The organism is uncultured Leifsonia sp. (assembly GCF_945957465.1).
Classification (GTDB): domain Bacteria; phylum Actinomycetota; class Actinomycetes; order Actinomycetales; family Microbacteriaceae; genus Leifsonia.
Window position 1 is genome coordinate 55,788 of the sequence record NZ_CAMFLC010000008.1, and the last position, 56,013, is coordinate 111,800.

General features: G+C 70.2%; 55 protein-coding genes, 2 tRNA genes and 1 riboswitch (1 of these 58 cut by a window edge). Of the genes, 21 read left to right on the forward strand and 36 right to left on the reverse strand.

Going from position 1 to position 56,013, the window contains the following annotated elements:
- Positions 1-258, reverse strand: partial view of a sigma-70 family RNA polymerase sigma factor gene (locus Q0Q23_RS06120; RefSeq protein ID WP_295120950.1) — the 5' portion only. Its footprint begins 255 nt before the window's first position; only the first 258 of its 513 coding nucleotides appear in the window; its start codon is at positions 256-258; the stop codon falls past the left edge of the window.
- A 125-nt stretch (positions 259-383) separates the two neighbouring features.
- Between Q0Q23_RS06120 and Q0Q23_RS06125 the strand changes: the two genes are divergently transcribed.
- Entirely contained in the window at positions 384-812 is a 429-nt protein-coding gene (locus Q0Q23_RS06125; protein ID WP_295120953.1) for a ubiquinol-cytochrome c reductase iron-sulfur subunit, read from the forward strand.
- Between the two features lie 37 nt (positions 813-849).
- Here Q0Q23_RS06125 and Q0Q23_RS06130 read toward each other — a convergent pair whose 3' ends face one another.
- From Q0Q23_RS06130 to msrA, 5 genes are all read right to left on the reverse strand, one after another.
- Positions 850-1,335 (reverse strand): thioesterase family protein, encoded by a 486-nt coding sequence (locus Q0Q23_RS06130; RefSeq protein WP_295120955.1) that lies wholly within the window; start codon positions 1,333-1,335, stop codon positions 850-852.
- Between the two features lie 7 nt (positions 1,336-1,342).
- Positions 1,343-3,025 (reverse strand): energy-dependent translational throttle protein EttA, encoded by a 1,683-nt coding sequence (gene ettA / locus Q0Q23_RS06135; protein WP_295120958.1) that lies wholly within the window; start codon positions 3,023-3,025, stop codon positions 1,343-1,345.
- A gap of 121 nt (positions 3,026-3,146) precedes the next feature.
- Positions 3,147-3,689 (reverse strand): DUF6993 domain-containing protein, encoded by a 543-nt coding sequence (locus tag Q0Q23_RS06140; protein ID WP_295120961.1) that lies wholly within the window; start codon positions 3,687-3,689, stop codon positions 3,147-3,149.
- 10 nt (positions 3,690-3,699) lie between these two features.
- Positions 3,700-4,098 carry a single-stranded DNA-binding protein gene (locus Q0Q23_RS06145; RefSeq protein WP_295120964.1) on the reverse strand — a complete coding sequence of 133 codons (399 nt, stop codon included), beginning with the start codon at positions 4,096-4,098 and terminating at the stop codon, positions 3,700-3,702.
- Positions 4,099-4,229: 131 nt separating this feature from the next.
- Positions 4,230-4,757: a peptide-methionine (S)-S-oxide reductase MsrA gene (gene msrA, locus Q0Q23_RS06150; RefSeq protein WP_295120965.1), complete on the reverse strand. Its 528-nt coding sequence runs from the start codon at positions 4,755-4,757 to the stop codon at positions 4,230-4,232.
- Positions 4,758-4,862: 105 nt separating this feature from the next.
- On the opposite strand from msrA, the gene Q0Q23_RS06155 reads away from it, so the two are divergent.
- On the forward strand, positions 4,863-5,612 hold the full coding sequence (locus Q0Q23_RS06155) for a hypothetical protein (protein ID WP_295120966.1): 750 nt from the start codon (positions 4,863-4,865) through the stop codon (positions 5,610-5,612).
- Between the two features lie 118 nt (positions 5,613-5,730).
- Here the strand turns inward: Q0Q23_RS06155 and nadE are convergent, their stop codons facing one another.
- A complete protein-coding gene (nadE, locus tag Q0Q23_RS06160; RefSeq protein ID WP_295120967.1) occupies positions 5,731-6,573 on the reverse strand; it encodes an ammonia-dependent NAD(+) synthetase in 843 nt (280 codons plus the stop codon).
- Between the two features lie 75 nt (positions 6,574-6,648).
- Between nadE and Q0Q23_RS06165 the strand changes: the two genes are divergently transcribed.
- Positions 6,649-7,866, forward strand: coding sequence for a cation:proton antiporter (locus tag Q0Q23_RS06165; protein ID WP_295120968.1), 1,218 nt, complete (start codon positions 6,649-6,651; stop codon positions 7,864-7,866).
- 31 nt (positions 7,867-7,897) lie between these two features.
- Here the strand turns inward: Q0Q23_RS06165 and Q0Q23_RS06170 are convergent, their stop codons facing one another.
- Positions 7,898-8,752: a LysR substrate-binding domain-containing protein gene (locus Q0Q23_RS06170; protein ID WP_295120969.1), complete on the reverse strand. Its 855-nt coding sequence runs from the start codon at positions 8,750-8,752 to the stop codon at positions 7,898-7,900.
- Positions 8,753-8,956: 204 nt separating this feature from the next.
- Between Q0Q23_RS06170 and Q0Q23_RS06175 the strand changes: the two genes are divergently transcribed.
- From Q0Q23_RS06175 to Q0Q23_RS06190, 4 genes are all read left to right on the forward strand, one after another.
- Positions 8,957-10,261, forward strand: a complete 1,305-nt coding sequence (locus tag Q0Q23_RS06175) for an MFS transporter (RefSeq protein WP_363316241.1) — start codon at positions 8,957-8,959, stop codon at positions 10,259-10,261.
- Positions 10,262-10,367: 106 nt separating this feature from the next.
- Complete coding sequence (locus Q0Q23_RS06180; RefSeq protein ID WP_295120971.1) at positions 10,368-11,408, forward strand: Ig-like domain-containing protein; 1,041 nt, start codon at positions 10,368-10,370, stop codon at positions 11,406-11,408.
- Positions 11,405-11,542 (forward strand): hypothetical protein, encoded by a 138-nt coding sequence (locus tag Q0Q23_RS06185; protein ID WP_295120973.1) that lies wholly within the window; start codon positions 11,405-11,407, stop codon positions 11,540-11,542. Before Q0Q23_RS06180 ends, Q0Q23_RS06185 begins: the two co-directional genes overlap by 4 nt.
- A 39-nt stretch (positions 11,543-11,581) precedes the next feature.
- Positions 11,582-11,657, forward strand: a tRNA-Arg gene (locus Q0Q23_RS06190).
- Between the two features lie 38 nt (positions 11,658-11,695).
- Here the strand turns inward: Q0Q23_RS06190 and Q0Q23_RS06195 are convergent.
- The gene (locus tag Q0Q23_RS06195; RefSeq protein WP_363316240.1) at positions 11,696-11,956 is read right to left on the reverse strand and encodes a thioredoxin; all 261 of its coding nucleotides are present in this window, start codon (positions 11,954-11,956) and stop codon (positions 11,696-11,698) included.
- Positions 11,957-12,094: 138 nt separating this feature from the next.
- On the opposite strand from Q0Q23_RS06195, the gene Q0Q23_RS06200 reads away from it, so the two are divergent.
- The 3 genes from Q0Q23_RS06200 to Q0Q23_RS06210 all read left to right on the forward strand — a co-directional run bounded on the left by Q0Q23_RS06200 (position 12,095) and on the right by Q0Q23_RS06210 (position 13,736).
- Positions 12,095-12,964 carry an SGNH/GDSL hydrolase family protein gene (locus Q0Q23_RS06200; protein WP_295120977.1) on the forward strand — a complete coding sequence of 290 codons (870 nt, stop codon included), beginning with the start codon at positions 12,095-12,097 and terminating at the stop codon, positions 12,962-12,964.
- 10 nt (positions 12,965-12,974) lie between these two features.
- Positions 12,975-13,598, forward strand: a complete 624-nt coding sequence (gene orn, locus Q0Q23_RS06205; RefSeq protein ID WP_295120979.1) for an oligoribonuclease — start codon at positions 12,975-12,977, stop codon at positions 13,596-13,598.
- A gap of 62 nt (positions 13,599-13,660) precedes the next feature.
- A tRNA-His gene (locus tag Q0Q23_RS06210) sits at positions 13,661-13,736 on the forward strand.
- Between the two features lie 84 nt (positions 13,737-13,820).
- On the opposite strand, the gene Q0Q23_RS06215 is transcribed toward Q0Q23_RS06210, so the two are convergent.
- Positions 13,821-14,348 (reverse strand): transcriptional regulator, encoded by a 528-nt coding sequence (locus Q0Q23_RS06215; protein ID WP_295120981.1) that lies wholly within the window; start codon positions 14,346-14,348, stop codon positions 13,821-13,823.
- Between the two features lie 74 nt (positions 14,349-14,422).
- Between Q0Q23_RS06215 and Q0Q23_RS06220 the strand changes: the two genes are divergently transcribed.
- From Q0Q23_RS06220 to Q0Q23_RS06235, 4 genes are all read left to right on the forward strand, one after another.
- Positions 14,423-15,709 (forward strand): MFS transporter, encoded by a 1,287-nt coding sequence (locus Q0Q23_RS06220; RefSeq protein ID WP_295120983.1) that lies wholly within the window; start codon positions 14,423-14,425, stop codon positions 15,707-15,709.
- Positions 15,710-16,032: 323 nt separating this feature from the next.
- Positions 16,033-16,824: a hypothetical protein gene (locus Q0Q23_RS06225; protein WP_295120985.1), complete on the forward strand. Its 792-nt coding sequence runs from the start codon at positions 16,033-16,035 to the stop codon at positions 16,822-16,824.
- 65 nt (positions 16,825-16,889) lie between these two features.
- Complete coding sequence (locus tag Q0Q23_RS06230) at positions 16,890-17,969, forward strand: hypothetical protein (RefSeq protein WP_295120987.1); 1,080 nt, start codon at positions 16,890-16,892, stop codon at positions 17,967-17,969.
- An 8-nt stretch (positions 17,970-17,977) separates the two neighbouring features.
- A complete protein-coding gene (locus tag Q0Q23_RS06235; protein WP_295121123.1) occupies positions 17,978-18,325 on the forward strand; it encodes a metallopeptidase family protein in 348 nt (115 codons plus the stop codon).
- Between the two features lie 30 nt (positions 18,326-18,355).
- Here the strand turns inward: Q0Q23_RS06235 and Q0Q23_RS06240 are convergent, their stop codons facing one another.
- From Q0Q23_RS06240 to Q0Q23_RS06265, 6 genes are all read right to left on the reverse strand, one after another.
- Positions 18,356-18,622, reverse strand: a complete 267-nt coding sequence (locus Q0Q23_RS06240; protein ID WP_295120989.1) for a hypothetical protein — start codon at positions 18,620-18,622, stop codon at positions 18,356-18,358.
- Positions 18,619-19,248: an ATP-binding protein gene (locus tag Q0Q23_RS06245; protein WP_295120991.1), complete on the reverse strand. Its 630-nt coding sequence runs from the start codon at positions 19,246-19,248 to the stop codon at positions 18,619-18,621. The genes Q0Q23_RS06240 and Q0Q23_RS06245 overlap by 4 nt, the downstream gene beginning before the upstream one ends.
- Positions 19,232-20,011, reverse strand: coding sequence for an energy-coupling factor transporter transmembrane protein EcfT (locus Q0Q23_RS06250; protein WP_295120993.1), 780 nt, complete (start codon positions 20,009-20,011; stop codon positions 19,232-19,234). Before Q0Q23_RS06250 ends, Q0Q23_RS06245 begins: the two co-directional genes overlap by 17 nt.
- Positions 20,008-21,549 (reverse strand): ABC transporter ATP-binding protein, encoded by a 1,542-nt coding sequence (locus Q0Q23_RS06255; RefSeq protein ID WP_295120996.1) that lies wholly within the window; start codon positions 21,547-21,549, stop codon positions 20,008-20,010. The genes Q0Q23_RS06250 and Q0Q23_RS06255 overlap by 4 nt, the downstream gene beginning before the upstream one ends.
- Positions 21,550-21,571: 22 nt before the next feature.
- A complete protein-coding gene (locus Q0Q23_RS06260; protein WP_295120999.1) occupies positions 21,572-22,192 on the reverse strand; it encodes an ECF transporter S component in 621 nt (206 codons plus the stop codon).
- A gap of 32 nt (positions 22,193-22,224) precedes the next feature.
- A riboswitch (TPP riboswitch) is annotated at positions 22,225-22,335 on the reverse strand.
- Positions 22,336-22,371: 36 nt separating this feature from the next.
- A complete protein-coding gene (locus tag Q0Q23_RS06265) occupies positions 22,372-22,707 on the reverse strand; it encodes a spore germination protein GerW family protein (RefSeq protein WP_295121001.1) in 336 nt (111 codons plus the stop codon).
- Between the two features lie 104 nt (positions 22,708-22,811).
- On the opposite strand from Q0Q23_RS06265, the gene Q0Q23_RS06270 reads away from it, so the two are divergent.
- Positions 22,812-23,726, forward strand: coding sequence for an endonuclease/exonuclease/phosphatase family protein (locus Q0Q23_RS06270; RefSeq protein ID WP_295121004.1), 915 nt, complete (start codon positions 22,812-22,814; stop codon positions 23,724-23,726).
- Between the two features lie 21 nt (positions 23,727-23,747).
- Here the strand turns inward: Q0Q23_RS06270 and Q0Q23_RS06275 are convergent, their stop codons facing one another.
- The 6 genes from Q0Q23_RS06275 to Q0Q23_RS06300 all read right to left on the reverse strand — a co-directional run bounded on the left by Q0Q23_RS06275 (position 23,748) and on the right by Q0Q23_RS06300 (position 27,901).
- Positions 23,748-25,022 (reverse strand): DNA polymerase IV, encoded by a 1,275-nt coding sequence (locus tag Q0Q23_RS06275; protein WP_295121007.1) that lies wholly within the window; start codon positions 25,020-25,022, stop codon positions 23,748-23,750.
- Between the two features lie 162 nt (positions 25,023-25,184).
- Positions 25,185-25,811: a hypothetical protein gene (locus Q0Q23_RS06280; protein WP_295121010.1), complete on the reverse strand. Its 627-nt coding sequence runs from the start codon at positions 25,809-25,811 to the stop codon at positions 25,185-25,187.
- Between the two features lie 52 nt (positions 25,812-25,863).
- Positions 25,864-26,400, reverse strand: a complete 537-nt coding sequence (locus Q0Q23_RS06285; protein ID WP_295121013.1) for a DUF1697 domain-containing protein — start codon at positions 26,398-26,400, stop codon at positions 25,864-25,866.
- A gap of 4 nt (positions 26,401-26,404) precedes the next feature.
- Positions 26,405-26,719 carry a hypothetical protein gene (locus tag Q0Q23_RS06290; RefSeq protein ID WP_295121016.1) on the reverse strand — a complete coding sequence of 105 codons (315 nt, stop codon included), beginning with the start codon at positions 26,717-26,719 and terminating at the stop codon, positions 26,405-26,407.
- Between the two features lie 46 nt (positions 26,720-26,765).
- A complete protein-coding gene (locus Q0Q23_RS06295; RefSeq protein ID WP_295121019.1) occupies positions 26,766-27,527 on the reverse strand; it encodes a YidC/Oxa1 family membrane protein insertase in 762 nt (253 codons plus the stop codon).
- An 86-nt stretch (positions 27,528-27,613) separates the two neighbouring features.
- Positions 27,614-27,901, reverse strand: coding sequence for a DUF6412 domain-containing protein (locus Q0Q23_RS06300; protein ID WP_295121021.1), 288 nt, complete (start codon positions 27,899-27,901; stop codon positions 27,614-27,616).
- A gap of 86 nt (positions 27,902-27,987) precedes the next feature.
- On the opposite strand from Q0Q23_RS06300, the gene Q0Q23_RS06305 reads away from it, so the two are divergent.
- The gene (locus tag Q0Q23_RS06305; RefSeq protein WP_295121024.1) at positions 27,988-28,653 is read left to right on the forward strand and encodes an SDR family oxidoreductase; all 666 of its coding nucleotides are present in this window, start codon (positions 27,988-27,990) and stop codon (positions 28,651-28,653) included.
- Between the two features lie 28 nt (positions 28,654-28,681).
- Positions 28,682-30,379, forward strand: a complete 1,698-nt coding sequence (locus Q0Q23_RS06310) for a long-chain-fatty-acid--CoA ligase (protein ID WP_295121026.1) — start codon at positions 28,682-28,684, stop codon at positions 30,377-30,379.
- A 22-nt stretch (positions 30,380-30,401) separates the two neighbouring features.
- Here Q0Q23_RS06310 and Q0Q23_RS06315 read toward each other — a convergent pair whose 3' ends face one another.
- From Q0Q23_RS06315 to Q0Q23_RS06375, 13 genes are all read right to left on the reverse strand, one after another.
- Positions 30,402-30,836, reverse strand: a complete 435-nt coding sequence (locus Q0Q23_RS06315) for a PaaI family thioesterase (RefSeq protein ID WP_295121126.1) — start codon at positions 30,834-30,836, stop codon at positions 30,402-30,404.
- Between the two features lie 53 nt (positions 30,837-30,889).
- Positions 30,890-32,647 (reverse strand): APC family permease, encoded by a 1,758-nt coding sequence (locus Q0Q23_RS06320; protein WP_295121030.1) that lies wholly within the window; start codon positions 32,645-32,647, stop codon positions 30,890-30,892.
- 105 nt (positions 32,648-32,752) lie between these two features.
- Positions 32,753-33,667, reverse strand: coding sequence for an oxygenase MpaB family protein (locus tag Q0Q23_RS06325; protein ID WP_295121033.1), 915 nt, complete (start codon positions 33,665-33,667; stop codon positions 32,753-32,755).
- Entirely contained in the window at positions 33,664-34,224 is a 561-nt protein-coding gene (locus Q0Q23_RS06330) for a YbaK/EbsC family protein (protein WP_295121036.1), read from the reverse strand. Before Q0Q23_RS06330 ends, Q0Q23_RS06325 begins: the two co-directional genes overlap by 4 nt.
- Before the next feature lie 4 nt (positions 34,225-34,228).
- Positions 34,229-34,777: a GNAT family N-acetyltransferase gene (locus Q0Q23_RS06335; RefSeq protein WP_295121039.1), complete on the reverse strand. Its 549-nt coding sequence runs from the start codon at positions 34,775-34,777 to the stop codon at positions 34,229-34,231.
- Between the two features lie 38 nt (positions 34,778-34,815).
- Positions 34,816-36,315, reverse strand: coding sequence for an Asp-tRNA(Asn)/Glu-tRNA(Gln) amidotransferase subunit GatB (gene gatB / locus Q0Q23_RS06340; RefSeq protein WP_295121042.1), 1,500 nt, complete (start codon positions 36,313-36,315; stop codon positions 34,816-34,818).
- Positions 36,315-37,862 carry an Asp-tRNA(Asn)/Glu-tRNA(Gln) amidotransferase subunit GatA gene (gene gatA, locus Q0Q23_RS06345; RefSeq protein ID WP_295121044.1) on the reverse strand — a complete coding sequence of 516 codons (1,548 nt, stop codon included), beginning with the start codon at positions 37,860-37,862 and terminating at the stop codon, positions 36,315-36,317. Before gatA ends, gatB begins: the two co-directional genes overlap by 1 nt.
- A 17-nt stretch (positions 37,863-37,879) precedes the next feature.
- Positions 37,880-38,176, reverse strand: a complete 297-nt coding sequence (gatC, locus tag Q0Q23_RS06350; RefSeq protein WP_241701486.1) for an Asp-tRNA(Asn)/Glu-tRNA(Gln) amidotransferase subunit GatC — start codon at positions 38,174-38,176, stop codon at positions 37,880-37,882.
- A 44-nt stretch (positions 38,177-38,220) separates the two neighbouring features.
- The gene (locus Q0Q23_RS06355; protein ID WP_295121050.1) at positions 38,221-40,002 is read right to left on the reverse strand and encodes an alkaline phosphatase family protein; all 1,782 of its coding nucleotides are present in this window, start codon (positions 40,000-40,002) and stop codon (positions 38,221-38,223) included.
- A gap of 34 nt (positions 40,003-40,036) precedes the next feature.
- Complete coding sequence (locus tag Q0Q23_RS06360) at positions 40,037-41,410, reverse strand: alpha/beta hydrolase (RefSeq protein ID WP_295121054.1); 1,374 nt, start codon at positions 41,408-41,410, stop codon at positions 40,037-40,039.
- A 156-nt stretch (positions 41,411-41,566) separates the two neighbouring features.
- Positions 41,567-43,840: an NAD-dependent DNA ligase LigA gene (gene ligA / locus Q0Q23_RS06365; RefSeq protein ID WP_295121057.1), complete on the reverse strand. Its 2,274-nt coding sequence runs from the start codon at positions 43,838-43,840 to the stop codon at positions 41,567-41,569.
- A 148-nt stretch (positions 43,841-43,988) separates the two neighbouring features.
- Positions 43,989-45,092, reverse strand: coding sequence for a tRNA 2-thiouridine(34) synthase MnmA (gene mnmA / locus Q0Q23_RS06370; protein WP_295121060.1), 1,104 nt, complete (start codon positions 45,090-45,092; stop codon positions 43,989-43,991).
- A gap of 9 nt (positions 45,093-45,101) precedes the next feature.
- Positions 45,102-46,307 carry a cysteine desulfurase family protein gene (locus Q0Q23_RS06375; RefSeq protein WP_295121063.1) on the reverse strand — a complete coding sequence of 402 codons (1,206 nt, stop codon included), beginning with the start codon at positions 46,305-46,307 and terminating at the stop codon, positions 45,102-45,104.
- Between the two features lie 47 nt (positions 46,308-46,354).
- Here Q0Q23_RS06375 and glgX point away from each other — a divergent pair, with 47 nt between their 5' ends.
- Positions 46,355-48,487: a glycogen debranching protein GlgX gene (gene glgX, locus Q0Q23_RS06380; RefSeq protein WP_295121066.1), complete on the forward strand. Its 2,133-nt coding sequence runs from the start codon at positions 46,355-46,357 to the stop codon at positions 48,485-48,487.
- Entirely contained in the window at positions 48,487-48,975 is a 489-nt protein-coding gene (ybaK, locus tag Q0Q23_RS06385) for a Cys-tRNA(Pro) deacylase (protein ID WP_295121070.1), read from the forward strand. The genes glgX and ybaK overlap by 1 nt, the downstream gene beginning before the upstream one ends.
- A gap of 60 nt (positions 48,976-49,035) precedes the next feature.
- Here the strand turns inward: ybaK and glgP are convergent, their stop codons facing one another.
- Positions 49,036-51,603, reverse strand: a complete 2,568-nt coding sequence (gene glgP, locus Q0Q23_RS06390) for an alpha-glucan family phosphorylase (protein ID WP_295121073.1) — start codon at positions 51,601-51,603, stop codon at positions 49,036-49,038.
- 82 nt (positions 51,604-51,685) lie between these two features.
- Between glgP and Q0Q23_RS06395 the strand changes: the two genes are divergently transcribed.
- Together Q0Q23_RS06395 and glgB are read left to right on the forward strand one after the other, a co-directional pair.
- Complete coding sequence (locus Q0Q23_RS06395) at positions 51,686-53,785, forward strand: alpha-1,4-glucan--maltose-1-phosphate maltosyltransferase (protein WP_295121076.1); 2,100 nt, start codon at positions 51,686-51,688, stop codon at positions 53,783-53,785.
- Entirely contained in the window at positions 53,782-55,992 is a 2,211-nt protein-coding gene (gene glgB, locus Q0Q23_RS06400; RefSeq protein WP_295121079.1) for a 1,4-alpha-glucan branching protein GlgB, read from the forward strand. The genes Q0Q23_RS06395 and glgB overlap by 4 nt, the downstream gene beginning before the upstream one ends.
- Positions 55,993-56,013 lie beyond the last annotated feature (21 nt).

Here is a 56,013-nt window from a genome sequence, read left to right on the forward strand (position 1 = left end):
GGTGCCGAACTCGTGCTGGCTGTGCGCGCTGCGCTTGTCGTCGATCACGATGTTGCGCGCCACGGTGAACAGCCAGGCGCGCGCGGACTGCTGGGTCTGGTCCAGGACCGCGGGTCTGCGCCACGCCCGCAGCAGCGTCTCCTGCACGACATCGTCGGCCATCGCCCGGTCGCCGGTGAGGTGGACGACATATCGCCACACGGCTTGCGCGTGCTGGTCGTGCAGCTCCCGCAGCAGACGTGCGTCCTCATCCGGCATGGTCACCTCCTGACGTTAAGCACGGAACCGGTGGTGGAAAAGTTCAGAAGTCGATGAGTGAACCGTCGTGTCCACCGTCTCGTGCCTACGCTAGGAGAAAGCACAGCCGATCAGGAGGATCCCCGATGACCGATTCCACACCGCTCACCCGACGGACCCTCGTCCAGATCGGCGGCGCGTCCGCTGCAGGGGCGGGGGTGCTCCTGCTTGCGGCGTGCACTCCGGGCGGGTCCGGCGCCGCGGACGGGTCGGGCGGCAACGGTACGGCCACCGTCGAGCTGTCGTCGATCCCGGTCGGCGGTGCGGTCTCCGCGTCGCTCGGCTCCACTCCTGTCGTCGTCTCGCAGCCGAAAGCCGGCGAAGTGGTCGCGTTCAGCGCCGTGTGCACACACCAGGGCTGCACGGTGGCGCCGCAGGGCCTGGAGTTCGACTGCCCCTGCCACGGATCGCGCTTCGACGGCACGACCGGCGATGTACTCCAGGGCCCGGCGAGCACGCCGCTCACGAAGCTCAACGCGTCTATCTCGGGAGGCACCGTCACCATCACGTCGTAGCTCCGCGGCCGAGGGGCACGGTCAGCCCTGAAGGTCGTCAGCGCTTGCTGAAGGCGACCGGGTCGTCGAGATACGGGGTCCAGGCGGCGCGCTCGTGGTCGTTGATCCGGCGTGGACGCTGACTCGTGGAGTCGACGAGGACGATCGTGGTCGCGGCGCGCGAGAACAGCGTCCGCGGTTCGGTGCCCTCCGGTGACCACACCTCGTAGTTGACTTCGAGGCTCGCGCCGCCGAGACGTCCGAGCCACAACTGCACGTCGAGCGGTTGCCGCAGATACGGGATCGGTGCGAGGTACTCGATCTCCTGCCGGGCGATCAGCGTGAGGGTGTCGGCGCCGGGCCGGCCGTCGAGGACGGCGGTCGATCCGCCGACCGCCTCGCCGCTGCCCTGACCGGAGTCGTCCGGTGCCCAGAACGCCTCGATGCGCGCCTCCTCGAGGAGGCGCAGCATCTCGGCGTTGTTGACATGACCGTACGCGTCGAGATCGCTCCAGCGCAGCTTGATCGGAACGTGCAGTCGCATCTCGGCCTCAGTCGCGCGTGAGCTTGCGATAGGCCGACCGGTGCGGCTTGGCCGCGTCGGGCCCGAGTCGCTGCACCTTGTTCTCTTCGTACGCCTCGAAGTTGCCCTCGAACCAGTACCAGTCGGACGGATTCTCCTCGGTGCCCTCGTAGGCGAGGATGTGCGTCGCGATGCGGTCGAGGAACCACCGGTCGTGGGTGATCACCACAGCGCATCCCGGGAACTCCAGCAGCGCGTTCTCGAGACTGGACAGGGTCTCGACATCGAGGTCGTTGGTCGGCTCGTCGAGCAGCAGGAGGTTGCCGCCCTGCTTGAGCGTGAGCGCGAGGTTCAGCCGGTTGCGCTCACCGCCCGACAGCACGCCGGACTTCTTCTGCTGGTCCGGCCCCTTGAAGCCGAAGGTGGAGACGTAGGCGCGCGACGGCACCTCGGTCTTGCCCACCTGGATGTAGTCGAGCCCGTCGGAGACGACCTCCCACACGTTCTTGTTGGGATCGATCCCCCCACGGGTCTGGTCGACATAGGAGATCTTGACGGTCTCGCCGACCTTCAGGTCACCGCCGTCGAGCGGCTCCATGCCCACGATCGTCTTGAACAGCGTCGTCTTCCCGACGCCGTTCGGGCCGATCACGCCGACGATGCCGTTGCGCGGCAGGGTGAAGCTGAGACCGTCGATCAGGACGCGGTCGCCGAAGCCCTTGTGCAGGTTCTTCGCGTCGATCACGATCTGGCCGAGGCGGGGCCCCGGCGGGATCTGGATCTCCTCGAAGTCGAGCTTCCTGGTGCGCTCGGCCTCTGCCGCCATCTCTTCGTATCGCGCGAGACGCGCCTTGGATTTCGCTTGCCGGCCCTTGGCGTTGCTGCGCACCCAGTCGAGCTCATCCGACAGGCGCTTGGCCAGCTTGGCGTCCTTCTTGCCCTGCACCTCGAGGCGCTCGCGCTTCTTCTCGAGGTAGGTCGAGTAGTTGCCCTCGTAGGGGTAGAGGTGACCGCGGTCGACCTCGGCGATCCACTCGGCGACGTGGTCGAGGAAGTACCGGTCGTGGGTGACGGCGAGAACCGCGCCGTGGTACTTGGCGAGGTGCTGCTCCAGCCACAGCACGCTCTCGGCGTCGAGGTGGTTGGTCGGCTCGTCGAGCAGCAGCAGGTCCGGCTTCTGCAGCAGCAGCTTGCAGAGCGCGACACGGCGCTTCTCACCGCCCGAGAGGGTGTTGACCGGCCAGTCCCCCGGCGGGCAGCGCAGGGCGTCCATCGCCTGCTCGAGCTGCGAGTCGAGGTCCCAGGCGTCGGCGGCGTCGATCTGCTCCTGCAGCGTGCCCATCTCGGCGAGCAGGGTGTCGAAGTCGGCGTCGGGGTCGGCCAGGAGCCCGGAGATCTCGTTGAAGCGATCGACCTTGCCCTTGATCTCGCCGACGCCCTCCTGCACGTTCTCGAGGACGGTCTTGTTCTCGTCGAGCTCCGGCTCCTGCATCAGGATGCCCACCGTGTAGCCGGGCGTGAGCTTGGCCTCGCCGTTGGACGGGGTGTCGAGACCGGCCATGATCTTCAGGATGGTCGACTTTCCCGCACCGTTCGGGCCGACGACACCGATCTTGGCGCCCGGGAGGAACGCCATCGTGACGTCGTCCAGGATCACCTTGTCGCCGACCGCCTTGCGCGCCCTGACCATCGAGTAAATGTATTCGGCCACTCTTCTTCTAATCTCCCTGTCCTGGACTCGCGCGGACTCGCTCGACCACGGCCTCATCGGCAGCCCGCCTGAACCGGAGGTTCGGGCGACCGCTCGCGGCCCTGTACGAGGATACCGGCAACTACCAGTCGATCGGTCGGGTCTGGCCGATCAGGCACCCGCCGGTGGCGAGCGCGGCGGAGGTCGTGCTCTGATAGCCGCCGGCGTCGGCGCCGTACTGTCCGATGAGGCAGGTCTGTCCGAGCTGCACCGAGAACTGGATCGAATTGGCCTTCAGCCCGATGGTGGTGGTGTCGGCCGTGACCTGCATGTCGGCCTTCGGGAAGCCGGCGGCCACGAGCCCGTCGATGAACGCCCGGCCTTGCGCCCCGGGGTTCGCCGCGATGGTGGCCTGGTTGACGCGGTCGAAGAACGGGAGGTTCTGGGCGGCCGTGCCGCCCTGCACCAGGGACGGGGCTGCAACGGAGGAGGGTGTCGGCGTGGGCGTGGGCGTCGCGCTGTCGTCCGCGCTCGACGTCGCGGGCGACGTGGCGGCCGGACCGGCCTCGCCGCACGCGCTGAGCGACACCGCGAGGACGAGGGCGAGTGCCGCCGCGGGGAAGACCGACGACGCCTCCACCCTCCGCGGGCGACGTGTGGCGGTCGGACGGGCCAGCGCTCTCATGCTCACCACCCTAGGGCCCCGCCGCTGCGTGCTCTCCACGGGACGGGCCGTGGCGCGTCAGCGCAGCCTCCTCGACGAAACGGGTGAACACGCTGTTCCCCCAGGCGAGGTCGTGGCCGATCGCCTGCGCCTCGATCTCGGCGGTCACCCCGACGGGTTCACCCTCCCAATCGCGCACCCGCAGCCGGCCGGCGACCACGACCGGATCGCCCCGCGCCACGCAGGCCGCGGCGCTGAGCGCCAGCCGGTGCGTCGCCGTCACCGTGTACCAGTTGTGCCGGCCGTCCGTGCCCTCGACGCCGTCGGGCCTGGTGACCAGGCGAAACGTCGTGACCGGTGCGCCGACCTCCGGGACCACGTGCCGTGGTCTGGTCGCCACGACCCCGCGCACCGCCACCGCATCCGCCATCGTCTCCCCCGTCTCCGACCTCCCGGTGAGGTCGACACCAGTCTCGACTTCGGCGGCCTCCCGCCGCCCCCGCAGCGACAGATCCGGGGACGAACCCGCACACGCGCGAACTGTGGAGGATTACGAATCCGTCAGGCCGCGATCACGTACGGCGCGTACGAAGCACGGATCTTGTTCACCTTCGGGAGAGCCACGGCGAGGCAGTAACCCTGCCCCGGGTTCTTCGCGAAGAAGTCCTGGTGGTACTCCTCGGCGCGATAGAACGGCCCGAGGGGCTCGATCGTCGTCACGATGCCGCCCTCCCAGTACTCGGACGCCCGGTCGCGGGCGGCCTCGAAGAGCTCCCGCTGCGCGTCGCCGTCGAAGAACATCGCGGACCGGTACTGCGTGCCGACATCGGCTCCTTGGCGGTTCAGCTGGCGCGGGTCGTGCAGGGTGAAGAACACGTCGAGGATCACGTCCGCCGGGATGACCTCGGGGTCGAACGTCACGGCGACCGCCTCGGCGTGGCCAGTGGTTCCCGTGCACACGTCCTCATAGGTCGGGTCGACGGTGGTCCCGCCCGTGTACCCCGAGACCACGTCCTGCACTCCGCGCAGCACGCGGTACACCGCGTCCAGACACCAGAAACAGCCTCCGGCGAGCACGAACGTCTGCATCGCTCCATCCCTTCGATCGTCGTCACCCCCATTCTGCTACGCGGGATGCGCGACACAGCGGCGGCGCTGCCGGGCCGGACCGTCCCGCGCCGTTACCATCGCCGCATGCAGTGGTGGAATGACTTCGTCGACTGGCTCAACTCGTCGGCCGCCCAGCCCGCGGTCTTCAATGCGGCGGTCCTCGCGATCGCCGTCATCGTCTCCGGCCTGCTCGCTGCGTGGATCGCGCGCGGCGCCCTCCGTGGACTCCTCAAGCGAACCGACCGTCAGCAGAGGGCCAGCGCGATCGCCGCGCTCGTCGACGCTGCGACGGAGGCCTCGGTCTGGAACTCGCTCACGCCCGCGGAGCAGGTGCTCTCGGACCGCGCCGTGGGCCAGGCCGACATCCTGGTGAGGCTGCTGCCGATCAAGGGCGCCGGCATCGCGGCCAACTGGGCGGGGCACCAGCTCGCCGAGATGAAGCGCGCATCGGCGACGTTCGGCTACCAGCTCGACCCGGCCGTCGCCGAGTTCCGCGACCGCCTGATCGAGTGGCAGAACAACCCGCGCCGCGCGCGCCGCATCTTCCAGGGCGACCTGGAGCGCTGGCGGTTCGAGTCGACCGACACCGATCGCACCGTGATGGCCCAGCAGGACGCCTGGGTGGCGCAACAGCACCACGAGCAGCACGCGCAGCCGGCGCCTGCTGCGACGCCCAGCGCACAGGAGGCGCCCGTCGCCCCGGCGACGACCCGGTTCGCCACGAATCCGACCGCGACGACCGGTCAGACCCCGCTCCCGGTATCGGCCTTCGCGGCGTCGGGCGAAGACGGCGACACCTCGCCGAGCCCTCGTTTCGGCCAGCCTGTCGGCTGAGATCCGCTCAGCCGTGCGATAACAGGCGACAGTCACCACCGAGCCAGCGAAGGGGCGCCGACCACCCGGTCGGCGCCCCTTCGCCGTCCCAGCGCGTCGATCGCGCTCGGACGCCGGCTCAGCGCGTGTAGTCGCCGCGCTCCGTCCACCAGCCGTCGAACAGGCTCGCAGGCACCCTGCGCTTGTGCTCCGTCGCGAGATACCGGGCCTCGATCGCGTCCGCGACCTCCGCCGACACATCCGTGCCTTCGAGGAAATCGTCGATGTCGTCGTACTGGATGCCCAGATTGGCTTCGTCCGTCTGGCCCGGATCGAGATCGAGGAGGTCCGCCGTCGGCGCCTTCTCGTAGAGCCGCGCCGGCGCATCCAGGTGCTGCAGCAGCGCACGGCCCTGGCGCTTGGTCAGACCCGTCAGCGGGAGGATGTCGGCGCCGCCGTCGCCGTACTTGGTGAAGAAGCCGGTGACGGCTTCGGCCGCGTGGTCGGTCCCGACGACGAGCAGCCGACGCTGCCCGGCGATCGCATACTGCGCGACCATCCGCAGCCGTGCCTTGACGTTGCCCTTGTTGAAGTCGGTCAACGACTCGCCCAGCGCGTCGGCGAACTCGGCCTGCACGCCGTCGACTCCGCGCTGGATGTTGAAGGTCACCGCCTTCTGCGGCCGGATGAACGACAGCGCCAGCTGCGCGTCGTCTTCGTCGTGCTGCACGCCGTAGGGCAACCGCACCGCGATGAACTCCGCCTCGACACCCTCGCGCGCGAGACGCTCGACGGCGAGCTGGCACAGCCGGCCCGCCAGGGAGGAGTCCTGGCCGCCGCTGATTCCGAGCACGAAGCCCGACGCTCCGGTCGCCTCGAGATAGCGCACGAGGAAGTCGACCCTCCGCTCGACTTCGCCTGCAGGGTCGATGGTCGCGGAGACGTTCAGCTCCTCGATGATTCTGGCTTGGAGATCACGCATGACGACACCCTAGCCCGAGTGGATTTCGTGCAGATGAACTGCCCGTGCGCCCGGCTGCCCCTTAGCATCGGCAGCATGGATCCGAAGGTCGCAACCATCGTCCTCGTCCCCCTGCTCGCGGTCGTCGCGGCCCTCCTGGCCTCCCTGGTCGGCCGGGTCGCGAAGATCCCGCTCGTCGTCTTCGAGATCGTCCTCGGCATCGTCGTCGGACCGAGCGTGCTCGGCTGGGTGCCCGCATCGGACGCCCTCCGCGCCGTCGGGCAGTTCGGTCTGGCGTTCCTGTTCTTCATGGCCGGCAACGAGATCGACTTCAAGGCCATACGCGGCCGCCCGCTTCGACGCGCGTCGCTCGGGTGGCTGGTGTCGCTCGTCGCGGGCGTGCTGATCGGAGTGCTGCTGGCGCCCGACCCGATCGCGGGTGTCTACGTCGGAATCGCCCTGTGCTCGACAGCACTCGGAACGCTCATGCCGATGCTGCGCGACGCCGGAGAGCTGCGCACTCCGTTCGGTCTCGCCGTCACCGCCGTCGGAGCCGTCGGGGAGTTCGGCCCGCTGCTCGCGATCTCGCTCTTCCTGAGTGGGCGCAGACCGCTCTCGGCGGCGCTCGTGCTGATCGCTTTCGCGGTGATCGCCGCAGCCGCCGTCTGGTTCGCGGCGCGCGGCGGCCATGAGCGCTTCCATTCCCTCGTGCGCGCGACCCTGCACACCAGCGGCCAGTTCGCGATCCGCTTCGTCGTCCTGGTGGTGGCCGCGCTCGTGGGGTTGAGCCTCGCGCTCGGGCTCGACATGCTCCTCGGCGCCTTCGCCGCCGGCGTGATCTGCCGCGTGCTGCTGAGCGGCGCCGACGAGCGCGACGCCCAGCTCATCGAGACCAAGCTGGAGGCGGTGGCGTTCGGAGTCCTGGTCCCGGTGTTCTTCATCGAGACGGGGATCACCTTCGACCTGCACGCGCTCCTGACCGACCCGCACGCGCTCCTGCTGCTGCCCATCCTCCTGGTGCTGCTGCTCGTCGTGCGCGGCCTGCCCGGGTCGTTCGCGGCGCCGCCGGGCTCGACCATGGCCGACCGCGCCTCCCTCACCCTGTTCAGTGCCACGGGACTCCCGATCATCGTCGCCGTCACCGGCATCGGCGTCGCAGCGCACGACCTGACCGCAGGCACCGCGACGGCGCTCGTCGGTGCCGGGATGCTGTCCGTGCTGATCTTCCCCGTCGTCGGCCTGACCCTGCGGCGCCGATCCCCCGATGGAGGCGTGCGGCCTCCCGATGCGGACCGGGTGCCGCTGGAAGGCTGACCGAGACCATCGACGAGCGCGGCCGCCGCGCTCAGGGCACCCGGGTGACCGCCCGCGCCAGGATCGCCGTCGTGAGCGCCTCGACCGGCTCGCGCGCCGCAGCCGGATTCGACAGGAGCGTGAAGTCGACATGGCCGAGCTCCGGCAGCCCGAACCGGTTGGTGACCTTGATCAGGTCGGTGGGGATGAGCGACCGCGGGAAGACGGCGACGCCCAGCCCGGCACGCACTGCAGCGAGCACCCCGTTGACCTCCCGGGTGTTGCAGGTGATCCGCCAGGTGCGCCCGACCTGCTCCAAGGCCTCGATCGTGATCTGACGGCTCAGGCTCGGACCCTGGTAGGCGATCAGCGGCACGGGCGCGTCCGGATCGAGCGCGGTCTTCTCCTGACCGATCCAGACCAGCTCGTCGGTGGCGACCACGGTGCCCTCCGTCGTGCCCGGATTCTGCTTGATGAAGATCAGATCGAGGTGTCCGGCCTGCAGCCGGCGATAGAGCGGACCCGACTGGTCGACGGTGAGCTCGAGGTTCACCTGGGGGTTCTGCTGGCGGAAATGCCGCAGGATGCGCGGGAGGGTCGTGATCGCCAGGTCGTCGGCCGCCCCGAAGCGCAGCCGGCCACGCATCGCCGATCCGCTGAAATAGCTGTCGGCTTCAGCGTGGGCGGCGAGGATCGTGCGCGCGAAACCCGCCATGGCGTCGCCGTTGTCGGTGAGCCGGACCTCCCGGGTGTCGCGGGCCACCAGCTGACGCTTCGCGGCCTGTTCCAGCCTCCGCACGTGCTGGCTGACCGTCGGCTGACTGATGCCCAGCCGTTGCGCCGCGCGGGTGAACGAGCGCGTGTCGGCGATCGCGAGGAACGTCCGCAGCAGAACGGGATCGAACATGCGCCCTCCGTGGTCGGCATCCCGGCGATACCGGGTCATTCGGAAACCCAATGGGAGTTATAGGGTCGATTCGCTCAAAGAATACCGCGGGACTCCGTAGCGTTGAAGCACGCAGATCGAGCATACGAAACCAGGAACGCAGGAAACCCCGTGGCGAACCCCGCAGCAGCCGTCCCCGCACCGACCGCCCCGCCCACCGGCCCGATGCCGGCGCTCTCGGCCCGGCCGCCGTGGCGCGAGACCTTCATCTCACTCAAAGTGACCAACTACCGGCGCTTCGCCGCCAGCAACCTCGTCGCCAACACCGCGGTCTGGATGCAGCGCATCGCGATGGACTGGCTGGTGCTGCAGCTCTCGGGAAGCGTCGCCGCCGTCGGCGTGACCGTCTTCATGCAATTCACGCCGATGCTGATCTTCGGACTCTGGGGCGGGGTCATCGCCGACCGCTACTCCAAGCAGCGACTGCTGGTCTGCACGCAGTCCGCCGCGGCGGGCCTCGCCGCGCTGCTCGCCGTGCTGACGCTCACCGGCGCGGTACAGGTCTGGCACGTCTACGCGATCTCCTTCGCACTCGGCCTGGTCACCGTGGTCGACAATCCCGCACGCCAGGTCTTCGTCAACGAACTCGTCGGCCCGACACTCCTGCGCAACGCCATCAGCCTCAATTCCTCGATCTTCCAGCTCGGCGGCCTCATCGGTCCAGCGCTGGGCGGCATCCTCATCACAGCCGTCGGAGGCGGGTGGTCGTTCGCCATCAACGCGGTCGCCTGCCTGGCGGTCGTCGGCTCGCTGCTCAGCCTCCGCCGCGGCGAGCTGCACCACTCCCCCGCCGCCCCGCGCGGCAAAGGCCAGCTCACCGAGGGGATGCGTTACGTGCGCCGCAAGCCGGTCATCTTCTGGACAGTCGTGATGGTCGCGGTGCTCGCCGTCTTCGCCTTCAACATGCCTGTGCTCCTGGCGGCCTACGCCAACGACGTCTACGACGTGGGCGCTCAGGGCTACGGGATGTTCAACGCTCTCGTGGCCGCCGGGGCGCTCGCTGGAGCGCTGGCCTCCACCCGGCGCACCTCGGTGCGGCTCTCGATGGTGGTGGGGACCGCCGCCGCGCTCGGCACCGTGCAGGCTCTGGCCGGATTCGCGCCGGGCGAGATCGCTTTCAGCGTGCTGCTGGTCGGCATCGGCGTCGGCAACCTGCTGTTCATCACGGCGGCGAACTCGCTGGTGCAGATGTCGTCGAACGTGCAGATCCGCGGCCGGGTGATCTCGCTCTACATCCTCGTCCTCCTCGGCGGGCAGGCGCTGGGCGGACCACTCATGGGCTGGCTCGTGGAAACGCTCGGCCCGCACATCGCGATGGCGATCTCGGGCCTCGTGCCCGCCGTCGCAGCCGTGATCGTGGCCCTGATGATCGCGCGGCATGCCAGCCTGCGCCTCCGTTTCGGCCTGCGCGGTCGCCGCCCGGTGATCGCGATCGTCAACCGGGCGGGAAAAGCGAACGCGTCGCTTTAGCGGGATTTCACCCGCTTGTGATATTGACATTGATATTCTGCAACTCGGATAATCGGACTCACTCCGGCCGCTCCGACGGCGGCCTCCCGATCCGAGGGGCGAGATCATGGCCGAACCGAGCGAGGACCCCACCACTCCCGGCGTCATCAGCCGACGAACCGTCGTCGGGGCCGCGGCCTGGGCAACGCCCGCCATAGCGCTCAGCGTCGCGTCACCGGCCACGGCCACGTCGCTCGGCACGATCACGGCGGTGCCCTACGCGATCACGGCCGGTTCTCCGAAGAGCAGCGTCATCCAGCTCAACCCGCCCGCCGACAACGTGACCATCACGATCAGCGCCGAACCCGCGGGCGCAGTCACGTTCCCCGACACGGTCACCACCCTCCCCGGTCTCGGCGGTCAGACGCCTGTCGAGTTCGCCACCGCGCTGACCGACGCCCAGGTTGTCATGATCACCGCCATCGCACCCGGCTATGCACCCGTCACTTTCGCGCTTCCCATCGAAGCCTCCCCTGTCACGCCCGTCGAGCCCGGCCTGAACCACACCGTCGCCCTCGCCGGTCCCGAAGTCCTCGAGGCGCCTTCCGCTTACACCGTCACCGTGAAGACCGAGGACGGCCGACCCGCCTCCGACCGCCCGGTGACCCTGACCGCCCCCGCCGACACCACCTTCGGTGGTGCATCCACCATCTCCGGGCGCACGGACAGTGCGGGAGACTTCACCGCCACGCTCTCGGTCATCACGGGAAGCAACGCCGGAGAGCGCGAGCTCATCGCCGAGAGCGAAGCGGTCACCGCGACGCTGATCGTCTACATCCCCTCGGCGCCCGTCCTGTACGACGGCACGATCGGCTGGACGTTCACCAACCCGCTCGCGATCCTCCTGCAGGGGCTCATCCTTCCGGATCGCACGAACGCCGGACTGTTCCAGTACCGGGTGCTCGAGAACCTCGTCACGTCGTCGACCAACAAGTGGATCCGGACGGACACCGCGTTCTCGCTGCAGTCCTCGCCATGGACCGACGTCACTCTCGGAACGTGGTACACCGGCGGCCTGGGGCGCACCAAGGGTCCCGGGCGATGCTGGGGTGGGCCAGGCGAGTCTCGCAGACTCCCGACTCGTCGACTGCACTCAGCCCGCGTGTGACCAGCAGCGCCCGGCTCGTCCTGGAATTCCGCCGGCTGGAATCGACTCCCGCCGGCGACAAGCTCGACGTCAGCGCCGGGTTCTACGAGGTCAACACTCTCAAGACCTCCCGGAACCTCGCCACGGACGTATAGCGAATCCAGCGTCTAGCGCTACGGTATCGTGGAGCCCGCGCCCCCGTAGCTCAGCGGATAGAGCAGGAGCCTTCTAATCTCTTGGTCGCAGGTTCGATTCCTGCCGGGGGCACCACGCGCGCACCGCGCACCTCCAGACGCCTCGCCGCCGCCTCAGAGCGCCCGCGCCGCCGCAACCAGTACCTGGTTCAGGGTGGGGACGCCCTCCGCGCGAAAGACCTCGGAGCCGTCCTCGCCCAGGACGATCACCGTCGGAGTCGACCGGATCCCGTCGCGCTCCGCGCGTTCGGGCTCGCGCGCGACATCCCGCTCGGTCACCGAGAGGGCGGGGACCAGCCGCTTCGCCTCCGCGAGCACCGCCCTGGTCTGCATGCACGGCTCGCAGAAGGCCGAGGAGTACAAAGTCAATGCCACGTCCCGAGTGACGGGACGGTCAACGGCGGGTGTCGCTTCCACGACCACCAGTGTACGTCCGGCGAATTCCGGGCGACCATCGGGCGACCTCGCCCGCCACGACACCTCCGCGCAACCACTCCGTCCGACAATCACCACGTGAGCGGAACCACTTTTACGCGGTACGTGGCCCTCGGGGACTCGATCACCGAAGGGCTCTGCGATCCTGCGCCGGCACGCCCGGGGACATGGTTGGGCTGGGCCGACCGGCTCGCGGGCATCCTCGACGGGGATGCCCGGCTCTCCGGCCGATCGGTGGAGTTCGCCAACCTCGCGGTTCGCGGCCGGCGCATCGCCGACGTGGTCGGAGAGCAGGTCCCCGGGGCGCTCGCCCTGAAGCCCGACCTGGTGTCGGTCCTCGTCGGCGCCAACGACCTGATGAGCCCGGCCGCAGACCCGGACGCACTCGCCGAGCGGCTCGCCGACGGCGTCCGGATGCTGCGCGCGCACGGCACGACCGTGCTCCTGGCCAACCTCTTCGACCCGCAGTTCGCGTTCTTCCTCAAGCCCTTCCGCGGTCGCGCCGCGGTCTTCAACGCGAACATCTGGAGCATCGCGCGCGACCACCACGCTGTCGTGCTCGACGTCTGGGGCGTGCGGGAGTTCCGCGACCCGGCGATGTGGGGAGCCGACCGCGTGCACCTCAGCTCACGCGGGCACCGGCTCCTCGCCGCGCAGGCGGCGCACGCGCTCGGAGTGCCGTACACCGAGACCACGGTCGCCGACGCATCGGACGGCCACGACGCACCCGTCGCCTGGTCAGCACCGGACGAACTGCCGTTCCGCACCTGGCTGCGCATCCATGCCATCCCCTGGGCGGCGCGGCGGCTGCGCGGCATCTCCTCCGGCGACGGTCTCAGCCCCAAGCTGCCGGAGGTCCAACCGGTGCGCCCGCAACCCCTGCGTTCGCAGCCCCTGCGTTCGCAGCCTCTGGCCGCCCAGCCGCGGATGGTCGGAGGGCCGCACTAGACTGGCGGGCATGGCTGCCTCTACGGATCGACTGGTCTGGATCGACTGTGAAATGACCGGACTCGACCTCGAGGTCGACGAGCTCGTCGAGATCGCCGTGGTGATCACCGACTTCGAGCTCAACGTGCTCGACCCCGGCCTCAGCATCGTCATCAAACCCGATGCGTCGGCCCTGGCGAACATGAGCGACTTCGTGCGAGACATGCACACGACCTCCGGCCTCATCGAAGAGATCCCGCACGGCAAGAGCCTCGCCGAAGCGGAGTACGAAGTGCTGGAGTACGTGCTCAAGTTCGCGCCCACCGCACGCACCGCCCCTCTCGCCGGAAACACCATCGGCACCGACCGGATGTTCCTGGCGAAGTACATGCCGCGCCTCGACAACCACCTCCACTACCGCAACGTCGACGTCTCCTCGATCAAGGAGCTCGCCCGCCGCTGGTATCCGCGCATCTACTTCAATGCGCCGGAGAAGAACGGCGGCCACCGCGCACTGGCCGACATCCTGGAGTCCATCCGCGAGCTCGACTACTACCGCGCAGCGGCATTCGTCGGCGAGCCCGGGCCCAGCACCGAGCAGACCCAAGAAGCCGCAGCGGGCGTGGTGGAAAAATGGGCCGCTCGGATGTACTAGAATCGATGAGTTGCCTCGAACGGAGCGGCCATCGTAGATGACCCCTCCGCGAGACGGACATGGTGGGTATAGCTCAGCTGGTAGAGCGCCTGGTTGTGGTCCAGGAGGTCGCGGGTTCAAGCCCCGTTACTCACCCCAATAGTGCGCAACCGCAGTAGTGCGAGAGCGCCGTAGGCGAAAGGCACGCTCCTCACAGGGCGTGCCTTTCGTCGTTCCGGCGACTCAGCCGACGGATCGGTGCAGCAGGAAGATGCCGCCGTGCGCGGGCAGGTTGCTGCGCTCGCGATCGGTTTCGACGTATTCGTCGATGACAGCGACGATCCGCCGGTCGAGTTCGGCGATATCCTCCGGGGACAGATGCAGCGAGAACCGCGCGTACGTCGCGATGGAGGCCGGGCCGGCCTCGGCGAGCTCCTGCTGGAACGCCTCCACCGCGACGCCGTCGCCCGACCCGACGTCCTCCACGGGCATGGACAGCCACCAGCTCTTGCCTGTCGAACGGTACGGCTTCTCCAGAGCGCCGCTGACTCCTGATCGCACTGCGCCCGGCTCCAGGAATCCCGCGTCGACGAGTCGGCGCACGTGGTAATAGACCGTTCCGGCGTCTTCCCCCAGCCGGTCGGCCAGTTCTTTGTTCGTCAGCTCGTGATCACCGCACAGGCGCACGATGCGCACCCGCAAGGGATGCGACATCGCCTTGATCTCGTGCGCGGTCGCGGGTCGTCGTCTGGGTGACTGCTCCGAGGACATGGCGCCATGCTATCGGTCGATTGACTTCTCCACATCGATTGAGTTTTCTCAATCAGCGTGCCATTCTGAGAGGTGTGACAGGCAAACCGCTCGGCTCCGGGTACTGGAAGCTCTGGACATCGTCCGCTCTGTCCAACCTTGCGGACGGCGTCATGAAGGTCGCGCTGCCGCTGGTCGCCATCCGCTACACCGACTCCCCCGCACTCATCGCGGGCCTGACGTTCGCCTTCACCCTCCCCTGGCTGGTGTTCGCCCTGCTGGCCGGCGCGCTCGGCGACCGCTTCGACCGCCGACGGCTCATGCTCCTGGCCAACACAGCACGCGCCGCGTTCCTGGCGTGCCTTACGGTCGCGACCGTGGCCGGCGCCGGGACGATCTGGCTGCTCTACGCAGCCGGGGTCTGCATCGGCGTCGCCGAGACGGTCTACGACACCTCGTCGCAGTCGATCCTGCCCCAACTCGTCGGCAAAGACGCCCTCTCCCGCGCCAACGGGCGACTGTACGCGGCAGAGCTCACCACCAACCAGTTCGTCGGGCCGCCCCTCGGCGGCTTCCTCGTCGCGGTCGGTGTCGGCCTGGCGTTCGGCGCGCCGGTCCTGCTCTGGGTCGCAGCCATCGGGATGCTGCTCCTGGTTCGCGGACGGTTCAGCACCGACCACCCCCGCACCACGACGATCCGCGCCGACATCGCAGAAGGCCTGCGCTTCCTCCGCGGCAACACTCTGCTCCGGACCCTCGCCGTGATGGTCGGCGGCTTCAACTTCGCGAGCAGCGCGGTCTTCACCGTCTTCGTGCTCTACGCGGTCGGGCCGCATTCGGCGATGAGACTGACCGACCCCGGCTACGGAGTGCTGCTCACGGCGTCCGCGCTCGGCAGCGTCCTCGGCACATTCCTGTCCGAACCCGCCGAGCGGCTGCTCGGGAGATCGCGCGCATTGACCCTGACGATCGTCGGGTCGCTGCTGACGGTCGCCTCGCCGGCCTTCACGACGAACCCCGTGGTCATCGGCGCGGCGTTCTTCGTCGGCGGCATCACCGTCTCGATCTGGAACGTGATCACGGTCTCCCTGCGCCAGCGCGTCACCCCGCAGCACCTCCTGGGACGGCTGAACTCCGCCTATCGACTCCTGGCATGGGGCACCATGCCGCTGGGCGCCGCGGCCGCCGGCGTCATCGCACAGCTCTTCGGAATCCCGGCCGTCTTCCTCAGCATGGGCACGCTCGTGCTGTGTCTCGTGATCGGAATGTTCTGGGTGACCGACGCGCGCATGGCCGAAGCCGAGGCGGAGGCCGAACGATCGGACGCCGCCGCCCACGCCGCCACCCGCGCCGCCACCCGTGCCGCCACCCGCGAGGGCTGACGCACTCACGACTTTGCCAGGGATCATGCCCGAGTTGTCCAGAGTAGGCGTCTAACGTGGCTGGGCGACGGCGATGATCGCTGTCCGTGCTGCGCCGTGCGTCCCACCCCCCGACCCGCGGACGACACCCCCGAACACCTGGTGCGGCACACCCGCGTCGAACGCCGCGCTCCGGACCACGGGTCCACGAGCGCTTCCGTGCGTCCCGGCGCGGTTCCAGCCCGCCCCTCCGACCGCTCTCCCCCCGGGAGCGGTCTGCGCCGTGCGCCGTGCGCCGAGCGGCTCGCGCACGGCCGGGCGGGGAAGCCCGACCCAGGAAATCCATGCTCAGTACTCTTCGAACCACCCTGCGCTCTTCCAGCCTCCCCTTCGGCCGCGTCCTCACCGGCGCCGCGGCGATCATCATGTCGGCGAGCCTCGTCACGCCGATGATCGCGCAGCAGCAGGAGAGCGAGCGCGCCACCCGCGAGCTCTCCGAATCCACGGGAATCCACCACGATCAGCTCGGCGTCTACGACAAACTCTGGCGCGACCGGCTCGAGGACGTCGCGCAGCAGAGCCTCGCCAAGGCCCAGGCCACCGTCCAGGCCAATGCGGCGAAGGCCGACGCCTCTGCCGCCAAGACCGCGATCGCCGGTCTCGACGACTACAAGAAGCTCGACGACTCGAAGCTCCGAAAGAGCATCGACGCCACCGACGCCGCGACAGCCGCCCTCGCCGCAGCGGGTGCTGCGGCCGATCAGCGTGCAGCCGCCGCGGCCGCAGCCGCCGCCGCAGCCGCCGCTGCTGCGCAGGCCGCGGCGAACACCCCGGACGGAGCGCGCAGCATCGCCGCCGGCCTGGCCTCCAGTACCTATGGCTGGGGCGGCGACCAGTTCCAATGCCTCGACAACCTCTGGCAGAAGGAGTCCGGCTGGAACTACCGGGCCTCCAACGGCAGCAGCGGGGCCACCGGTATCCCGCAGGCCCTGCCCGGCAGCAAGATGGCGAGCTTCGGCTCCGACTGGGCGACGAACGCCACCACGCAGATCAAGTGGGGTCTCGACTACATCAAGCGCGGGTACGGCACGCCGTGCAGTGCCTGGGGCCACTCGCAATCGGTCAACTGGTACTGACCGGCACCTTCCGGTCCTGAACCGGCGACACGAGGGACGGCGACCGCGCCGGTAGACTCGCCCAGGTGAGCACCGGCCCGGCCCCCGTCCCTTCGTCGACTCCCGTGATCCGCGGAGCGCACCTCGTCGGGAGCGTCAACCTCCCGGACGCCGAGGCCGTGTTCCGCACGGTGAGCGATCACCTCGGCGACCGCCTGCGGCGCATTCCGGACGGAGAGGTCGGCGAACGGTTCTACTGGATCCAATTCCAGACCACGCGCTTCGACACGGTGAACGGGCTCTCGCGGATCCCGGTCGAGCCCACCTACCTCCGCGGCGTCTTCGACGGTCGGCCGTTCCGGCTCGACGACGGGGTCCGCGCCGACGATCTCGCCTTCCCCGAGCTCGGCTACGCGGAGGCCGCCCTGGAGTCCTACGCGGAGTTCGCGCGCCTGCGCGAAGCCGGGTCCATCGCGGCAGGCACGCGGTTCCAGGTGTCGCTTCCCACGCCCGCCGCTGTGATCGGCGCATTCATCGTGCCGGAGGACCGAACCGCTCTGGAGCCTGCCTACGAACGCGCGCTGTTCGCCGAACTCGCGCGCATCCTCGACGGCATTCCGCACAACGATCTGGCGGTCCAGTGGGACACCGCGGTCGAGTTCGCACTTCTCGAGGGGCGGATCGAACCGTGGTTCGCCGAGCCCGGATCCCGCGCCGTGCTCAACGGGGTCGTCGAGCGCGCCGTCCGCCAGGCCGCCGCCGTTCCCGCCGACGTGGAGGTCGGCTATCACCTCTGCTACGGCGACGTCGAAGAACAGCACTTCGTGCAGCCCACGGACTCCGGGCTGCTCGCCGCCGTCATCCGCGGCGTTGTCGCAGCATCGCCGCGACCGATCACCTTCTTCCACCTGCCGGTCCCGATCGAACGCGACGACGCCGCCTACTTCGCCCCGCTGCGCGAGCTGGAACTGCCGGATGACACGGAGTTGTATCTCGGCCTCCTGCACCACGAGGACGGGTTCGACGGCGCGCGCCGTCGTGCGGCTGCCGCCGCCACCGCGCGGACGCGGTTCGGAGTGGCGACGGAGTGCGGCTTCGGCCGCGGGCCCTCCGACCGCACGATCGACCTGCTGCAGCTGCACGCCGACTTCGCCGAGGCGTGGTGAGCGCGCCCGTGGACCTCGACGCCGATGCGTTCGAGCGACTCGTCACCGACGAGCTCGACCTCCTGCCGGACGAGATGATCGACGGTCTCGACAATGTCGTCTTCGTGGTGGAGGACCGACCCGAGGACGGCTCTCTCGACCTGCTCGGCCTGTACGACGGCGTGGCCCTGACCGAGCGAGACGCCTACGGTTTCGGCGAGATGCCCGACCGGATCATCCTGTATCGCGAGCCGTTGCTCGCGATCTGCGCGAACGAGGACGAGCTGCGCGACGAAATCCATGTGACCCTCGTGCACGAGATCGCGCACTACTACGGCATCGACGATGAACGGCTGCACGAGCTCGGCTGGGCGTGACGCAGACCGAGCCGTGACGCGGAGCGTCCGTCAGAGGGACTCCTCGTCCTTTTCGGCCTCCACCGGGTCGCTGTCCGGTGCGTCGAAGTGATACTCGACGTGACGCTCACCGTTCAGCACCCGCTCCTGGCCCGCGATGTACCAGAACGTCGACTCGAGTCCTTCGACGGCGGCAACGGCTCCGATGCGCTCGTCGACCTCGCCACCGACGAGATACCGCCGTTCGGCGGTGCCCGCCAGGGGGCCGTCTGCGTACTCGACGATGTACTGCGGATCCGAGTGGGGTGTCTCGCTCATGGCACCACCGTAGCCCCCGACGAGCGCCGCGGTGTGGATGCGATCGGCCAGTCGGTCACGTCGAGCACCAGGTCGGCGTTGGCGCGCGGCTTCTCTCTCGCCAGGTAGCGTTCGAACTCCGACTGCCACTGGTCCCAGTGCGACGCGAACGTCGCGCCGTCGCGCTCGAGCGCCCGCTCCTTGCGCAGCGCGTAGTCAGCGTCGAGCCACAGCGCGAGGTGAGCGCGGCGGACGTTCGCCGCGGCGAGCGTGCCACAGCCCTCCACCACCAGCGGCGCCGGGCCGGCCACCTCGTTCCACTCCGCCGGCCGCTGCCGCGACCAGTCCCAGCGCCGCCACCGCCCGGACCCCGACGTCGCGAGCGGCTCCAGCAGGTCGGTGTGCAGCGCAGCGCTCGCGGCGTCCAGGCCGTCCCACCCCGGATAGAGATCGTCCATGCGGACGATCCGGGCCCCCACATCGCCGGGCCAATGCGCCACCAGCAGGTCCGCGAGCGAACTCTTGCCCGCGCCGCTCGGCCCGTCGATCAGCACCACGGGTGCCGCAGACCCCGCCGCGGTCACGGCTCCCGCGACAGCACTCAGGAGCGCCTCGCGCTCGCGCGCGGCATCAGGACCCCAGGACATTCCAGCTCCCCACTGCGATGGCGACGGCGGCGGCCGCCCCCGCGACGGCCAGGGCGACGCCGAGCGCCACCCAGTCCCGAACCCGGAAGACCGAAGGCCGCGCCCAGGTCCGATCGATCGCGGCGCCGAAGCCGCGGGCCTCCATCGCCGTCGCAAGCTTCGAGCCCCGCCGGATCGAGAGCACGAACAGCGCGAACGACTGGCCGAGGAACCGGCGCAGCGCTCCCGACTCCGCCACACCGCGGGCCCGTCGGGCCAGAGACAGCGCGCGCCAGTCGTCGATGAACAGTCCGACCAGCCGCAGGCCCGCGAGCGCGCCGACCACGAAACGCGCCGGAAGCTTCAGGATCTGCGCCAGCCCGTCCGCCAGATCGGTCGGGTCGATCGTGATGAAGAGCAGGACAGCAGGCAGCCCGATCGCCAGGACCCGCAACAGCGTGGCCAGCGCCAGCTGCAGCGAACCCGCGCTCACCTCGATCGCCCACCAATGCAGATAGACCTCGCCGCTGGTGCGGCCGTACAGCGCCGTCGTCAGCGCGGCCAGGGGTGCGGCGACCAGCACGGGGGCGGTTCTGGCGAGGAGGACCAACGCTGGGATGCCCGCGAAGCAGAGCAGCACGTGCTCCAGTGCGAGCGCGACCCCCGCCGAGACGGGATCGATCGAAACCAGCAGCACAGCCGTCACGATGAGCGCCGCACCGAGCTTGGCGACCGGATTCAGTGTCGCGAGCGGCCCGCTGCGGACGGGTTCGGCGATCGTCATGCCGCGACCTCCCGCCGCGCATCCACCCGCAGCTCGCTCGCTCCGATCGCCGAGGCGAACTCCGCGTCGTGGGTCGCGGCGACGATCGCGTGGCCCTCGCCCCGGAGCGCGGCGATCAGCTCGACCAGGGCGCGCCAGGTGTTGGCGTCCTGACCGAACGTCGGCTCGTCCAGCACCAGCATCCCCGGACGGGTGGCGAGCGCGGTCCCCACCGACAGCCGACGCTTCTGACCGCCCGACAGGGTGAACGGATTGGCGTCGGCCAGGTCGCTCAAACCCAGCGCGTCCAGCAGCGCGCTCACGCGTCGATCGGTCTCGGCCGGCGTCAGGCGGAGCGCACGCGGCCCCGCCGCGAGCTCGTCCCGCACACGCGACGCGAGGAACTGGTGCTCCGGACTCTGGAACACGCTGCCGATGCGCGTCAGCAGCTCCCGCGACCTCCAGTCGCCCGGATCGGCGCCGGCGCCGTTCGCGAGCGCCGGTGATGCTGCGAGCGTTCCGCCCAGGCGTGGCAGCAGGCCGCCGAGGGTCAAGGCGAGCGTCGATTTCCCCGCCCCGCTGCGCCCGGTCAGCGCGACGGCGGAGCCCTCTGCCACGGCGAGATCGGCGAGGAACGGCAGCGCGTCGCCGGCGTTGCCGTCGCCACGATGTCTGCGGCGTCCGCCGCCTGCCCGACGACGGCCGGAGAACAGCGGCGAGTGGCCGACGGCGAGCTCGCGCGCCTCCAGGAGCGGACCTCCCAGTGCCACAGCGGGCGCTACGGGGGTGGGCGCGCCGGGCAGCCACACCCCAGCGCGCCGGAGATCGCCCGCCGCGTCGGCGAGCACGTCGTCCGGCGCGCCGTCGGCGAGCACGCCTCCCGCCGCGTCGAGCACCACGACCCGGTCGACCACGTCGCGCCACACAGCCACACGGTGTTCGACGACGATCATCGTCGCTCCGGATGCGTCCAGGACCGAGGCGACGGCGTCCCGTACCTCCGCGGCGCCCTGCGGGTCGAGGTTCGCCGTCGGCTCGTCGAGCAGCAGCAGTCCCGGTCGCATGGCGAGAAGTCCGGCGAGCGCGAGCCGCTGCTTCTGGCCGCCGGACAGCTGAGCCGTCGAACGGTCGAGCGGTACGTCGAGGGCGACCGCGTCGAGCGCTGCGCGCACACGCGGCCACAACTCGTCGCGGGCGACGCCGAGGTTCTCGCACGCGAATGCGACGTCGTCGCCCACGCGCGCGAGGATCACCTGCGCATCCGGGTCCTGCAGCAGCAGGCCCGACCGGCCGCGCACCTCGGTCGGTGCGCGGCCGTCGAGGAGCAGCGAACCCTGCGTCTCGCCGTCGTCGTCGCCGCCCAGAACGCCGGCGAGCCCGGCGAGCACGGTCGACTTGCCCGCACCGGAGGCACCGAGGAGCAACACCCGCTCCCCCGGCTCCACCGACAGTGTCAGGCCGCGAACGGCCCAGGCGTGGCGCCCGGCGTAGCGCCAGCCCCAGTCGCCGACCCGAACGGCGACCGGGGCCGGTGGCCTCCGTGAATCTTCGTGCGACATGAGGGATGCCCGTGCAGGCGGCCTACACCCGCCCTGTCACCTCGCGTCCGGCGGCGAATCTGCTGAGCGCGCCCGTCCGCGCGAGCGCCTTCACCAGCAGCCAGGACCCCAGGCCCGCGACGACGACACCGGACACCGTCGTCGTGATCGTGTAGACGACGGCGAATTCCGCCTTCGCACCCGGGTACGAGTACAGCAGGTCGAGGATCGACTCGGCGAGGCCCGTGCCTGCACCGGCCAGGAGCGCGGTGACGAGATTCCAGCGCGTGTAGAGGAACAGCGCGAAGACGATCTCGGCCCCGAGGCCTTGCACGACGCCGGAGAGCAGAGTCGCGAAACCCCACTGCGTGCCGATGAGCATCGACACCACGGCGGCGACCACCTCGCCGTACAGCGCGGCGCCCGGCTTGCGCACGATCAGGGCCGTGAGCACGCCGGCGAAGAGCCACGGGCCGTTGAGGATGCCCTGGAATCCGGGAAGAACGGCGGTCACCGGTCCGGAGATCGGATTGTAGGCCTGACCCCAGACCCAGAAGACGACGCCGGACGCGACGGCGACGACGCTGGCGACGACGATGTCGACGACCCGCCAGCGCAGAATGCGCTTGGACGGCGCGGAGACGGACGAAATGGTTGCGTGCACTGTCGTGCCCCTTCTCTCGAGAAATGAGGGCACGGGATGTGAGATGGCCTCCCTGCGCTGGCATGACCCAGATCAGGTTCGACGGTCGAAGCTTGGAGAAGCTTCCTCTCAGCCCGGCTCACCGGACTCCCGTGTTCAGGAGTCAGTGTATCCCTGCGTCGGCCGGGCCGAGCGACACATCACCTCTTCAGTGCTTTGATGACACGCGCCCAGGCGTGCCCGGCAACCCACACGAACGGGATGGCCACGGCCAGCAGCGTGATGATGTTCGGACGGAACCGCACACCGGTCTCGTCACTGACATACGCGCCGAACGGGACGGCGGCGCCTCCGCCTCCCGCACCTCCCGGCGCGTCGTCGTCGCCGGTGCCGCCGGCTTCGCCTGCCCCGAAACCGAACTGGACGGCCGCGACGGGGACGATCGTCGTGCCGTCGACCACGATCGGCTCGCCGTAGACCGACTTGATTCCGGAGGAGCTCATGGTCTCCGCGAGCTTGAGGGAGAGGTTCGTCATGCGTTCACCGTACCCGTCGACTCCCAGCGTGGCCAGGGCGGTTCGCACCCGGCGCTCAGCGTACGCGGCGGGTTCTCCCCGGCGGCGCCGGAATAATCGGGCGGGTGCCCCGCTCCCGCCCTCGCCGCCCCCGTGGCCTGCTGACCGGGTTCGCGGCGCTGGGGGTCGGCGCCGTGCTGCTGTGGCACGGACTGCTCCCCGACGCAGCAGGGGCCGCCTCGATGCTCGAGAGCTTCCTGCCGTGGCTCGGCGTCGCCCTCGTCGCACTCGGGGTGGCGGCCCTCGTGCGGTTCTCCCTCTTCGCGGGTCTGGCCGTCGCGGCGGCCATGGCCGTCTGGTGGTCGGCGTTCGGAGTCGCGCTGCTGCCTTCGATGAGCGCGGGAACGCCGCGCTTCACCGTCGTGAGCGAGAACCTGCGAGCGCAGAACGCCGCAGCAGGCGACATCGCCCGCTCCCTCGCGTCGCGCTCCCCCGACGTCATCGCCCTGCAAGAACTCGACGCCGACAACCTGCACGCCGTCGAGACGGTGCTGGACGCTCCGTATCCTCATCACTACGTGGTCGGCACCGTCGGGATCTGGAGCACGCACGAACTCACCGGCGGCAGCCCCCTCGGTCTCGCCCCCGGATGGAGCCGGGGCCTCAGCGTCGACGTCGGCACCCCGGGAGCTCCGACCCGGGTGTACGTCGTCCACTTGGCCTCTGCGCGGCCGCTGGCGACCGGCCTGCGCGACAGCATGCTCGAGACTCTGACCCGTTCGGTCGCGCGGGACACGGCGGAACGGCTGCTGGTCGTGGGCGACCTCAACACGGCCAGCACCGATCGGGCGCTCGCGCCGCTGCAGAGCGAACTGACCGAAGCCGCTTCCAGCTCGGTCGGCCTCGGCTTCACCTGGCCGTCCGCCCTCCCGCTGGCGCGGCTCGATCACGCCTTCGTGCGCGGACTCACGACCGTCGGCAGCACGGTCCTCGACGGCAACGGGTCCGACCATCGCGCGATCGAGGTCGGGCTGCGCTGACCTTCCGGGCCGGGCGACGGCTCAGTCGCTCAGCCAGCGCGGATTGCGGCCGTCGCGCTCGGCCTGATCGGCATCGCGCGATCGGCGCACCAGCGATGCCGGGCCGATGGAGCCGCGTCCGAACCGCGCACTGACGGCGTCGAGCGTGCGCTCCGCCTCGCGCCACTCCTCGTCCGGGTCCCACAGCGCCGGCGCATCGTCGCCGGCGTCCGCCAGCTGCTCCGCGCGAACGCCGATCAGGCGGATCGGCGTGGCGCGCAGGTCGATCCCGACACTCTCGAAGACGTCCCACGCCTCCTCGAAGAGCCGCCGACCGACATTGGTGGGCTCGGCGAGCGTGCGCGATCGGGAGATGGTGCGGAAGTCGGAGTAGCGGATCTTCAGGGCGATCGTCCGCCCCACCATGCCGTGTTCGCGCAGCCTCTCCCCCACCCGGCCCGACAGCCGCAGCAGTTCCCTGCGCAGCGTGTCCAGGTCGTCGACATCCACAGCGAAGGTGTTCTCGTGCCCGATGCTCTTCTCCCGGGAGGACGTGACGATCGTCCGGGGGTCGTGTCCGTGCGCCAGGTCGTGCAGCCGTCGCGCTGTCGCGTCGCCGACCGCGCGCTGCAGCACGGGGAACGGCGCATCCGCCAGGTCCGCGACCGTCCGCAGCCCCATCCGCTCGAGCGAGGCCTGTGTGCTGGCCCCGACGCCCCAGAGCGCGCCGACCGGCAACGGCCTGAGATACGCGACGGTCTCGGCCGGCGGGATGACCAGCATCCCGTCGGGCTTCGCGTGGCCGGATGCCAGCTTGGCCATGAACTTCGTGCCGGCGACGCCCACCGAGCAGGTCAAGCCGGTCTCGTCGCGCACCCGCGCCCGGATCAGCTCGGCGATGCGTCGCGGCGAGCCCAGCAGGCGACGCGCCCCGGCGACGTCGAGGAAGGCCTCATCGATGCTGAGCGGCTCGACGAGCGGGGTGACCTCGTGGAAGATCTGCATCACCCGGGCGGAGTACTCGGTGTACTTCTCGTAGTGCGGCGGCAGGATGATCGCGGTGGGGCAGAGGCGGAGCGCCTGCGACACCGGCATCGCGCTGCGCACACCGTACCTGCGGGCCTCGTAGGTCGCGCTCGTGACCACTCCGCGGCCGCCCGCGTGCCCGACGATGGCCGGCTTGCCGCGCGCGTCCGGCCGGTCGAGGAGTTCGACCGACGCGAAGAAGGCGTCCATGTCGACGTGCAGGATCGTGGCGTCGGAGTCGTCGACGGCGGCGGTCGTCACGCGCCGGTCGCTGCCATCCGTCTTGCCCACTCGTCAATCCTCCCACCCGGCGCCGACCACGGCGCCGCGAAGGGGCGTCGAGGTGCAACCGAGGGACCGCCGAAGGGCGTCTTAACGCCCCTAAAGCGGTGTTTTAGGGGCGTTAAGGCGCCCCTCGGTGGAACGAGGTTCGGGGTGGGGCGGAGGTGGGAGTCAGACGAGGGCGGCCACGAGGGGGCGGAACCAGGCGCGGAAGGCCGCTGAGTCGTCGCGGAGGGAGGCGCTGATGGCCACGGTGTGCGGACCGACGATCCAGGCGCCGCTCTCGGCGAGCGGCAAGACGTCGATGTCCAGCCGGAAGTATCCGGCCTGGCGGCGCAGGTCGTGCTCCCGCTCGTGGACGACGTCCACGATGTCCGCCGCGCGCCGCGCGTGCGCCTCCATGCTCGCGCGCGTGTACTCCGCATGACGATCGCGCGCCCAGCGCGCCGCCTCGTCGTGGTGGGCCAGCACGAAGTCCTGCAGCTCCAGCGCCCGGTCGAGCGCGGCGAAATGCGGAGGCTGCAGCAGGGGCGTCATCGGCCGGTGCTCACGATCGGCCGCCGCCTCGAAGAGCGCGTCCCACTGCGCCGACAGTGCCCCGCGCGCCGCCGGCTTCGCCTCGGCACGCCCGCCGCCGGCGTCGCCGTGCAGCACCGGCACGACAGCGGGGGTCACCCGAGGGAGGGCGTGCGCGACGACGCTGTCCAGTCCGGCGAGGTCGCGGAGGGCGAGCGCGATCAGCAGGTCCCAGGGGCAGTCCTCTGTGACCTGCCATCGAAGGGTGCCCTCGACGAACATGCCGACATTGTAGGAGCCACCGGTGACACCGAGCAGTGGGGATTTCTCGGCGTCAGCCGCGGCGATCCAGTTCAGCGATCAGTCGCTGCACGGTCCGCTGGTTCCGCGCGGTCGCGACCTGTCCGACGCGGCGCCAGAACGCCATCGGAACGGTCGATTTCGAGATCCCGAGCGGACTCCACTGATAGACGGCGCGGTCGCCGAGCCGCACGCGCTCCGGTGCGAGTTCTTCGTCGGTCGGCGCAACGAGCTCCGGCGGCAGTTCGTGATCGAGGAACACGACGACCAGTCGCGAGTCGTCGTCCGAGACGTCCAGCAGAGGGTTGGCGGCGGCGCGGCGGCGGAAGTCCTCCTCGGGGAGAAGCACGATGTCCGCCTCGACGCCCGACGACCGGGAGAGCGCGGCGGTGATGGCCGCCGCATCACCCGCCGTCGGCGCGGCGGAGCACCGGAACACCACATTGCCGCTCTGCAGCAGAGTCACGACGTCGTCGAACCCCGCCGCTTCGAACGCCGCGGCAAGGTCGGCCTTGGCGACACGCGCGTTGCCGCCGACGTTGATGCCGCGCACCAGTCCGACTCCGAGCATCGGGTCAGCCCTCCGCCACCGGGTCGGCGGCGACGAGCAGCGTAGACGGGATAACGGCCGTCTCGAACGGGCCGCTCCCGTCGCGTCGTCGCTGCGGCTCGCTGAACGCCACGACCCAGGTGGTGTAACCGTCGGTCGGGAGCGAGACCTGCCGCAGGCCGCGGTCGCCGGGCGCGATGATCACACCGGTCGGCTCATCCGGAAAATCGGTGCCGGCGGCGGGTTCGTGCTCGACGACGTACACCTGGACGCCGACACCGAGCCCCGGGACGGCGGCGCGGGGATCGCGGGGCGGGCGGGGACGGTCACGCTTCCACATGACTCAAGCATCGCATCACGATCGCGGGTCGGCGTCGGAACCGGCTTCACTGCGACGTCGACGGCTCCGCCCTCCCACGTTCCGGATCGAGCAGGTGGCGCAGCGTCGCACGCTCGACGACGGTCCACGCCGTCGACGTCAGGATGTACACGGCCGCGGCCAGCGGGACGAACGCGGCGAACACCACCGTGACGTACGGGAGGAACGACAGCGCGCGCACGGCGCCTGTCGGTGCTGCACCGCCGCCTGGCTGCGGAAGGGCGAGGACGCGGCGCGACACGGTCGTCACCGCGGCGATCAGGATCAGCACGACGGCGTACACCCAGAAGCCCGGCCAGACCGAGGCGGAGCCCGCAAGGCCCACGAAGCTCGTGCCGAGCGGAGCGCCGAAGACGTGCTCGCCGAGGAGGGTGTTGGCGTGCCCGGCGATCGTGGCGTGCGTGAACACCGCGTACACCAGCGAGATCACCGGCAGCTGCGCCAGCAGCGGCAGTATTCCGGCGAACGGTGAGGTGCGCTCCGCCTGGTAGAGCTCCATGGTCTTGCGGGCGAGCAGCTCGCGGTTCGCGCGGTGCGTGCGCTGCAGCTCGGCGAGGGCCGGTGCGAGCCGCCGGCGCGTGTACTCCGCGCGCACCTGGCTGATTCCCACCGGGATGAGGATGAGCCGCACGAGCACCGTCAGCACGACGATGGCGACGAGCGTCGCTGCCGTGCCCGCGACGGGCTCGACGGCGGTCGAGAGAGCGGTGACGAAGCCGTAGGCTGCGTCGAGGACGGCCGCGATCGGCGGCCACGAGAAGAAGTCCATCTGGGGTATCCCTGCTGTCGGAACGGACGAAGACGTCGTCTGGTCGCGAGGAGTCCGAAGGGACCGACCGAGGTGTGAGGGCCTCGTTACGCGACCGGCAGCAGGTTGCCGGGAGCTCGTGGCCGCGGGCGGCCATCGGCATCCGGATCGGCCTGGCTCTCGATCAGCCAGCCGATGGTGGGCTGGAGCGGAGTGGACCACACGGGGCGCACGCGGAGGGATGCCGCGAGGGCCGCGACCGAGCGCACGGCGGCCGCCGCGACGACCGCGACGATGCCGATCGCGCCGGCGAGACCGGCGAGGGCGACCAGGCCCGACACGCTCGACGGCCCGAGTGCCGTCAGTCGCGCGACGAGTTCCAGGAGCAGCGCCATGCTGCTGACGCTAGCGCATCGCGCATCGCGTGCACACGGACGTTCGCCCTGAGCGGACCGGCCGGCAACAGGAGCAAGATGGAGTCATGTCTCGTGTCGCGATCGTCGGAGCCCATGGAAAAGTCGCCCAGCAACTCATGCGGGTGCTGTACGACGACGGAGACGACTTCGTCGGCCTCGTCCGTGCGGAGGAGCACGCCGAAGACGTCTACCGCCTCGGCGGGGAAGGCGTGGTGCTCGATATCGAACAGGCCGACCCGGACGCGATCGCCGCGGCGATCGCCGGCTGCGACGCCGTCGTGTTCACGGCCGGAGCGGGTGCGGGATCCGGTGTCGAGCGCAAACGGACCGTGGACTACGCCGGCTCCGTGAAATCGGCCCAGGCAGCGGCACGCGCCGGGATCCGCCGCTTCGTCCAGGTGAGCGCGTGGGGCGTGGACTCCCCCGTCGAGGCCGATGCCGACCCGCAGTGGCGGGCCTACGTCGAGGCGAAGCGCGACGCGGACGCGGAGCTCCGCTCGTCCGGCCTCGACTGGACCATCCTCCGGCCCGGACGGCTCACCTTCGACGAGGGCACGGGCGAAGTCCTGATCGCGGACAGCGTCCCGCGCGGCGACATCCCCCGCGAGGACGTGGCACGCCTGATCGCCGCCTGCCTCGCCGACCCCGGGACCATCGGTCGCACGTGGGAGGTCGTCTCGGGCGACACGCCGATCGACGAGGCCATCCGCGCCCTCACGCGGGCTTCCTGACGACGCCCGCCCCGTAGGATCTGTCACCGTGAGCATTTACAGCGATCGCCCGTGGGTCGCCGGCTACGCGCCGGGCGTCCCCGCCGACATCGACCTGCCGGACGGGTCCCTCGCCCACCTCATCGACGCCTCCGTCGCGACCTACGGCACGCACGTCGCCCTGGAGTTCTTCGGGGCCACCACGACCTACGCCGAGCTCGGCGACCAGATCGCACGCGCCGCGGAGGGGCTCCGCAAGCGCGGGGTGCGCAAGGGCGACCGCGTCGCGCTGGTGCTCCCGAACTGCCCGCAGCACGTCGTGGCCTTCTACGCGGCGCTCCGGCTCGGAGCCGTCGTCGTGGAGCACAATCCGCTCTACACGCCGCGGGAGCTGCGCCACCAGTTCGAGGACCACGGCGCCACGGTCGCGATCGTCTGGGACAAGGTCGCCCGGACCGTCCAGGAGCTGCCTGCGGACCTCGGCGTGACCACGATCGTCTCGGTCGACATCACCCGCGGGATGCCGGCCGCCAAGCGCTTCGCCCTGCGCCTGCCCGTCCCGGCGGCCCGCAAGGCCCGCGAGCAGCTGACCGCCAAGGTCTCCGGCACCATCCCGTGGGAGTCCCTGGTGTCGTCGCGCCGGCTCAAGGCCTCCGTGCCGCGGCCCGAGCGCGACGACCTCGCGCTCATCCAGTACACGAGCGGGACGACGGGGCTGCCGAAGGGCGTCATGCTCTCGCACCTGAACCTCGCCGTGAACGCCGCGCAGGCGAGGGCCTGGGTACCGACCATCGAGCGCGGGACCTCCGTCGTCTATGCCGTACTGCCGTTGTTCCACGCGTACGGGCTCACCCTCTGCCTGACGTTCGCGATGAGCATGGGATCCCGGCTCGTGCTCTTCCCGAAGTTCGACCCCGACCTCGTGCTCGACGTCGTCAAGAAGCACCCGGCGACGTTCCTGCCGGCCGTACCGCCGATCTACGAGCGCCTCGTGCAGGCTGCGGAGAAGCGCAGGGTGTCGCTGTCGGGCATCGACATCGCCATCTCGGGGGCGATGAGCCTCCCCCAGGCGATCGTCGAGCTGTGGGAGTCGAAGACCGGCGGCTACCTCGCGGAGGGGTATGGCCTGTCGGAGTGCTCGCCGGTGCTCATGGCCAACCCGGTCGGCGCGACGCGGAAGGCCGGAACCGTCGGCCTCCCGTTGCCGGGCACCGAGCTGCGCGTCGTCGATCCCGACGATCCGGACAGCGACCGGCCGTTCGGCGAGGAAGGCGAACTGGTCGCGCGCGGCCCGCAGGTGTTCTCGGGCTACTGGCGCAAGACCGACGAGACGGCCAAGGTCCTCACGAAGGACGGCTGGTTCCGCACCGGCGACATCGTCACGATGGATGCCGACGGGTTCGTGCGCATCGTCGACCGCATCAAGGAGCTCATCGTCACCGGAGGCTTCAACGTCTCACCGACGGAGGTCGAGGACGCCCTGCGCGGGTTCGAGGGCGTCGACGACGTCGCCGTGGTCGGACTCCCGCACCGTCGCGGCGGCGAGGACGTGGTCGCCGCCGTCGTCATGCAGCCCGGAGCGTCGTTCGACGAGGAGGCGATCCGCGCGTTCGGCCGCGACTGCCTGGCGGCCTACAAAGTCCCGAAGCACGTGGTGCAGGTCGAGGAGCTCCCGCGCAGCATCGTCGGCAAGGTGATCCGGCGCACGGTGCGCGATCGGCTGCTGGCGGCGCGGCAGGGGGGCTGACGCCGCGCCGGTGAGCGACCGGTCACCCGATCGGGAACACCAGCAGCGAGCCGGTCGCCGTCGCAACGGTCTTGCCCGCACCGTCGGTGACGACGCCGTCGGCGAACGCGACACGATTGCCGGGCTTCGTGACCGTCGCACTGCAGGTCAGCGGGCCGCTGGTCGCGAAGACCGGCCGCAGATAGTTGACCTTGATCTCGATGGACGTGTATCCCTGTCCCGCCGCCAGCGTCGTCTGCACCGCACAGCCGAGTGCCGAGTCGAGCAGGGTGCAGACCAGTCCGCCGTGCACCGTGCCGATCGGGTTGTAGTGCGACTCGTCCGGCTCGCAGACGAAGACCGCCCGGCCCGGTTCCGCCTCGGTCAGGGTCATCCGCATCAGGCTCGTGATCGGCGGCGGCGGGAGTTCGCCCGCGATCATCCGGTGCAAATACTCCAGGCCGCTCATCGTCGGCATGACGGCGACGCCCGGCGCCGGATCCTCCCAGTGGACGGTTCGGCTGCGCTCGCTCACTCGCTCCCCTTCCGCGGTAGGTCGGGGTCGGCCGGGGGGAGGTCCGCCGGCTCGTCGACCGGTTCGAGCGTATCGGCATTGACCGGCGTCTGACCCTCGGGCAGGTTGGAGAAGTCGGGTGCGATGACCGTGGCGGGCAGCCGGGTCGCCACTCCTCCGAACACCGTGTCCGCTCCCACCGGTTCGGGTGCGAGCACGATGTCGTCGCTCTTGCGCGGCAACGTCAGCCCCTTGAAGTAGTCCGGACGGATGAACCGCCAGACGATCATCAGCACGACCCCGATGAGGATGCCGCCGATGCCGACCACGGCCTCCGCTCCGATCCCGAAGATCGTGACGTTCTTGCCCTGGTCGTCGGTCAGCCAATCCGGTTGAGCGAAGTTGTACGTGCCGTAGATGAAGACGGCCAGCAGCATCAGACCGCCGAGCAACGGGAACAGCCCGCGCATGATCGCGTGCCGGAAGCTCGTGAACAGCGTCCGCCGGTAGTACCAGACGCACGCGAACCCGGTGAGACCGTAGTAGAAGGCGATCATCAGACCGATGGACCCGATCAGCGCGTTGAGCAACGAGACGCTGATCGCGGTGAAGGCGAGGTAGAAGACGGCGGAGACCAGGCCCATCCCGATCGTCGACCAGGTCGGCGTGAGGAACTTCGGGTGGATGCGAGCGAACTTCTCCGGGATCGCCTTGTAGACGGCCATCGACAGCGTCGTCCGCGCGGTGGGCAGGATCGTCGTCTGGGTGGACGCGGATGCGGACGTCAGGATGGAGAAGCCGAGCAAGGTCATCAGGACCGCCCCGACCGGACCGCCGCCGAAGAGCGTCGGGCCGATCGCCGAGAAGACGTCACCGGAGTTCGCCGGGTTCGCCAACCCGATCCCCTTCTCGCCGACCCCGGCGAAGGCGACGGCAGCGACCGTCACGATCGCATACGTGGCGAGCAGAAGGAGAGTGCTGATGACGGCGGCGCGGCCGGGCGTCTTCTCCGGGTTCTTGGTCTCCTCGTTGACCGACACGGCCGTGTCCCAGCCCCAGTAGATGAAGATCGCGGTCAGGAGGGCGGGTGCGATCGTCTGCCCGAAGTCGAGCGTGAACGGGTTGAACCACGACCACTGCGGGATGAGCGAGTACGGCTCGGCGGTGCCGGTGTAGACCTTCACGAGTGCGAAGACCGCGAAGAAGATCAGGATGACGACCTCGAAAGCCAGGAGTACGTACTGCACGCGCGCCGACACTTCGATTCCGCGATAGCAGATCCACGTCATCAGGGCGATCCAGACGAGGCCGGCGATCGTCACAGCGACGTTGTTGTTCGCGAGAGCGGCCACCCCGGGGAGGCCGAATCCGCCGACGAACGTGTACGAGTAGCTTCCGGCGATCTGGGCGAGGTTGGACATCACGATGATGTCGGCGATCACGATCCCCCACCCGCCGAGCCAGCCGGTGATCGGCCCGAAGGCACGGGCGGCCCAGGTGAAGGTCGTGCCGCAGTCCGGCTCGGCCTTGTTGAGCTCCTGGTACGCGACCGCGATCAGATACATCGGGATGAACGCGAGCAGCACGATGCCCGGGGCCTTCACGCCGGCCGCGAGCGTCCCACCGACGACGATGAAACCCAGGCTCGCCGCGAGGCTGTACGCGGGCGCGGTCGAGGCCACCCCGACGACCACGCTCGACACGAGGCCGAGCGCACCGCCTTTCAGGCCCTTCTTCCCTGCTTCGTCCGTGGCGGACGGGCTGGTGGATGTCATTGCAACCTCCGGTGACTCGGGTCCGCTCACCGGTGAACGGGCCACCGCAGCACAGCGTAGCTCCCGGTCGGCCGTTTCGGGGGTACGGCTCTCCTGCGAGAGACCTCAGAACGTCGAGTCGAGTCGGGCCAGTCGCCGACGCGCCGCCAGCTCCGCCTGGGTCTGCGGGCCGAGCAGCACCTGGGCCCCACGCAGCACGAGTGCCGTCGCGCCGTCGATCGGGAGCCGGTCGACCGCCGGGAAGCCGAGCAGGACGCGGTGCCGCGGCTCGAGGGTCGACACCGCGGCACGGAACACCACGCGGTACGACGGCCGCAGTGTGCGCCGCAGCGGTGCGCGCCGGATGAAGCGCACGATCTCCTCGACGTCGGGGCCCCCGCGCAGGTCGCCGGCATCGGTCACCTCGTCGATGCGTGCCCGCAGGTCCGCTGCAGTGCGCGGCGGGTCCTCGACGCCCATGAGCTCCGCCGCGGTCGCCCACTCCCCGACGTAGCCGTCCGCTCCTCCGGGGATCGGCGACCCCCAGCGCTGATGGGCGGTGAGGAACGCATCGGTGAACGCCAGGTGCACCCACGCGGCCAGCTCCGGGTCGTTCGCGGCGTATGCGCGGGTCGTACCGTGCCCATCGACGTACTGTCCGCGCACACGCTCGTGCAGCGACTTCACCAGTTCGCTGCCGGCGACCGCCTGCGCTCGGCTGCCGAAAGTGACCGTGTGGATCCACTGGATGGTGCCCGCGAGCCTGCCCAGCGGGTCCTCCCGGTAGCGCGAGTGATCACGCACGCCCGCGAGTGCGCCGGGGTGCACTGCCTGAAGGAGGAGTGCGCGCACACCGGCCACGAGGGTCGGCATGCCGCCGTGCACGGTCCACGCCGCCCCGCCCGCCGGGAAGAAGCCCGCGTCGTCGCCGTCCTCGAGGCGCAGGATCCACGCGGGCAGGCGATCGGACCGTCCGGACAGTGTCTCGATCAGTCGCGACCGGACCGGCCCGAGGAGGCGCTCGACGACGTCGACGGTCATCGCACCGGCAACTCCATCCCGAGTCCGTCGATGACCTGTGCCGACGGCAGCGCGCCCAGCAGCCGCCCCGGCAGCAGCAGCTTCGAACGTCGCACACCCGAACCGATGATCACGACCACGCCGTCGGCGACCACGCGGGAATCGACGAGCACGGGCCACCCGGCGGGCAGGCCGATCGGTGTGATGCCGCCGTACTCCATCCCGGTGAGCTCCACCGCGCGCTCCATCGGCAGGAACGAGGCCTTGCGGACGTCGAGCAGCCGCTTGACCGTGCCGTTCACGTCGGCGCGCGTGGTCGCGAGCACGACGCAGGCGGCGATCGACTCCACGCCCTCGCGCTTGCCGCCGACGACGACGCAGTTGGCGAGGGTGTCCGCGGCCAGGCCGAACCGTTCCTGCGTCGCCGCGGTGTCGGAGACGTCGGGGTCGATCTCGACCACGCCGACCTCGTCCAGCCAGCCGAGCGCGCCCAGAGCGTCGAGAGTCGGCGACGCCAGCAGCTCGGTGCGCGAGGAGGCCGGCGCCGTGGTGAGCCCGCCGAGTGTGAAGACGCCCATGCACCTACGCTAGCGCTGTCGCCGGCTCCTCACGAACGCGGGGGTCGAGCTGCTTGTACATGATGGTGGTGCCCCCGAGCGCGCCGGACGGACTGATCGCGTAGCCGGGGATGCCGCCCACGGTCTGCCAGCCCCACCGGGTGTACAGGGACTCGGCGAGGCTGCCGGTCTCGGTGTCCAGCACGAGGAGTGTCAGCCCGTGCGCGGCCGCGTGCTCCTCGAGTGCCGTCATCAGTGCGGGTGCGATGCCACGGCCGCGAGCATCGGGATGCACCATCAGCTTGATGACCTCCCCGCGGTGCGGGCCGTTGCGCTTCGCCGCCCGCACCAGGGTGATCGTCCCGAGGACGCGCTCGCCGTCGCGGGCGACCCAGGTCTCGGCGTCCGGGTCGGCGAACAGCGCCGCCCACCACACCGCCGCCTCCTCCGGCGTCGGCGGGTCGACCCAGCCCACGCTCGCCCCGGAGGCGACGGTGTCGATCAGAACGGGCGCGAGCGCGACCGCGGTCGCGGCAGCGCTCGCGCCGGTGACGCGCTCGATCGTGGCCGTCATCGCGCGACCGTCACTGCGAGGCCGTCACGGGCCGACCGTCACTGCGAGGCCCGCTCGAGCACCAGCTCGCGCACGCGAGCGGCGTCCGCCTGGCCCTTCATGGCCTTCATCACCGCGCCGATGACCGCGCCGGCGGCCTGGACCTTGCCGTCGCGGATCTTCTCGAGCACGTCGGGCTGGGCGGCCAGCGCCTCGTCGATCGCCGCGACCAGTGCGCCGTCGTCGGAGACGACCGCGAGCCCGCGGCTGTCCACGACCTGCTGCGGAGCGCCCTCGCCCGCGATGACGCCCTCGAGCACCTGGCGGGCCAGGCGATCGGTGAGCGTGCCGGCGTCGACCAGCGCGGCCAGCTCGGCGACGTGCTGCGGGCTGACCAGCGTCCCGGCCGGCACGCCCTGGGCGTTGGCCAGCCGGGCGATCTCGCCGGTCCACCACTTGCGCGCGGCGGCCGGGGTGGCGCCGGCTGCGATGGTGGCCTCCAGCTCGTCGAGCAGTTCGGCGTTGTCCACGTCCTGGAACTCCAGCGCCGTGAACCCCCACTCGACGGTGAGGCGCTTGCGGCGCGCCGCAGGGGCCTCCGGAAGCGTCGCGCGCAGCTCCTCCACCCACTCGCGGCTGGGTGCGACGGGTACGAGGTCCGGCTCCGGGAAGTACCGGTAGTCGTCGGCATCGGACTTCGGACGCCCCGCGGAGGTCGTGCCGGTGTCTTCGTGCCAGTGCCGCGTCTCCTGCACGATCGTGCCGCCGGCCTCGAGGATCGCGGCCTGGCGCTGGATCTCGTAGCGCACGGCGCGCTCGATCGAGCGCAGCGAGTTGACGTTCTTGGTCTCCGTGCGTGTGCCCAGCTCCGACGAACCGCGCCGGCGGAGCGACACATTCGCGTCGCAGCGGACGTTGCCCTCCTCCATGCGAGCGTTCGAGACGCCCAGCGCCTTCACCAGGTCGCGGATGGCGCGGACGTAGGTGCGCCCGACCTCCGGAGCGTCGCCCTCGGCGCCCTCGATCATCTTGGTGACGATCTCGACGAGCGGTACGCCGCCGCGGTTGAAGTCGACCAGCGAGTAGTCCGCGCCCTGGATACGACCGGTCGCGCCGCCGACGTGGGTCAGCTTTCCGGCGTCCTCCTCCATGTGGGCGCGCTCGATCTCGATCCGCAGCTCGCGGCCGTTCTCGAGCTCGATGGTGACCGCGCCGTCGTGGGCGATCGGCTCGTCGTACTGGGAGGTCTGGAAGTTCTTCGCGAGGTCGGGGTAGAAGTAGTTCTTGCGCGCGAACCGGCTCGACTCGGCGATCTCGCAGCCGAGCGCGAGCCCCAGGCGGATGCTCGACTCGATCGCCTTCTCGTTGACCTGCGGCAGGCCGCCGGGCAGACCGAGGCACGTCGGGCAGGTGTTCGTGTTGGCGCCGGAGCCGAACTCGTTCGCACAGCCGCAGAACATCTTGGTGGCCGTGTTCAGCTCCACGTGCACCTCGAAACCGAGCACGGGCTCGAACAGCTCGAGGGCCTTGTCGTAATCCATCAACTGGGCCTTGGCCATCAGACCGCTCCCTCTTCGCTCGCGAACATCTCGGTGGCGCTCAGATCCGGCGCCTGGCTGAGCAGCGGGCCGCCCCACTGCTGCTCCAGCAGCCGCTCGAGTGCGGCGCCGATCGTGTAGAGCCGCGCGTCGGCGCGCGCCGGCGCCATGAGCTGCATGCCGACCGGGAGGCCGTCCTCCGGCGCCAGCCCGATCGGCAGGCCCATGCCGGGCACGCCGGCGAGGTTGGCGGGGATGGTGGTGATGTCGTTGAGGTACATCGCCATCGGGTCGGCCAGCTTCTCGCCGAACCTGAACGCGGTGGTCGGCGCGCTCGGGCTGACCAGCACGTCGACCTTCTCGAACGCGGCCGAGAAATCGCGCTGGATCAGCGTGCGGACCTTCTGCGCCGAGCCGTAGTAGGCGTCGTAGTAGCCCGCGCTCAGCGCGTACGTGCCGAGGATGATGCGGCGCTTGACTTCGGGACCGAACCCGGCGTCGCGGGTCGCCGCCATCACGCGCTCGACTGTGACCGGCCCGTTCTCGGGGTCCACGCGCAACCCGAACCGCACGGAGTCGAACCGCGCCAGGTTGCTGGACGCCTCGGCCGGGAGGATGAGGTAGTACGCGGCGACGGCATATTCGAAGCTCGGGGCCTCGACCTCCACCACCTCCGCACCGGCCGCCTGCAGGAGCGCGAGCGCCTCGTCGAAGCGCTGCTTCACCCCGGCCTGGAAGCCCTCGCCGTTCAGTTCGCGGACGACGCCGACACGGACGCCGCGCAGCGCCTCGTCGCGCAGCCCTGCCCGCGCGGCGTCGGCCATCGACGGCCAGGAGTCGGTCAGCGACGTGGAGTCGAACGGGTCGTGCCCGGCGATCACGTCGTGGAGCAGGCCGGCGTCGATCACCGTGCGCGACACGGGGCCGACCTGGTCGAGCGAGCTCGCCAGCGCGATCGCTCCGTAGCGGCTGACGCCGCCGTAGGTCGGCTTGACCCCCACGGAACCGGTCACGGCGGCGGGCTGCCGGATCGAGCCGCCCGTGTCGGAGCCGAGCGCGAAGGGCGCCTCGAACGCCGAGACGGCCGCTGCCGAGCCGCCGCCCGAGCCGCCGGGGATCCGCTCCAGATCCCACGGGTTGCGCGTGGGACCGAAAGCGGAGTGCTCGGTGGAGGAGCCCATCGCGAACTCGTCCATATTGGTCTTGCCCAGCGGCACGAGGTCGGCTTCGCGCAGCTTGCGCACCACGGTCGCGTCATAGGGCGGGATCCAGCCCTCGAGGATGCGCGACCCGGAGGTCGACGGCATGTCGCGGGTGGCGAGCACGTCCTTGATCGCGACGGGAACGCCCGCGAGCGCACCGAGCGGGTCGCCGGCCGCCCGGCGGCCGTCGATCTCGGCCGCCGTGCGCACGGCGTTCTCGCCGGCGACGTGCAGGAACGCGTGGACGTCGGCGTCCACCGACTCGATGCGGTCGAGGTGGGCGCGGGTGGCCTCCACGGAGGAGACCTCTCGAGCGGAGAGCAGGTCGGCCAGTGCGGAGGCCGTGAGCCGGGTCAGATCAGTCATCTCGGGCACTCCTCGGCTCAGTCTTCGTCCAGGATGGTGGCGACCTTGAACCGGTCGCCCTCCCGCGCGGGGGCGCCGGAGAGCGCCTGCTCGACGGTCAGCGACGGTCGCACCTCGTCGGAGCGGAAGACGTTGGTGAGCGGAAGCGGATGGCTCGTGGCGGGGACGTCGGGACCGGCGACCTCCTGCACCTTCGCGACCGCCTCGACGATCTGGCCGAGCTCACTCGTGAGGCTCTCGATCTCTTCCGGGCTGAGGTCGATCCTGGCGAGGTTCGCCAGGTGAGCGACCTGTTCTGCGCTGATTTCGGACATGCGTCTCCGTGCTGGTTTCTGGGTGGACGGAACCAATTCTATGGTCAGCCGAACAGACCGCGCCCCAGCCGGTCGACGGCGTCGTACGCCTCCTTGTACGTGCGCGGCACCGGGTCGCCCGGCGCGCCGTACCGCGCGGTGAGCAGGCCGACGAGCCCGACGCCGGGAGGGCTCAGCGGACGATCCTCGTCGCCCGGCGCCGGGGCGCCCGCCTCGGGGTTCGGCGGCAGGTACTGCGGTTGCGTGTCGGGCCACGTCCCCGGCTGGCGAGGAGTGCGCCGGTTCACGGCGTTGCGGACGGTGCGCGCACCACGGTCGCGCTCGGTGAGGTGCGGCAGACCGTACGCGCGGCAGAGCGTGGCGATGACCGCGGCGTGGCTCATCTCGTCGTGGATGATCGTGTTGCGCTCGGTGTAGGCGGAGATCGCGATGGCGGGGACGCGCACACCCAGCCGGTCGAACCGGAAGCCGTTCTCCCCCGGTCCGCTGCCGTCGGGCGGCGTCGCGGCTCCCGGCGCCACGTGGTCGTACGTTCCTCCGTGCTCGTCGAACGTCACGAGCAGCATGGTGTTGAGCGCGTTCGACCCCGTGGCGCTGCGCGATCCGCGGATCGCCGAGTACACCTGGTGCAGCAGCAGCTCCCCCGCGCGCACATCGGAGACCCCGCCGCCGGCGATGAGCGTCCCGTCGACGTCCTCCTCCGTCAGCGGTCCGCCCGGCGGGTGCATGTCGTTGTGGTCGTAGAGCAGGCGCGGCTCGATGAACGCGTAGTCCGGCAGCGTGCCCTCGGCCACGTCGGCGTAGAAATCGGTCATCGTGCGGAAGTGCGTCTTCCAGTACGGCTCGAGCACCGGCGCATGGATGAAGCCCGTCAGCGAGATGAGCTGCCGGTCGTCGAAATAGACGCGCCAGTTGCGCCCGGCCTCCTCGAGCCGGTTGAAGATCGTGGGGGCGTCGTTCGCCGGGTCGAACCACTTGCGGAGTCCGCCTGCTCCCGCGTTGTCCACGTACCCGTGCGAGGTCGACGCGTGGAAGAACGACCGGTTGCAGAACGTCTGCGAGGGAACGGCGCAGTGCCAGTCGTCGTAGACGGCGAACTGTCGCGCGAGCGTCGAGAAGACCGGCAGCATCTCGGGGGTGAAGGCGCCCATGATCCGCCGGTAGTCGTCGGGAGCGGGCTCGGCGCCGGTGTCCTTCCGCAGCACACCGATGTAGTCGCGGACGAAACCCTTCATCGTGGGCTTCATCCCGGCCGGCGGGGCGTTGTACGGGGGCTGCAGCTCCCGCACCCGGGCATCCTCGTTGGAGGGCGGGTCGACGATGCCGAAGAGCTGCGTGTTGACGTGCGGGTACACCTCGCCCGGGTCCGGGGACGGCTGCCGCATGATGAAATCGGTGCTCCCCTCGTAGGGATGCACCCGGATCTCGCCGCCCGCCGGATCGGGATTGCTGTAGTCGCCGAACGCCAGCCCGTCGAAGCGCGCGCCCTTCGGAAGGTTCTTCTCGTCGTACAGGTAGCCGAGGAGATTGTCGAACGAGCGGTTCTCATACATCAGCACGACGAGGTGGTCGAAGCCCGGCTTCGGCGGGGCCGGCAGCGTCGGGTACTCCTCCCCCGCTTCGTCGTCCGCGGCCGGAGCGGCGGACTGCTGCGAGGCCACACCGGCGCCGACGGCGCCGCCGGCCGCTCCCCCGACGACCGCCCCGGCGGCCACGAGCCCCGCGCCCTTCAGGAACGCGCGCCGGGACGACGCCGGCGCGTGTCCGTTCGCAGCAGGATCGGCCACACCGTCGTTCGGCGCGTGATCGTCGTGCTCCGGATCCATCGGTCCCATTATGCGCGGCGGGCGTCGCAGCCGCTCAGCGGTGCGACGCGACCGAGGTCGTCGCCGACCCGCGACCGTCGAGGACGAGGTCGCCCCTGTCGATCCCGATCATCGCCAGGTTACGCATGCACTCGGTGCCCGCAGTGAAGTACTCGTTGTGGCCGCTGGACCCGCTGAGAGTGCGGTGGGTGAGCGGATCCACCGCCCCGTCGACCCCCATCGGCTTGGCGCCGTACGAGGGCGAGCCCGGGTCGCTGCCGAAGAACGCGCTGTTGACGATGGGATCCATCGGCGCTTCGCCGACGAAGACGTTGCCCCCGCGCACATCCAGCTGCTTCACGGACTGAGCGTCCGAACCCGGCGAGCCCATGAGCGCCAACGCGTCGACCGTGACGGTGCCGCGCTCGAGCGCGAGCAGCGCGGCCGTCGAGCCGTAGGAGTGGGCGAGGACGCTGAGATACGGCGGGTCGGAGGCGCGCAGCGACTGGATGCCCATCAGCGTCCGCTCGAGGCTGTCGGCGCCCTCCCGGGCGAGCTCGAGTCCGCCGATGTTGGTCAGCACCGGCGTCTGGTATCCGATCCAGGCGACCACGGCCACACCCGGCGTGCGCTTCGTGGTCCCTGCACCGCCCAGCCGCTTCAGGAATCCGGTCTGCTGGTCGTACAGGTCCTGCGCGACCGCCGACCACGCCTCGATCTGCTCGCCCACCGCCATGTACATGCCGGGGACCAGTACGCTCACGTAGCGTGCCGTCCGCAGGTCGCCGACGACGATTGCCGCTCTGGCGTCGTCGGAGGGGTCGAGCGACACCAGGGTGCGGGTGACGCCGTCCTTCTTGGCCAGCGCGGTCTTCACATTGTCGAGCGTCGTGAGCTGACGCTTGAGTGCGACCCGGGCGGCTTTGCCGCGCTCGGAGCGCAGGCGCTGCTTCGCCGTGTCGATCGTCCGCTGCAGATCCAGCCGGTTCGCCTTTCCGCGGACGTCGTAGGGCACGCCCTCCAGGTTGCCCACCACGTGCGGCGCCGCCCGGACGAGCTCGGACTGACGGGCGGGGTCGAGCAGCGTCCACAGCCGGCTGACGTCCGCGGCGGCGGGCGGGTCGACCAGCAGCCGGTCGAGGTCGGCGGCATGGGCGCTGAGGAAACCGGGAAGCGCGGCGGGGTCCACGGCCTGTATCGAGGTGAGGACGCCCGCGACGCTCCGGTTCGGCGGCGCGGCCTGGCCCGGGCCGGAGCTCGTCGGAGCGTCGCCGATGGACGCAGACCGCATGGCGTCCTGTGCGATCGGCCGGACGGCCGCAGCCGGAGAGACGTCCGCGTGAGCGCTCTCAGCGGGCATGACGAAGGCCCCGGTCAGTCCTGTGACGACCGAGGTGACGATGGAAGCTGCTGCAAAGCCGACCAGCACTCCGTCCGGGTCCCTCCGAGAGCGAGCGAGCTAAGCCCTTGCGTGCGCGCCGGGCGAGCGCACACCTCGACTCTACCGGCACCAGAGCGGTGGACGGATGGTCGTTCTACCCCCGATTCAGGGGGATAACTTGTGGTCTGTCCACAAATCGGCCGACTACGCGTCCAACGCCTCCGGTCCCTTCTCGACAAGAATCGCGAACTGGGCCGCATCGATGATCCGCACGCCGAGCTCCTCGGCCTTGGCCAGCTTCGAGCCGGCGCCGGGACCGGCCGCCACGAAGTCGGTCTTCTTCGACACGCTCGACGCAGCTTTGCCGCCAGCGGCGATGATCGCCTCCTGCGCGCCTTCGCGGGTGAAACCGTCCAGCGAACCGGTCGCGACCACCGTCAGACCGGAGAGCACACCCCCCGCCTCGGCCTGGGCACCGGGGCCCCTGTGGCCCGGGGTGGCGAACTGCACCCCGTCGGCCGCCCAGCGCTCGACGATCTCGCGATGCCAGTCGACGTCGAACCAGGCGAGCACAGCGTCGGCGATGATCCCGCCCACGCCGTCCACCGCGGCGAGCTCGTCTCGGGTCGCGGAACGGATCGCGTCGAGCGAGCCGAAGTGGTCGGCCAGAGCTCGTGCGGCCACCGGTCCCACATGGCGGATGTTCAGTGAGACCAGGATGCGCCACAGCGGCTTGGTGCGCGCCGCCGCCAGGTTCGCGACCAGTTCGACGGCGTTCTTCGAGGGCACATAGAGCTCATCTCCAGTGAACTCGGTCGCCTCCGGATCGAACGGTCCGTCCTTCTTCTGCCGCCGGCGGCGGAACGGGGTGTCCACCTTCTCGGCACCGGAGTCGGTCAGCTTGGGCAGGCCCGTCTCGGAATCGCGGACGACGACTTCGATCGGGAAGAGGTCGCGCACACTCAGGCCGAACAGTCCGGCCTCGGTCGGCAGCGGCGCGGTGGACGGGAAGCGGGGCTGGGTGAGGGCCGCCGCCGCGACCTCCCCCAGCGCCTCCACGTCGAGGGCGCCGCGCGAACCGATGTGCTCCACCCGGCCGCGCACCTGTGCGGGGCAGAACTCGGCGTTCGGGCAGCGGAGGTCGATGTCGCCCTCTTTCGCCGGCGCGAGCCGCGTCCCGCACTCCGGGCAGTTCTCGGGCATGACGAACGGTCGCTCGGTGCCGTCGCGCAGCTCGACGACCGGCCCGAGCACCTCCGGGATGACGTCTCCGGCCTTGCGCAGCACCACGGTGTCTCCGATGAGCACGCCCTTGGCTTTGACGACCTCCTGATTGTGCAACGTCGCCTGGCGCACCTCGGATCCGGCGACGCGCACCTTCTCCATGACCGCGAACGGAGTGGCGCGGCCCGTGCGGCCGACGCTCACCACGATGTCCAAGAGCTTCGTGTTGACCTGCTCGGGCGGGTATTTGTAGGCGATCGCCCAGCGCGGCGCGCGCGACGTGGCGCCGAGCTCGTCGTGCAGGGCGAGTTCGTCGACCTTGATGACGATCCCGTCGATCTCGTGCTCCACGCTGCCGCGGTGCTCGCCGAAGTAGCGGATGAACTCGTCGACCTCCGCCACGGTGCCGAGGACCCGGTAGTGCGTCGAGGTCGGCAGACCCCACGACCCCAGCAGCTGGTAGACCTCGGACTGGGCGTCCACGGGCGGGTTGCGCCACGCTCCGATGCCGTGCACCAGCATGTGCAGGCGCCGCAGGCGGTCGCGCATGAGCGCGAGCTGAGCGGCGTTCTTGCCCTCGGCCTTCTGCCGGAGGGAGCCGCTGGCCGCGTTGCGCGCGTTCGCGAAGACGCGTTCGCCGGCCTCTTGCTGGTGAGCATTGAGCTCGTCGAACTCCTCGACGGGGAAGAACACCTCGCCGCGGACTTCGACGACCGCCGGGAAGGGCCCGTCGCCGGCGAGGCGCTGCGGGATCGCGGGGATCTGGCGGATGTTCTCCGTCACGTCCTCCCCCACGACGCCGTCGCCACGGGTCGCGGCCGTCACCAGCACGCCGTCCTCGTACCGGAGGTTGATCGCGAGGCCGTCGATCTTGAGCTCGCAGAGGTAGTCGACCCGTCGGCCGGCGTCGCGCTCGACCTTCGCCGCCCATGCCTCGAACTCCTCGAGCGAGAAGACGTTGTCGAGGCTGAGCATGCGCTCGGCGTGCTGCACCGGAGCAAAGAGCGTGGTCTGAGCGCGACCGCCGACGGTCTGCGTCGGGCTGTCCTGGCTCTGCAGCTCGGGGAACAGCCGCTCGAGCTCCTCCAGCCGCCGCATCATGCGGTCGTACTCGTCGTCGCTCACGAGCACCGTGTCGCGCTCGTAGTAAGCGTCGCGCAGTTCGAGGATCCTGGTCGTCAGCTCCTGGGCCTCTGCACGCGCCTCGACCGCGTCTCGTGCAAGGTCGTCTTCGCTCGTCGTCTCGATCGCCACCCAGCAAGCATATTCACCACTGCCGACGCTGCGACGGCAGCGCCGGAGTCCGAACGCGACACGCCGCAGCGACGTCCGGACGTCCGGTCATCCGGCCCGCACAACGGCGATCCGCCGGACGGACGGCCGCCCGTTCCGTCCCGATCCGTCAGCGAACCGGGACGGCGGAGACCGTGCGGTCGATCGTGGTCTGGCCGAGCACGCGGGTGCCGACGTAGACGACGGCCGTCTGGCCGGGGGCCACGCCGTTCAGCGGCTCGTCCGGCCGCACCACCAGCTCGCCGTCACGCACCTGCGCCACGGCCGGCACCGGATCGGCGTGGGCGCGGATCTGAACCTCGCACGCGAACGGCGTGGCGGCATCCGCCGGCGGCAGTCCGGCCCAGGTGAAGCGCGACCCGGCGATCTCCGCGATGTCGAGGGCCTCCTTGGGACCCACGACCACCGTGTTGTCCTTCGGCCGCACCTCCAGCACGAACCGCGGCCGGCCGTCCGGAGACGGGTACCCGATGTTGAGACCCTTGCGCTGGCCGACGGTGTAGGCGTGCGCGCCCTCGTGCGAGCCGAGGCGATTGCCCTCGCGATCGAGGATGTCGCCCTGCTCCGCACCGACGTGCTCGGCCAGCCAGCCGCGCGTGTCGCCGTCCGGGATGAAGCAGATGTCGTGCGAGTCCGGCTTGTTCGCGACGCTCAGGCCGCGCGCGGCCGCCTCGGCGCGAACCTCGGCCTTGGAGGGCGTCGCTCCGAGCGGGAACATCGCGTGCGCGAGCTGCTCGCTCGTGAGCACGCCCAGCACATACGACTGGTCCTTCGCCCACGCGCTCGCCCGGTGGAGCTCCCTGTTGCCGTCCGCGTCGGTGACGACGCTGGCGTAGTGACCTGTGCAGACCGCATCGAAGCCCAGGTCGAGAGCCTTCTCGAGGAGCGCGGCGAACTTGATCCGCTCGTTGCACCGCATGCACGGGTTCGGCGTGCGCCCGGCGGAGTACTCGGCGATGAAGTCGTCGACGACGTCGAGCTTGAACCGCTCGGAGAAGTCCCAGACGTAATAAGGGATGCCGATGATGTTCGCCGCGCGCTGGGCGTCCATCGAGTCTTCGACGGTGCAGCAGCCTCGGCTGCCGGTTCGCAGGGTCCCCGGCATCCGGCTCAGCGCGAGGTGCACCCCCACCACGTCGTGCCCGGCCTCGACGGCGCGGGCAGCGGCCACGGCGGAATCGACGCCACCACTCATCGCTGCCAGAACTCGCACCGGAAGAGTCTACGCCGAGGCGCCTGTGCGCCGGCCGGGCGCACGTTCGGCGAGGCCGGCACGCGACGCCTGCGCGTATGCGCCCGGCAGCGCGGCCAGCAGCGCGTCGACATCGGCGTCCGTGGACGTCCGCCCCAGGGTGAACCGCAGCGCCCCGCGGGCCTCCTGCTCGCTCCGACCCATCGCGAGCAGCACGTGCGACGGCTCCGGGATGCCGGCCTGGCACGCCGACCCCGTCGAGACCGAGACGCCGGCGAGGTCGAGCAGGAACAGCAGCGAGTCGCCCTGCGCTCCGGGGAACACGAAGTGCGCGTTCGACGCGACCCGGTCGCCGCTGTCGGGCTCCGGACCGCTCAGCACCGCCTCCGGAACCGTCTGGCGCACCCCGCGGATCAGCCGGTCGCGCAACGCCGTGAGCCGCTGCGTCTCGTCGACGCGTTCCGCCTCCGCCGCCAGGGCCGCGGCGGCGAACGCCACGGCCGCGGCGACATCCTGCGTCCCGCTCCGCACCTGACGCTGCTGGCCGCCCCCGTGGATGAGCGGCACCACGGACGAGCTGCGACCCAGTACCAGCGCTCCGATCCCGACCGGGCCGCCGATCTTGTGCGCCGAGACGCTGAGGGCGTCCGCTCCGAGTGCGGCGAAATCGACGGGGAGGTGGCCGTAAGCCGCCACGGCGTCGACGTGGACGGGTACACCGGCCGACCGCGCGAGCGCGGCGAGCTGGGCGGCCGGCTCGATCGTGCCGACCTCGTTGTTCACCTGCAGGAGGGTGAGGAGCGCGACGTCCTCCGGGGCCCCGAGTGCGGCTTCGACGGCATCCGCGCGGATGCGGCCCTCCGCATCGAGCGGCAGCCACTCCACGTGGGCGCCTTCCGCGCGCTCCAGCCACTCGACCGCGTCGATCGTCGCGTGGTGCTCACCGCCCGGCACCAGGATGCGGGGGCGGCCGGAGCCGTCGTTGCGCGCCCAGTACATGCCCTTGACGGCCAGGTTGATCGCTTCGGTGCCTCCCGAGGTGAACACCACCTCGATCGGGTCGCAGCCCAGCGTCGACGCCACCGCCTCGCGTGCCTCCTCCAGCATCCGTCTGGCCTGCTGGCCCTGGCTGTGGATGCTCGACGGGTTGCCGACGAGCCCCAGTGCGTCGGTGAAGGCGGCGAGCGCCTCGGGGCGCAGGGGCGTGGTGGCGGCGTGGTCGAGATAGACGGGCACCGGGGCCTCCTCGGGGTGCGGCGCGGTGTGTCACTACTCTAGAACGTATGACTTCCGTGGATCCTCTGCGCAACCTGGGCGTCCGCATCGGTCCGCACGGCGGGGAGCTGCGGGTCTACTCCGCGAGCGCCGACGCGATGGAGTTCTGTCTCTTCGATCCCAAGGACCCGGATTGGCGCACCAAGACCGTCGAGATGCACCGGGATGCCGACAACGTCTGGCTGGGGCGCTCGCGCAGCCTGCAGGTCGGCAGCCTGTACGCGATCCGCGCGTCCGGGCCCGCGTCGGCGCAGAACATGTTCAACCCGGAGAGCCTGCTGCTGGATCCGTATGCGCGCGGCCTCACCCGGGTCGGTCCGGAGGAGTGGCGTTCGACCGTCGTCTCCGACGGCTTCGACTGGGGGGCGTCGCGCAAGCCGGCGACTCCGCTCGATCACACGGTGATCTACGAAGCGCACGTGCGCGGCATCAGCCATCAGAACCCGGAGCTGCCGGAGGAACTGCGCGGCACCTATGCCGGCCTCGCACACGAGTCCACGATCGCCTACCTCCAGCGTCTCGGGATCACCGCCGTCGAACTGCTGCCCGTGCAGGCGTTCACATCCGAGCAGCGCTTGATCCGGGAGGGCCTCACCAACTACTGGGGCTACAACACCCTCAACTTCTTCAGCCCGCATGCACCGTACGCCTCGCGCGCCGCGCAGGCCGAGGGGCCGGAGGGAGTTCTGCGCGAGTTCAAGGGCATGGTCAAGCTGCTGCACGAGGCGGGCATCGAGGTGATCCTCGATGTGGTCTACAACCACACCTCGGAGGAGGGCATCGGCGGTCCGCGCACCAGCTTCCGCGGCATCGACAATGCCACGTATTACCGTCAGGACGAGCACGGCGTCTATGTCGATGTGACCGGCTGCGGCAACACCGTCGACTTCGGCCATCCGGTTCCGCAGCGGCTGGTGCTCGACTCGTTGCGCTACTGGGCGCAGGAGCTCCAGATCGACGGGTTCCGGTTCGACCTCGCCGTCACGCTCGGCCGCGGCGAGGATGTCGCGTACCACCGCGACCACCCCCTCCTCACCGCGATGCTCGACGATCCGGTGCTCTCCGGCGTGAAGCTCATCGCCGAACCCTGGGATGTCGGGATGGGCGGCTGGCAGACCGGCAACTTCGCCGACGGCTGGTCGGAGTGGAACGACCGCTACCGCGACCGCGTCCGCAATTTCTGGCTGGCCGACATCGCCGACGCCCGCCGCAACGGTCAGGCGCCGATCGGCATCGGCGGTTTCGCCACCCGGCTGGCCGGATCGTCGAACACCTTCTCGCCCGAGCGCGGCCCGTTGGCCTCGATCAACTTCATCACCGCCCACGACGGCTTCACGATGGCCGACCTCACGATGTACAACGTCAAGCACAACCTGGGCAACGGCGAGGACAACCGGGACGGCACGGACAACAACCGCTCGTTCAACCACGGCGCGGAGGGGCCGACCTACGACGAGCGCATCCTCCTCGATCGGCACAAGGCGATGCGCAACCTGATGGGGACGCTTCTGCTGTCGGCCGGGGTGCCGATGATCACCGCCGGCGACGAGTACGGCCGCAGCCAGCGCGGCAACAACAACGCGTACTGCCACGACAGCGAGCTGACCTGGATGTCGTGGCTGCGCACCCGCGAACAGCGCGAGATGTTCGACACCACGCGGAGGTTGCTCGAGCTGCGCCGGGAGAACCCCGCCCTGCGCCCGAGCCGGTTCGCGGTGTTCGGCCGCACCACGCCGAACGCCAGCCACATGGACTGGTACGACGCGACCGGTGCTCTCATGGACGACGAGGACTGGAACTCGCCCGAGAACCGCACGCTGCAGTATCTCGCCGCATCCACCCCCGACAAGGAGGAGTTCAACCGTGTCCTGCTGATCGTGCACGGCGTGGAGGACGACGTGGAGGTGTCGCTGCCGGTCGCTCCCGGCGTCACCTCGTATCAGCTGCTCTGGGACAGCGCCACCGAGGTGCCGATCGCCGAAGACGGGGTCGAGCTGGAGCCGGGGAGCATCCGGATGGTCGGCGGCACCTCGATGCAGCTCTACCGCGCCAACGGGCCGCGCGTGGAGGCGCCGGCGGGCGCGACCGTGGAGCCGGACGCCGCCGCGGATGGGGGTCCGAGCGCGACGGTGGCGCCCTGATGGCGAAGCGCCCCGCCGGTGCCGGTACGCCGGCCTCTTCGGCCCTGGCCGAAGCGGGCATCCCGTTCACGCTGCATCCGTACGAGCACGACCCGGCGGCGCCGTCCTACGGGTTGGAGGCCGCCGACGCTCTCGGCGTCGAGCCGGACCGGGTCTTCAAGACGCTGCTCGCCGACACCGAGCTGGGCATCGTGGTCGGCGTCGTGCCCGTGACGGGGATGCTCGATCTCAAGGCGCTCGCGTCGGCCGTCGGCGCCAAGCGCGCCACCATGGCCGACCCGGCCGTCGCCGAGCGGCGCACCGGCTACGTGGTCGGCGGCATCTCCCCCATCGGTCAGAAGACGCGCCACGTCACGGTCGTCGACGAGACCGCGCAGCTCTTCGACACGGTGTTCGTCTCGGGCGGCCGACGCGGTCTGGACCTGGAGATCGCTCCGGCTGATCTCCTCGTGGTGACGGGCGCCGCGTACGCCCCGATCGCCCGCTGACGGGGCGCTCGGGGCCGCCGCTTACGCCTCGCCGCGCAGCTCCACGACCCGATCGTGCCGTCAGGCGGCGGCGACCAGGCCGAGCTCGGCCGGCGAGAGCAGCAGATCGTTGACCGGGACGACGCGAACGGTGTACCCGAACGACCCCGCCCAGGAGAGCGTGACGCCGCCCGAGAACTCGAGCGCGACCGACGGGTCGGCGCCCGGGATGGTGTGCCCGAGCTCCAGGCGTTCGTACCGCACACCGGTGAGGTCGTCGCCGTCCTGGCTGCGACCGTACACGAGCTGCACCTCCACGTCCTCCGGGCGGAGGCCGTTCAGGTGCACGAGGGCACGCACGCGCAGCTGATCGCCGACCTGGGGAACCGCGTCCAGTCCTCCGGCGTCCACATGGGCCACGTTCACGCCGGGCCACGCCGATCGCACCCGTCCCTTCCAGGCGGCGAGCTCGCGGGCGTCGCGGTAGTCGTCGGCGCTCAGGCGCTTCTCGTTCGCTGCCGCCGGCATGTAGAGACGCTCGACGTACTCGCGCACCATCCGCTCCGCGCTCAGCGGAGCCGACAGCGTCGCCAGAGTGTGCCGGATCTGCGCGACCCAGGCGCCGGGGACACCGTCGCTGTCACGGTCGTAGAACCTCGGCGCGATCTGGTTCTCGATCAGGTCGTACATCGCCTCGGCCTCGAGCGCGTCCCGCTCGGCGCCGTCTCCTGCGGCGTCGGCCGACGGGATCGCCCAGCCGTTCTCGCCGTCGTAGAACTCGTTCCACCAGCCGTCGAGGATGGACAGGTTGAGTCCGCCGTTCAGCGCGGCCTTCATGCCGGACGTGCCACAGGCCTCGAGCGGGCGCAGCGGGTTGTTCAGCCAGACGTCGGTGCCCGGGTAGAGCTGCTGCGCCATCCCGATGTCGTAGTCGGGCAGGAAGACCATGCGCTGACGGATCTCCGGCTCACTGGCGAACTGCACCAGCTTCTGGATGAGCCGCTTGCCCTCGTCGTCCGCCGGGTGCGACTTGCCCGCGATGACGAACTGCACAGGACGCTCCGGGTGCAGGAGGATGTTCCGCAGCCGCTGAGGGTCGTGCAGCATGAGCGTGAGCCGCTTGTAGGTCGGCACGCGGCGGGCGAAGCCGATCGTGAGGACGTTCGGGTCGAGGAGGTCGCTCATCCACACCGGCGCGATGCCGCCAGGGTTCTGCGCCTCCCAGGCCGCGGCGAGCCGGCGGCGCGCATCGCGGACGAGCTGCTCGCGCATGCGCGTGCGGACGCTCCAGAGGTCGAGGTCGCTGATCGCGCCCGAGTTCGCCCAGTCCGCGTGCGTGGTGTCCTCGGTTCCGAGGCGCTCGACGGCCAGGGATCGCAGCATCGGGTCGGTCCAGGTCGGTGCGTGCACCCCGTTGGTGACGGAGTCGATCGGCACCTCCGGGGTGTCGAATCCGGGGAAGAGGCCGCCGAACATCTGCCGGCTCACCTCTCCGTGCAGCCGGGAGACCCCATTGGCGTGCTGACCCAGTCGCAGCCCCATCACAGCCATGTTGAACACCGCGTCCGAGCCGCCGGGATAGTCCTCGGCGCCGAGCGCGAGCACCTGCTCCACCTCGACCCCCGGCAGCAGCGACGTGGAGAAGTAGCGCTCCACGAGCGGCCGATCGAATCGGTCGATGCCGGCCGGCACGGGCGTGTGCGTGGTGAAGACGGTCCCGGCGCGCACGACCTGCAAGGCCTCGTCGAACGTCAGTCCCTCGCCGATCAGGTCGGAGATGCGCTCCAGCCCCAGGAAGCCGGCGTGACCCTCGTTCGTGTGGAACACCTCCGCAGCGGGGGCACCGGTGAGCTCGGCCCATGCCTTGACGGCGCGCACGCCGCCGATGCCGAGCAGCAGCTCCTGCAGCAGCCGGTGCTCGCCGCCTCCGCCGTACAGCCGGTCGGTGACCGAGCGCAGGCTCTCCTCGTTCTCCGGGATGTCGGTGTCGAGCAGCAGCAGCCGCACCCGTCCGACGGCCGCCTGCCACACGCGCGCGTGCAGCTCCCCGGCAGGCAGCGCCAGCGTGATCTGCACCGGCGCCCCGTCGGGATCGCGCAGAACGCTGAGCGGAAGGCCGTCCGGATCGAGCACGGGGTAGCTCTCCAGCTGCCAGCCGTCCGGCGTGATCGCCTGCGAGAAGTAGCCGGACCGGTAGAAGAGCCCGACGCCGACCAGCGGCACGCCCAGGTCGCTCGCCGCCTTCAGATGGTCGCCGGCGAGGATGCCGAGACCGCCCGAGTACTGCGGAAGGGTCGCCGCGATGCCGAACTCGGGAGAGAAGTACGCGATGGAGGCCGGCGCCGCGTCACCGAGCGACTGGTACCAGCGCGGGTCGTGGATGTACGCCCGCAGTTCGTCCCTGACGTGGTTCGCCCAGTCGACATAGCCGGGGTCCGCCGCGAGTTCGGCGAGCCGCGACGGATCGACGGAGCCCAGCAGGGCGATCGGGTCGTGCCCCACCTCCTGCCACAGCTCCGGCGAGATGCGGGCGAACAGCTCCTTGGTGGGCTCGTGCCACGACCAGCGGAGGTTGCCTGCGATCTCCTCCAGAGCGGAGAGGGTGTCGGGGAGGACGGCGCGGACGGTGAATCTACGGATGGCCTTCACTCGCACGAGCATAAACGAGGCTCGTGACGGGATGGTTAAGTCGGGCTCATGACGCGTGGATGAATGAGTGTACGGTCGGCATGTGGGAAAGAGCGCAGCGACCAAACCATCAGCCGCCGCAGCAGAGAAGGCGCCGGCACCCGTCGACTCGGCGGCCGGCGCGCCGACAGCCGACGACTACGAGCCCCTCCTCCCCCGGATCCCCATCCTCGACCTGTCCCCGCAGGTGGACGACGGCCAGTGGGCGGCATCCGCGTTCAGCGGGGAAGTCGTCCCGTTCCGGGCCACGGCGTTCCGCGAAGGACACGACCGCATCGGCGTGGACCTCCTCCTGCTCGACCCCTCCGGGACGCAGACCGAGCACCACATGCGCCCGATCGCGCCGGGCACCGACCGCTGGGAGGTGGACGTCCAGCTCGAGCAGGAGGGCCGCTGGCGGTACCGCGTGCAGGCCTACGCCGACGAGTACGCCACCTGGCGGCACAACGCCGAGGTCAAAGTGCCGGCCGGCATCGACGTCGAGCTGATGCTGACGATCGGTCACGACCTCCTCTCGACGGCGTCCGCGGACAAACGGCGCAGCACCGCCGAGCGCCGCCATCTCTCCGAAGCGGCGAGGGTGGTGGCGGACGGCGCCCGCGACGTGGACGAGCGCTTCCGGGCGGCCGTCGACGATCGCATCACGCGCATCCTCACGGAACGTCCCGTCGTCGCCCTGCCCTCGCTCTCGCCGACGCGCTCGGTGCTGGTCGAGCGCACGCGCGCCGGCGTCGGCAGCTGGTACGAATTCTTCCCGCGGTCGGAGGGCGCCAAGCGCCTGCCGGACGGCCGCTGGCAGTCCGGCACGTTCCGCACGGCGGCCAAGCGGCTGCCGGAGGTGGCTGCGATGGGGTTCGACGTCGTCTACCTGCCCCCGATCCACCCCATCGGCCGCACGTTCCGCAAGGGGCCGAACAACACCCTCGAGGCCGGCCCGAACGATCCGGGCTCGCCGTGGGCGATCGGCGGACCCGATGGCGGCCACGACGCCATCCATCCCGACCTCGGCACCGAGAAGGATTTCGTCTTCTTCCTCGGCAAGGCCAAGCAGGCGGGGTTGGAGATCGCCCTCGATCTCGCCCTCCAGGCCTCCCCCGACCACCCGTGGGTGGCCCAGCACCCCGAATGGTTCACGACACTGCCCGACGGCACGATCGCGTACGCGGAGAACCCGCCGAAGAAGTATCAGGACATCTACCCGATCAATTTCGACAACGCCTACGACGGGCTGCGCGCCGAGGTGCTGCGGATCGTGCGGTACTGGATGTCCCTCGGCGTCCGGATCTTCCGCGTCGACAACCCGCACACCAAGCCGCTGCACTTCTGGGAGTGGCTCATCCACACCGTCAACGAGACGGACCCCGACGTGGTCTTCCTCGCCGAGGCGTTCACACGGCCTGCGCTTCTGCACACGCTCGCCAAGGCGGGATTCCAGCAGTCGTACACCTACTTCACCTGGCGGAACACCAAAGAGGAGCTCGAGGAGTTCCTCGACGGCCTTGCCCATGACACCGCGGACTTCCTCCGCCCGAACCTGTTCGTCAACACGCCGGACATCCTCACGGAGTACCTGCAGTACGGCGGCCCGGCCGCCTTCAAGATCCGGGCTGCGATCGCCGCGACGGGCGCACCGACCTGGGGCGTGTACTCCGGCTTCGAACTGTACGAGAACGTCGCCCGGCCGGGGGCGGAGGAGTACATCGACAACGAGAAGTACGAATACCGGCCGCGGGACTACGCACGCGCCGCGGCGCTCGGCCGCTCCCTCGCGCCCTACCTGACGATGCTCAACCGCGCGCGGAGCGAGCATCCGGCCCTGAGACAGCTGCGCAACCTGCACGTGCACGGCAGCGAGGACGACGCCGTGCTGGTGTACTCGAAGTACCTCGCGGGCGCGTTCACACGCAGCGGCAAGCCCGACGCCGTCCTCGTCGTCGCCAACGTCGATCCGCACTCGGTGCGCGAGACGATGGTCCACCTCGACGTGACCGCGTTCGGCATCGAGCCGGGCGCGCAGTTCGAGGTCCGCGACCGGGTGACCGGGCAGCGCTGGACCTGGGGCGCCGACAACTACGTGCGCCTCGACGCGTTCACCGAACCGGTGCACATCCTTTCCGTCAAGCCGTTGGAGGCAGCACGATGACCCCGATCCCCGAAGGCGCCGCCGCTGTCGACCTGCCCGCCCTCGACGACGGCGTGCTGCACGCCGTGGCCACCGGCAGCTACCACGACCCGCATGCCGTCCTCGGCCAGCACCAGGTGGCCGCGCCCGGCGTGGAGGACCCGATCACGGTCATCCGCGCGCTGCGGCCGCTCGCCGAAGCCGTGTTCGCGATCCTGCACACCGGGGCGCACATCGAGCTCGCGCATCTGGCGCACGGGATCTGGCAGGGTGTCGACATCGTCGGCCCCGGCGCCTACGAGATCGAGGCGCGGTACGCCGGCGGCAGCACCTGGACCACCGACGACCCCTACCGTTTCCTGCCCACGATCGGCGAGCTCGACCTCCACCTGATCCGGGAGGGCAGGCATGAGCAGCTCTGGACCGCGCTCGGCGCCCACGTGCGCGACCTCGGCGGGGTCACCGGCACCGCGTTCACCGTGTGGGCGCCCCACGCCCGCGCTGTGCGCGTCGTCGGCGACTTCAACGGCTGGGACGGCACGCTGCACGCGATGCGCAACATGGGCGCCTCCGGGGTCTGGGAGCTGTTCGTGCCCGGTCTCGGCGAGGGCTCCATCTACAAGTTCGACCTCCTCGGCGCCGACGGCGGGTGGGTGCGCAAGATCGACCCGATGGCGCAGGCGGCAGAGACGCCGCCCAACACGGCGTCCGTGATCTCGGTGAGCCGGCACGACTGGCAGGACGCCGAGTGGATGCGCCGCCGCGCCGCCACCGACCCGCACTCCGGGCCGATGAGCGTCTACGAGCTGCACTTCGGCAGCTGGCGTCCCGGTCTCGGCTACCGGGAGGCGGCCGATCAGCTCATCGACTACGTGGGCGGGCTCGGCTACACGCATGTGGAGTTCCTCCCGCTCGCCGAGCACCCGTTCGGCGGCTCGTGGGGCTACCAGGTGACCGGCTACTACGCGCCGACCAGCCGTTTCGGCTCCCCCGACGACCTCAAATACCTCATCGACCGGCTGCACCAGGCGGGAATCGGCGTCATCCTCGACTGGGTCCCCGGTCACTTCCCGAAGGACGACTGGGCCCTCGCCCGGTTCGACGGTCAAGCGCTCTACGAGCACCCCGACCCCCGCCGCGGCGAGCACAAGGACTGGGGCACCTACATCTTCGACTACGGCAACTCGCAGGTGCGCAACTTCCTCGTCGCCAACGCTCTGTACTGGCTCGAGGAGTTCCACGTCGACGGCCTCCGGGTCGACGCCGTCGCCTCGATGCTCTACCTCGACTACTCGCGCAACGACGGCGAGTGGGAGCCCAACATCCACGGCGGCCGCGAGAACCTCGAGGCGATCGGCTTTCTGCAGGAGGTCACCGCGACCTCCTACAAGCGCAATCCCGGCACGGTGATGATCGCCGAGGAGTCGACCAGCTACGCCGGCGTCACCGCGCCGACGTCGTCGGGCGGCCTCGGCTTCGGACTCAAGTGGAACATGGGCTGGATGCACGACGCTCTCCAGTACATCCAGGAGAACCCGATGTGGCGCAGCTACCACCACAGCGAGATCACCTTCTCGTTCGTGTACGCGTGGAGTGAGAACTTCCTGCTGCCGATCAGCCACGACGAGGTGGTGCACGGCAAGGGGTCGCTCATCGGCAAGATGCCCGGCGACCACTGGCAGCAGCTGGCGAACGTGCGCGCGTTCCTCTCGTTCATGTGGGCGCACCCGGGCAAGCAGCTGCTGTTCATGGGCCAGGAGTTCGGCCAGTACTCCGAGTGGAGCGAGGAGCGCGGACTCGACTGGTGGATGCTGGACCAGCCCAGCCATCGCGGGCTCTGGAACCTCGTGGCACAGCTGAACGCCGTGTACCGCGACAACCCGCAGTTCTGGTCGCTGGACAACGACCCGGCCGGCTTCGAGTGGCTCGACGGATCGGACGCGGCGGGCAACGTGCTGGCGTTCCTCCGCAAGGACCGCGACGGGTCGCCCATCGCCGTGCTGCTGAACTTCTCGGGGAACCCGCATGAAAGCTACCGGGTCGGCCTGCCCTTCGCGGGCGAGTGGGAGGAGCTGCTCAATACCGACGCGAGCGACTTCGGCGGCTCGGGAGTCGGCAACTTCGGCGGTGTGACGGCCCACGACGAGCCGTGGATGGGCCGTCCGGCCTCCGCTGTGCTCACACTCCCTCCGCTGGGAGCGCTGTACCTGCGTCCCCGGGGCCGGTGATCCCCGGCCTCCGCACCCGCG

Coding starts and splice junctions, on each gene's coding strand:
- ybaK (WP_295121070.1), top strand. CDS start 48,487: ATGGCGAAGCGCCCCGCCGGTGCCGGTACGCCGGCCTCTTCGGCCCTG.
- Q0Q23_RS06245 (WP_295120991.1), bottom strand. CDS start 19,248: ATGTCCTGGGGTCCTGATGCCGCGCGCGAGCGCGAGGCGCTCCTGAGT.
- Q0Q23_RS06215 (WP_295120981.1), bottom strand. CDS start 14,348: ATGTCCTCGGAGCAGTCACCCAGACGACGACCCGCGACCGCGCACGAG.
- orn (WP_295120979.1), top strand. CDS start 12,975: ATGGCTGCCTCTACGGATCGACTGGTCTGGATCGACTGTGAAATGACC.
- Q0Q23_RS06130 (WP_295120955.1), bottom strand. CDS start 1,335: ATGCGACTGCACGTTCCGATCAAGCTGCGCTGGAGCGATCTCGACGCG.
- Q0Q23_RS06155 (WP_295120966.1), top strand. CDS start 4,863: ATGCAGTGGTGGAATGACTTCGTCGACTGGCTCAACTCGTCGGCCGCC.
- Q0Q23_RS06285 (WP_295121013.1), bottom strand. CDS start 26,400: ATGCTCGGAGTCGGACTGGTGCGCGGCATCAACGTCGGCGGCAACGCG.
- Q0Q23_RS06290 (WP_295121016.1), bottom strand. CDS start 26,719: ATGTGGAAGCGTGACCGTCCCCGCCCGCCCCGCGATCCCCGCGCCGCC.
- Q0Q23_RS06125 (WP_295120953.1), top strand. CDS start 384: ATGACCGATTCCACACCGCTCACCCGACGGACCCTCGTCCAGATCGGC.
- Q0Q23_RS06320 (WP_295121030.1), bottom strand. CDS start 32,647: ATGACATCCACCAGCCCGTCCGCCACGGACGAAGCAGGGAAGAAGGGC.
- Q0Q23_RS06250 (WP_295120993.1), bottom strand. CDS start 20,011: ATGACGATCGCCGAACCCGTCCGCAGCGGGCCGCTCGCGACACTGAAT.
- Q0Q23_RS06240 (WP_295120989.1), bottom strand. CDS start 18,622: ATGAGCGAGACACCCCACTCGGATCCGCAGTACATCGTCGAGTACGCA.
- gatB (WP_295121042.1), bottom strand. CDS start 36,315: ATGGCCAAGGCCCAGTTGATGGATTACGACAAGGCCCTCGAGCTGTTC.
- msrA (WP_295120965.1), bottom strand. CDS start 4,757: ATGCAGACGTTCGTGCTCGCCGGAGGCTGTTTCTGGTGTCTGGACGCG.
- Q0Q23_RS06175 (WP_363316241.1), top strand. CDS start 8,957: ATGCCGGCGCTCTCGGCCCGGCCGCCGTGGCGCGAGACCTTCATCTCA.
- Q0Q23_RS06315 (WP_295121126.1), bottom strand. CDS start 30,836: ATGCCGACGATGAGCGGCCTGGAGTATTTGCACCGGATGATCGCGGGC.
- Q0Q23_RS06180 (WP_295120971.1), top strand. CDS start 10,368: ATGGCCGAACCGAGCGAGGACCCCACCACTCCCGGCGTCATCAGCCGA.
- nadE (WP_295120967.1), bottom strand. CDS start 6,573: ATGCGTGATCTCCAAGCCAGAATCATCGAGGAGCTGAACGTCTCCGCG.
- Q0Q23_RS06170 (WP_295120969.1), bottom strand. CDS start 8,752: ATGTTCGATCCCGTTCTGCTGCGGACGTTCCTCGCGATCGCCGACACG.
- Q0Q23_RS06355 (WP_295121050.1), bottom strand. CDS start 40,002: ATGGATCCGGAGCACGACGATCACGCGCCGAACGACGGTGTGGCCGAT.
- Q0Q23_RS06325 (WP_295121033.1), bottom strand. CDS start 33,667: ATGACCGTCGACGTCGTCGAGCGCCTCCTCGGGCCGGTCCGGTCGCGA.
- Q0Q23_RS06330 (WP_295121036.1), bottom strand. CDS start 34,224: ATGGGCGTCTTCACACTCGGCGGGCTCACCACGGCGCCGGCCTCCTCG.
- glgX (WP_295121066.1), top strand. CDS start 46,355: ATGACTTCCGTGGATCCTCTGCGCAACCTGGGCGTCCGCATCGGTCCG.
- Q0Q23_RS06295 (WP_295121019.1), bottom strand. CDS start 27,527: ATGGACTTCTTCTCGTGGCCGCCGATCGCGGCCGTCCTCGACGCAGCC.
- Q0Q23_RS06305 (WP_295121024.1), top strand. CDS start 27,988: ATGTCTCGTGTCGCGATCGTCGGAGCCCATGGAAAAGTCGCCCAGCAA.
- Q0Q23_RS06265 (WP_295121001.1), bottom strand. CDS start 22,707: ATGACGAACCTCTCCCTCAAGCTCGCGGAGACCATGAGCTCCTCCGGA.
- Q0Q23_RS06335 (WP_295121039.1), bottom strand. CDS start 34,777: ATGACGGCCACGATCGAGCGCGTCACCGGCGCGAGCGCTGCCGCGACC.
- Q0Q23_RS06145 (WP_295120964.1), bottom strand. CDS start 4,098: ATGGCGGATGCGGTGGCGGTGCGCGGGGTCGTGGCGACCAGACCACGG.
- Q0Q23_RS06255 (WP_295120996.1), bottom strand. CDS start 21,549: ATGTCGCACGAAGATTCACGGAGGCCACCGGCCCCGGTCGCCGTTCGG.
- Q0Q23_RS06165 (WP_295120968.1), top strand. CDS start 6,649: ATGGATCCGAAGGTCGCAACCATCGTCCTCGTCCCCCTGCTCGCGGTC.
- gatC (WP_241701486.1), bottom strand. CDS start 38,176: ATGTCCGAAATCAGCGCAGAACAGGTCGCTCACCTGGCGAACCTCGCC.
- Q0Q23_RS06225 (WP_295120985.1), top strand. CDS start 16,033: ATGCTCAGTACTCTTCGAACCACCCTGCGCTCTTCCAGCCTCCCCTTC.
- Q0Q23_RS06300 (WP_295121021.1), bottom strand. CDS start 27,901: ATGGCGCTGCTCCTGGAACTCGTCGCGCGACTGACGGCACTCGGGCCG.
- glgB (WP_295121079.1), top strand. CDS start 53,782: ATGACCCCGATCCCCGAAGGCGCCGCCGCTGTCGACCTGCCCGCCCTC.
- gatA (WP_295121044.1), bottom strand. CDS start 37,862: ATGACTGATCTGACCCGGCTCACGGCCTCCGCACTGGCCGACCTGCTC.
- Q0Q23_RS06140 (WP_295120961.1), bottom strand. CDS start 3,689: ATGAGAGCGCTGGCCCGTCCGACCGCCACACGTCGCCCGCGGAGGGTG.
- Q0Q23_RS06280 (WP_295121010.1), bottom strand. CDS start 25,811: ATGTTCGTCGAGGGCACCCTTCGATGGCAGGTCACAGAGGACTGCCCC.